The 55,124-nt window shown below is 72.1% G+C and carries 49 protein-coding genes (1 of these 49 running past the window's edge); 20 read left to right on the forward strand and 29 right to left on the reverse strand.

The genetic code is table 11. The annotated features are described in order from the left end of the window. Positions 1-359: 359 nt before the first annotated feature. Positions 360-1,349 carry a LysR family transcriptional regulator gene (locus PSEJ31_RS0103290; protein ID WP_019399922.1) on the reverse strand — a complete coding sequence of 330 codons (990 nt, stop codon included), beginning with the start codon at positions 1,347-1,349 and terminating at the stop codon, positions 360-362. Between the two features lie 129 nt (positions 1,350-1,478). Between PSEJ31_RS0103290 and PSEJ31_RS0103295 the strand changes: the two genes are divergently transcribed. Continuing rightward, positions 1,479-2,066 (forward strand): FMN-dependent NADH-azoreductase, encoded by a 588-nt coding sequence (locus PSEJ31_RS0103295; protein ID WP_028914644.1) that lies wholly within the window; start codon positions 1,479-1,481, stop codon positions 2,064-2,066. Positions 2,067-2,105: 39 nt separating this feature from the next. Here the strand turns inward: PSEJ31_RS0103295 and serS are convergent, their stop codons facing one another. Then, positions 2,106-3,383, reverse strand: a complete 1,278-nt coding sequence (gene serS / locus PSEJ31_RS0103300) for a serine--tRNA ligase (protein WP_028914645.1) — start codon at positions 3,381-3,383, stop codon at positions 2,106-2,108. A 116-nt stretch (positions 3,384-3,499) separates the two neighbouring features. On the opposite strand from serS, the gene PSEJ31_RS0103305 reads away from it, so the two are divergent. Next, positions 3,500-4,138, forward strand: a complete 639-nt coding sequence (locus PSEJ31_RS0103305) for an energy transducer TonB (protein ID WP_019399919.1) — start codon at positions 3,500-3,502, stop codon at positions 4,136-4,138. A gap of 117 nt (positions 4,139-4,255) precedes the next feature. Continuing rightward, the gene (locus tag PSEJ31_RS16290) at positions 4,256-4,744 is read left to right on the forward strand and encodes an energy transducer TonB (RefSeq protein ID WP_051403633.1); all 489 of its coding nucleotides are present in this window, start codon (positions 4,256-4,258) and stop codon (positions 4,742-4,744) included. A gap of 12 nt (positions 4,745-4,756) precedes the next feature. Here the strand turns inward: PSEJ31_RS16290 and aroA are convergent, their stop codons facing one another. The 3 genes from aroA to serC all read right to left on the reverse strand — a co-directional run bounded on the left by aroA (position 4,757) and on the right by serC (position 8,463). Further along, positions 4,757-6,070 carry a 3-phosphoshikimate 1-carboxyvinyltransferase gene (gene aroA, locus PSEJ31_RS0103315; RefSeq protein ID WP_028914646.1) on the reverse strand — a complete coding sequence of 438 codons (1,314 nt, stop codon included), beginning with the start codon at positions 6,068-6,070 and terminating at the stop codon, positions 4,757-4,759. A gap of 72 nt (positions 6,071-6,142) precedes the next feature. Next, positions 6,143-7,324: a prephenate dehydratase gene (gene pheA / locus PSEJ31_RS0103320; RefSeq protein ID WP_019399917.1), complete on the reverse strand. Its 1,182-nt coding sequence runs from the start codon at positions 7,322-7,324 to the stop codon at positions 6,143-6,145. 53 nt (positions 7,325-7,377) lie between these two features. Further along, the gene (serC, locus tag PSEJ31_RS0103325) at positions 7,378-8,463 is read right to left on the reverse strand and encodes a phosphoserine transaminase (protein ID WP_028914647.1); all 1,086 of its coding nucleotides are present in this window, start codon (positions 8,461-8,463) and stop codon (positions 7,378-7,380) included. Positions 8,464-8,602: 139 nt separating this feature from the next. Here serC and msrP point away from each other — a divergent pair, with 139 nt between their 5' ends. Then, positions 8,603-9,571, forward strand: coding sequence for a protein-methionine-sulfoxide reductase catalytic subunit MsrP (gene msrP / locus PSEJ31_RS0103330; RefSeq protein WP_028914648.1), 969 nt, complete (start codon positions 8,603-8,605; stop codon positions 9,569-9,571). A gap of 50 nt (positions 9,572-9,621) precedes the next feature. Then, on the forward strand, positions 9,622-10,230 hold the full coding sequence (msrQ, locus tag PSEJ31_RS0103335; protein WP_026010789.1) for a protein-methionine-sulfoxide reductase heme-binding subunit MsrQ: 609 nt from the start codon (positions 9,622-9,624) through the stop codon (positions 10,228-10,230). On the opposite strand, the gene PSEJ31_RS0103340 is transcribed toward msrQ, so the two are convergent. Beyond that, positions 10,199-10,990 carry an FHA domain-containing protein gene (locus tag PSEJ31_RS0103340; protein WP_028914649.1) on the reverse strand — a complete coding sequence of 264 codons (792 nt, stop codon included), beginning with the start codon at positions 10,988-10,990 and terminating at the stop codon, positions 10,199-10,201. The genes msrQ and PSEJ31_RS0103340 overlap by 32 nt on opposite strands. Positions 10,991-11,076: 86 nt before the next feature. On the opposite strand from PSEJ31_RS0103340, the gene PSEJ31_RS0103345 reads away from it, so the two are divergent. The 3 genes from PSEJ31_RS0103345 (at position 11,077) to PSEJ31_RS0103355 (ending at position 13,147) form a co-directional block, all read left to right on the forward strand. Next, positions 11,077-11,352: a polyhydroxyalkanoic acid system family protein gene (locus tag PSEJ31_RS0103345; protein WP_019399912.1), complete on the forward strand. Its 276-nt coding sequence runs from the start codon at positions 11,077-11,079 to the stop codon at positions 11,350-11,352. Between the two features lie 68 nt (positions 11,353-11,420). After that, on the forward strand, positions 11,421-11,948 hold the full coding sequence (locus tag PSEJ31_RS0103350) for a phasin family protein (RefSeq protein WP_019399911.1): 528 nt from the start codon (positions 11,421-11,423) through the stop codon (positions 11,946-11,948). Positions 11,949-12,154: 206 nt separating this feature from the next. Continuing rightward, positions 12,155-13,147, forward strand: coding sequence for a restriction endonuclease (locus PSEJ31_RS0103355; RefSeq protein WP_019399910.1), 993 nt, complete (start codon positions 12,155-12,157; stop codon positions 13,145-13,147). Positions 13,148-13,231: 84 nt separating this feature from the next. Here the strand turns inward: PSEJ31_RS0103355 and gyrA are convergent, their stop codons facing one another. From gyrA to ligA, 5 genes are all read right to left on the reverse strand, one after another. Next, a complete protein-coding gene (gene gyrA, locus PSEJ31_RS0103360; RefSeq protein WP_028914650.1) occupies positions 13,232-15,829 on the reverse strand; it encodes a DNA gyrase subunit A in 2,598 nt (865 codons plus the stop codon). A gap of 438 nt (positions 15,830-16,267) precedes the next feature. Next, entirely contained in the window at positions 16,268-17,326 is a 1,059-nt protein-coding gene (mtnA, locus tag PSEJ31_RS0103365; protein WP_019399908.1) for an S-methyl-5-thioribose-1-phosphate isomerase, read from the reverse strand. Between the two features lie 25 nt (positions 17,327-17,351). Next, positions 17,352-18,050, reverse strand: coding sequence for a DUF3011 domain-containing protein (locus tag PSEJ31_RS0103370; RefSeq protein WP_186828177.1), 699 nt, complete (start codon positions 18,048-18,050; stop codon positions 17,352-17,354). Positions 18,051-18,132: 82 nt separating this feature from the next. Further along, entirely contained in the window at positions 18,133-19,110 is a 978-nt protein-coding gene (epmA, locus tag PSEJ31_RS0103375) for an EF-P lysine aminoacylase EpmA (protein ID WP_028914651.1), read from the reverse strand. Further along, the gene (gene ligA / locus PSEJ31_RS0103380; protein ID WP_028914652.1) at positions 19,107-21,578 is read right to left on the reverse strand and encodes an NAD-dependent DNA ligase LigA; all 2,472 of its coding nucleotides are present in this window, start codon (positions 21,576-21,578) and stop codon (positions 19,107-19,109) included. Before ligA ends, epmA begins: the two co-directional genes overlap by 4 nt. A 120-nt stretch (positions 21,579-21,698) precedes the next feature. On the opposite strand from ligA, the gene PSEJ31_RS0103385 reads away from it, so the two are divergent. After that, positions 21,699-22,820: a pyridoxal phosphate-dependent aminotransferase gene (locus tag PSEJ31_RS0103385; RefSeq protein ID WP_028914653.1), complete on the forward strand. Its 1,122-nt coding sequence runs from the start codon at positions 21,699-21,701 to the stop codon at positions 22,818-22,820. 314 nt (positions 22,821-23,134) lie between these two features. Here PSEJ31_RS0103385 and zipA read toward each other — a convergent pair whose 3' ends face one another. Both zipA and smc read right to left on the reverse strand, forming a co-directional pair. Next, positions 23,135-23,869: a cell division protein ZipA gene (gene zipA, locus PSEJ31_RS0103390; RefSeq protein ID WP_019397101.1), complete on the reverse strand. Its 735-nt coding sequence runs from the start codon at positions 23,867-23,869 to the stop codon at positions 23,135-23,137. An 83-nt stretch (positions 23,870-23,952) separates the two neighbouring features. Then, the gene (gene smc / locus PSEJ31_RS0103395; protein ID WP_028914654.1) at positions 23,953-27,456 is read right to left on the reverse strand and encodes a chromosome segregation protein SMC; all 3,504 of its coding nucleotides are present in this window, start codon (positions 27,454-27,456) and stop codon (positions 23,953-23,955) included. Positions 27,457-27,702: 246 nt separating this feature from the next. Between smc and ubiM the strand changes: the two genes are divergently transcribed. After that, positions 27,703-28,932 carry a 5-demethoxyubiquinol-8 5-hydroxylase UbiM gene (ubiM, locus tag PSEJ31_RS0103400; protein WP_028914655.1) on the forward strand — a complete coding sequence of 410 codons (1,230 nt, stop codon included), beginning with the start codon at positions 27,703-27,705 and terminating at the stop codon, positions 28,930-28,932. Positions 28,933-28,935: 3 nt separating this feature from the next. On the opposite strand, the gene PSEJ31_RS0103405 is transcribed toward ubiM, so the two are convergent. The 7 genes from PSEJ31_RS0103405 to PSEJ31_RS0103435 all read right to left on the reverse strand — a co-directional run bounded on the left by PSEJ31_RS0103405 (position 28,936) and on the right by PSEJ31_RS0103435 (position 37,227). Beyond that, positions 28,936-29,496, reverse strand: coding sequence for an NADPH-dependent FMN reductase (locus PSEJ31_RS0103405; protein ID WP_019397098.1), 561 nt, complete (start codon positions 29,494-29,496; stop codon positions 28,936-28,938). A gap of 102 nt (positions 29,497-29,598) precedes the next feature. Further along, positions 29,599-31,530, reverse strand: a complete 1,932-nt coding sequence (asnB, locus tag PSEJ31_RS0103410; RefSeq protein ID WP_028914656.1) for an asparagine synthase (glutamine-hydrolyzing) — start codon at positions 31,528-31,530, stop codon at positions 29,599-29,601. Between the two features lies 1 nt (position 31,531). Continuing rightward, positions 31,532-33,796 (reverse strand): thiamine pyrophosphate-dependent enzyme, encoded by a 2,265-nt coding sequence (locus PSEJ31_RS0103415; RefSeq protein WP_028914657.1) that lies wholly within the window; start codon positions 33,794-33,796, stop codon positions 31,532-31,534. Positions 33,797-33,974: 178 nt separating this feature from the next. Beyond that, positions 33,975-34,523 carry a GNAT family N-acetyltransferase gene (locus tag PSEJ31_RS0103420; protein ID WP_026010185.1) on the reverse strand — a complete coding sequence of 183 codons (549 nt, stop codon included), beginning with the start codon at positions 34,521-34,523 and terminating at the stop codon, positions 33,975-33,977. Between the two features lie 50 nt (positions 34,524-34,573). Continuing rightward, positions 34,574-35,122: a GNAT family N-acetyltransferase gene (locus PSEJ31_RS0103425; RefSeq protein WP_019397094.1), complete on the reverse strand. Its 549-nt coding sequence runs from the start codon at positions 35,120-35,122 to the stop codon at positions 34,574-34,576. Positions 35,123-35,127: 5 nt separating this feature from the next. Beyond that, positions 35,128-36,291: an acyl-CoA dehydrogenase family protein gene (locus PSEJ31_RS0103430; protein ID WP_019397093.1), complete on the reverse strand. Its 1,164-nt coding sequence runs from the start codon at positions 36,289-36,291 to the stop codon at positions 35,128-35,130. Between the two features lie 129 nt (positions 36,292-36,420). Next, the gene (locus PSEJ31_RS0103435; RefSeq protein ID WP_028914658.1) at positions 36,421-37,227 is read right to left on the reverse strand and encodes a glycine zipper 2TM domain-containing protein; all 807 of its coding nucleotides are present in this window, start codon (positions 37,225-37,227) and stop codon (positions 36,421-36,423) included. A gap of 154 nt (positions 37,228-37,381) precedes the next feature. On the opposite strand from PSEJ31_RS0103435, the gene PSEJ31_RS0103440 reads away from it, so the two are divergent. Together PSEJ31_RS0103440 and PSEJ31_RS0103445 are read left to right on the forward strand one after the other, a co-directional pair. Then, on the forward strand, positions 37,382-37,609 hold the full coding sequence (locus PSEJ31_RS0103440) for a DUF6116 family protein (RefSeq protein ID WP_019397091.1): 228 nt from the start codon (positions 37,382-37,384) through the stop codon (positions 37,607-37,609). After that, positions 37,609-38,403 (forward strand): TatD family hydrolase, encoded by a 795-nt coding sequence (locus PSEJ31_RS0103445; protein ID WP_028914659.1) that lies wholly within the window; start codon positions 37,609-37,611, stop codon positions 38,401-38,403. Before PSEJ31_RS0103440 ends, PSEJ31_RS0103445 begins: the two co-directional genes overlap by 1 nt. On the opposite strand, the gene PSEJ31_RS0103450 is transcribed toward PSEJ31_RS0103445, so the two are convergent. Further along, the gene (locus PSEJ31_RS0103450) at positions 38,400-39,236 is read right to left on the reverse strand and encodes a tRNA threonylcarbamoyladenosine dehydratase (RefSeq protein WP_028914660.1); all 837 of its coding nucleotides are present in this window, start codon (positions 39,234-39,236) and stop codon (positions 38,400-38,402) included. The two genes, PSEJ31_RS0103445 and PSEJ31_RS0103450, sit on opposite strands and share 4 nt — an antisense overlap. 80 nt (positions 39,237-39,316) lie before the next feature. Here PSEJ31_RS0103450 and PSEJ31_RS0103455 point away from each other — a divergent pair, with 80 nt between their 5' ends. Together PSEJ31_RS0103455 and PSEJ31_RS0103460 are read left to right on the forward strand one after the other, a co-directional pair. Further along, a complete protein-coding gene (locus PSEJ31_RS0103455; protein ID WP_028914661.1) occupies positions 39,317-39,748 on the forward strand; it encodes a cytochrome c in 432 nt (143 codons plus the stop codon). Between the two features lie 137 nt (positions 39,749-39,885). Next, positions 39,886-40,362 carry a glycine zipper 2TM domain-containing protein gene (locus PSEJ31_RS0103460; RefSeq protein ID WP_028914662.1) on the forward strand — a complete coding sequence of 159 codons (477 nt, stop codon included), beginning with the start codon at positions 39,886-39,888 and terminating at the stop codon, positions 40,360-40,362. A 72-nt stretch (positions 40,363-40,434) separates the two neighbouring features. Here PSEJ31_RS0103460 and PSEJ31_RS0103465 read toward each other — a convergent pair whose 3' ends face one another. Beyond that, positions 40,435-40,644 carry a cold-shock protein gene (locus tag PSEJ31_RS0103465; RefSeq protein WP_019397805.1) on the reverse strand — a complete coding sequence of 70 codons (210 nt, stop codon included), beginning with the start codon at positions 40,642-40,644 and terminating at the stop codon, positions 40,435-40,437. A gap of 226 nt (positions 40,645-40,870) precedes the next feature. On the opposite strand from PSEJ31_RS0103465, the gene PSEJ31_RS0103470 reads away from it, so the two are divergent. The 3 genes from PSEJ31_RS0103470 to arsC are packed head-to-tail and all read left to right on the forward strand — an operon-like array spanning position 40,871 to position 42,855. Then, a complete protein-coding gene (locus PSEJ31_RS0103470) occupies positions 40,871-41,356 on the forward strand; it encodes a DUF456 family protein (protein ID WP_028914663.1) in 486 nt (161 codons plus the stop codon). A gap of 36 nt (positions 41,357-41,392) precedes the next feature. Further along, on the forward strand, positions 41,393-42,511 hold the full coding sequence (locus tag PSEJ31_RS0103475) for a phospholipase A (RefSeq protein ID WP_051403634.1): 1,119 nt from the start codon (positions 41,393-41,395) through the stop codon (positions 42,509-42,511). Further along, a complete protein-coding gene (arsC, locus tag PSEJ31_RS0103480; RefSeq protein ID WP_019397808.1) occupies positions 42,511-42,855 on the forward strand; it encodes an arsenate reductase (glutaredoxin) in 345 nt (114 codons plus the stop codon). The genes PSEJ31_RS0103475 and arsC overlap by 1 nt, the downstream gene beginning before the upstream one ends. Positions 42,856-42,863: 8 nt before the next feature. Here the strand turns inward: arsC and PSEJ31_RS0103485 are convergent, their stop codons facing one another. Together PSEJ31_RS0103485 and PSEJ31_RS0103490 are read right to left on the reverse strand one after the other, a co-directional pair. Beyond that, the gene (locus PSEJ31_RS0103485; RefSeq protein WP_028914665.1) at positions 42,864-43,502 is read right to left on the reverse strand and encodes a glutathione S-transferase family protein; all 639 of its coding nucleotides are present in this window, start codon (positions 43,500-43,502) and stop codon (positions 42,864-42,866) included. Between the two features lie 107 nt (positions 43,503-43,609). Then, positions 43,610-45,124, reverse strand: coding sequence for a fumarate hydratase (locus PSEJ31_RS0103490; RefSeq protein ID WP_051403635.1), 1,515 nt, complete (start codon positions 45,122-45,124; stop codon positions 43,610-43,612). Positions 45,125-45,265: 141 nt separating this feature from the next. Between PSEJ31_RS0103490 and PSEJ31_RS0103495 the strand changes: the two genes are divergently transcribed. Continuing rightward, positions 45,266-46,189, forward strand: coding sequence for an RNA polymerase sigma-70 factor (locus PSEJ31_RS0103495; RefSeq protein WP_028914667.1), 924 nt, complete (start codon positions 45,266-45,268; stop codon positions 46,187-46,189). Between the two features lie 34 nt (positions 46,190-46,223). After that, positions 46,224-46,664, forward strand: coding sequence for a carboxymuconolactone decarboxylase family protein (locus tag PSEJ31_RS0103500; protein WP_028914668.1), 441 nt, complete (start codon positions 46,224-46,226; stop codon positions 46,662-46,664). Positions 46,665-46,671: 7 nt separating this feature from the next. Here PSEJ31_RS0103500 and PSEJ31_RS0103505 read toward each other — a convergent pair whose 3' ends face one another. Next, on the reverse strand, positions 46,672-47,562 hold the full coding sequence (locus PSEJ31_RS0103505; protein WP_028914669.1) for a LytTR family DNA-binding domain-containing protein: 891 nt from the start codon (positions 47,560-47,562) through the stop codon (positions 46,672-46,674). A 154-nt stretch (positions 47,563-47,716) separates the two neighbouring features. Here PSEJ31_RS0103505 and PSEJ31_RS0103510 point away from each other — a divergent pair, with 154 nt between their 5' ends. Continuing rightward, on the forward strand, positions 47,717-48,991 hold the full coding sequence (locus PSEJ31_RS0103510; RefSeq protein WP_028914670.1) for an acyltransferase family protein: 1,275 nt from the start codon (positions 47,717-47,719) through the stop codon (positions 48,989-48,991). On the opposite strand, the gene recJ is transcribed toward PSEJ31_RS0103510, so the two are convergent. The 4 genes in view from recJ to carB are tightly spaced (at most 19 nt apart) and all read right to left on the reverse strand, a layout consistent with a single transcriptional unit that may run on beyond the window. Beyond that, positions 48,937-50,664, reverse strand: coding sequence for a single-stranded-DNA-specific exonuclease RecJ (gene recJ, locus PSEJ31_RS0103515; RefSeq protein ID WP_028914671.1), 1,728 nt, complete (start codon positions 50,662-50,664; stop codon positions 48,937-48,939). The two genes, PSEJ31_RS0103510 and recJ, sit on opposite strands and share 55 nt — an antisense overlap. Positions 50,665-50,683: 19 nt before the next feature. Further along, positions 50,684-51,637, reverse strand: coding sequence for a phosphoglycerate mutase (locus tag PSEJ31_RS0103520; protein ID WP_028914672.1), 954 nt, complete (start codon positions 51,635-51,637; stop codon positions 50,684-50,686). A 10-nt stretch (positions 51,638-51,647) separates the two neighbouring features. Next, the gene (gene greA / locus PSEJ31_RS0103525) at positions 51,648-52,124 is read right to left on the reverse strand and encodes a transcription elongation factor GreA (protein ID WP_026010350.1); all 477 of its coding nucleotides are present in this window, start codon (positions 52,122-52,124) and stop codon (positions 51,648-51,650) included. Continuing rightward, positions 52,121-55,124: the 3' portion of a carbamoyl-phosphate synthase large subunit gene (gene carB / locus PSEJ31_RS0103530; protein ID WP_028914673.1), read on the reverse strand. The gene runs 239 nt beyond the window's last position; the window shows 3,004 of its 3,243 coding nt (coding positions 240-3,243); the start codon falls outside the window, past its right edge; it ends in the stop codon at positions 52,121-52,123. Before carB ends, greA begins: the two co-directional genes overlap by 4 nt.

Genomic DNA, 55,124 nt, shown 5'->3' on the forward strand with positions numbered 1-55,124 from the left:
TCGATGCGCCCTCCGGCCTTCGGCCTGCGGGTCAAGACCGGTGCCTTGAACCGCTCGGCCATCTCTCCGTTTTACGTTGCATCGCGCCGCTTTCGCGGCGCCGCCGTGCGGACCAGGACCACGCACCGCAGTGCCCGGTCCGCGCGCAAGCCAATGCACTGGCGCTGCTACGGACATGGCCGGGCGCGACATGCGTGCCGCCTCGCCCCACCGCACCCCACCGACGTCCATGCCGGGTCCGGCGGCAGCCATGCTGCCGCCGAAGCGCCAGGCAAGGTTGCACACCGTGCAGCGCGGACGGCAATGCGGCGGCAGGCCGCTGGCCGGCCGCCGATTGTCGCATGCCGGCGGGCGCCGAATCAGCCGGCCAGGGCGATTTCGCTGCCGGCCGCGGCCACCGCGCCGCCATCCTTGCGCCCGCAGTTGCCGCAGTCCAGGCGCGAGGCCTCGATCTGCTTCGGCAGGTGCTCGGCCAGGAAGTCGATGAACACCCGCACCGCCGGCAGCAGGCCGCGGCGCGAGGCGAACACCGCGTGGCAGATGCCCTGCGGCAGCGACCACTCGGGCAGCACCACCTCCAGCTCGCCGTTGCGCACGGCCTCGGCGCACACGGTCTCCGGCAGCATGGTGATGCCGAAACCGTCCTTGACCATCGCCAGCAGCAGCGGGAAGTCGAACCCGGCCACCCGCGGCTGCAGGTCGTCCACGCGGCGCACCTCGCCGTTGGGACCGTGCAGTTCCCAGCGCTGGTGCGCTTCATCCTCGTGCATGCTCAGGGTCAGGTGCGAAGCCAGCTCGGACGGATCCTTGGGCCGACCGGCCCGGTCCAGGTACTTGGGGCTGGCCACCATCAGTTCCTGGATCTGGCCGAAGCTGCGCATCACCAGGCTGCCGTCGTCGTCCAGCCGGGTGCGCACGCGCAGGGCCACGTCGAAGCCTTCGTTGATCAGGTCGACGCGGCGGTTGTTGACGTGCAGTTGCAGGCGCACCTTCGGGTACTGCTGCAGGAACTTCGGCAGCAGCTTCGGCAGCTGCTGCTGGGCGATAGCCACCGGCACGCTCACCCGTACCAGCCCGCGCGGCTCGGCGCTCAGGCGGTCCACCACCTCGCGCGCGGCCTGGGCCTCGGCAAGCATGGTCTGGGCGTGGCGGTACACGCTCATGCCCACGTCAGTGACCGCGAAGCGGCGGGTGGAACGTTGCAACAGGCGCACGCCGAGGTCGGTTTCCAGCTGGCTGATACGGCGACTCAGGCGCGACTTGGGAATTCCAAGGGCCCGCTCCGCCGCGGCAAAGCCGCCGTGCTCGACGACCATGGCGAAATAGTAGAGGTCGTTCAGGTCCTGCATGGCGCTGTCTCCACAGGCGCAACAGACGGTGTTATCTAACCACCTTTATCCCATCGTTGCAACGATGGACCCTGTGCCCTGCCGGCGGCCCTACCGCCCTTACCACCCTAGAGCAGCGAGAGCACAGCCATGAAACTACTGCATATCGATTCCAGCGCCCTGGGCGCCAATTCCGTGAGCCGCGGACTGAGCGCCGCCATTGTCGCCGAGTGGAAGGCGCACCATCCCGGCCTGCAGGTCGAGTACCGCGACCTGGACGCCGAGCCCCTGCCCCACCTGACCGGCGCCGCGCTGGCCAAGAGCGATCCGGCGCAGGCGGCCGAGGCCGAGCGCGTGCTGGAGCAGTTCCTGTCGGCGGACGTCGTGGTGATCGGCGTGCCGATGTACAACCTGTCGATTCCCTCGACCCTGAAGGCCTGGATCGACCGCATCGTGGTCGCCGGGCGCACCTTCCGCTACACCGCCGAGGGCCCGCAGGGCCTGGCTGGCGGGCGCAAGGTGATCATCGCCAGCGCCCGCGGCGGCCTGCACGCCGGTGCGCCGACCGACTTCCAGGAGCCGTACCTGCGCCAGCTGTTCGCCTTCATCGGCATCCACGATGTGGAACTGGTCCGCGCCGAAGGCGTGGCGATCTCGCCCGAACACCGCGAGCAGGCCCTGGCCGGGGCCCGGGCGCGGATCGACGAACTGGTGCAGCCGCTGGCCAAGGCGGCCTGAGGCAGGAGGGCGGCCGGCGCTGCCGGCCGCCGGGAGGGATCAGGCGATGCGGGCCGCGCCGCCCATGTACGGCCGCAGCACCTCGGGCACGTCGATCGAGCCGTCGGCGTTCTGGTAGTTCTCCATCACCGCGATGAGTGCGCGGCCCACGGCCACGCCCGAGCCATTGAGCGTGTGCACCAGTTCCGGCTTGCCGGTGGCCGGGTTGCGCCAGCGCGCCTGCATGCGGCGCGCCTGGAAGTCGCCGCAGTTGGAGCAGGAGGAGATCTCGCGGTAGGTCTGCTGCGAGGGCAGCCAGACCTCCAGGTCGTAGGTCTTGCGCGCGGAGAAGCCCATGTCACCGGTGCACAGCAGCACGCGGCGGTACGGCAGGCCCAGCTTCTCCAGCACGGTCTCGGCGCAGCGGGTCATGCGCTCGTGCTCGGCGTCGCTGTCCTCCGGGCGGGTGATCGAGACCAGCTCCACCTTCTCGAACTGGTGCTGGCGGATCATGCCGCGCACGTCGCGGCCGCCGCTGCCGGCCTCGGAACGGAAGCACATCGAGTGCGCGGTCATGCGCAGCGGCAGCTGCTCCGGCGCCAGGATCTCGCCGCGGGCGATGTTGGTCAGCGGCACCTCGGAGGTCGGGATCAGGTAGCGCCGGTTCTCGCCCAGCTGGGTGGAGAACAGGTCCTCCTCGAACTTGGGCAGCTGGCCGGTGCCGTACAGCGCGTCGCCGTTGACGACCACCGGCACGTTGGTTTCCTCGTAGCCGTGCTCGCCGGTGTGCAGGTCCAGCATGAACTGGGCCAGGGCGCGGTGCAGGCGCGCCAGCTGGCCGCGCAGCACGGTGAAGCGCGCGCCGCTCAGCTTGGCCGCGGTCTCCGCGTCCAGCCAGCCGTTGCGCGCGCCCAGGTCGACATGGTCCTTGGGCTCGAAGTCGAAGCTGCGCGGCGTGCCCCAGCGGTGCTGCTCGGCGTTGGCCGACTCGTCCGGACCCACCGGCACGTCCTCGGCCGGCAGGTTGGGGATGCCCTGGGTAAGCGCTTCGAGCTTGCCACGGATCTCCTCCAGGCGCGCCTCGGAAGCCTTCAGCTCGTCGCCGAAGCCGGCGACCTCGGCCAGCAGCGCGGACACGTCCTCGCCCCTGGCCTTGGCCTGGCCGATCGCCTTGGAGCGGGTGTTGCGCAGGTTCTGCAGCTCCTGGGTGCGCACCTGGATGGCCTTGCGCTCGGCCTCCAGCGATTCCAGCGCCTGGGTGTCGAGGGCGTAGCCGCGCGTGGCGAGGCGCTCGGCGATGGCGGCGGTCTGGGAACGGAGCAGCGAGGGGTCGAGCATTGCAGGGACCGGGAGGACGCGGAAGAGACGTGCATTATCCCCCAACCGGCGCCCCCCGCGCCCGCGGGCCCGGCCGGGCTGTGCCAGAATCGGCCGCTCCGCCCCCGACACGCCGCATGAGCCGAACCGAAGAACACCCCGCGGACCTCCTGCGCCGCCTGGCCCGCAGCCGCTGGGCCGTGGTCGCCGGTGCCTTCGTGCTGGGCTGGGTGCTGTTCCTGCTGGTGGTGACCCGGCAGTCCGGCGAGCCCGCCCCGGGCGAGGCCGCCCCGGCAGCGGCGCTGGCCGCGCTGCCCAGCGAGCCGCTGCCCGCGCCCATGCCGGCTGGAACCAGCGCGCCGCTGCCGCGCACCGCCGACGGCGAGGAACCGCGCCTGGTGGAGGAAGCGCCCGCGCCGGAGCCGGTGCAGCCGGAGCCGGAAACCGTCGAGCCCGCGCCGGTGGAACCGGCGCCGGTCGCGCCGGTGGCGTCCAGCATCGCCCAGGCACCCGAACTGCTGCCGGGCCAGCCCGCGCCACGCTATCCCGCTTCCGCCCTGCGCCGCGGCGAGAGTGGCACCGTGGTGCTGCGGGTCCAGGTGGATGCCGAAGGCCGCGCCGGCGACGTGGAGATCGTCGAGCGCAGCGGTTCGCGCGAGCTGGACCGCGCCGCGGCCGAGGCGGCACTGCGCTGGCGCTTCCAGCCCGCACGCGACGGCGAAGGCCGGCCGCTCCCGGGCGAAGCCATCGTGCCGGTGGAGTTCCAGACCGAGTGAAGCGGCGCTCACGGCGCTGAACCGTGGCGCGCCGTTGGCACGGGCTTCATCGCCCGATCATCCGGCCGACACACCGGCGTGGCCAGACTCCCCGTGCACCTGCAACGAGGAATCGCCATGGCCACCTACTTCGACACCGGCCGCGCCGGGCTCCGGGCCGCGCTGTCCAGGCACGCCCTGGCGCTGCGCGCGGCGATGCTGGGCCTGGCATTGCTCGCCGCGGCCCTGGCGTGGCTGGCCCTGCGCGAGGCAAACCCGGTGGCTGCCGGCGACCAGCCGCAGTATTACGACGGCCTGCCCGCCAGCCCTTCCACAGCGCTGGAAACGGACCGCCCGCCACGCCCGCTGGCCGGCAACCCGGTGCCCAGCTATCCGCGCAGCGCGCTGCGCAACGGCAGCGAGGGCGACGTGGTCGTTGCGATCATCGTCGGCAGCGACGGGCGTCCGGTGGACGTGCAGGTGGTCGCGCGCGGTGGCAGCGAGGACCCGGCATTCGACCGCGCCGCCATGGCGGCGGCGCGGCAGTGGCGCTTCGAGCCGGCCATGCGCGACGGCCAGGCCGTGCCTTCCACCGTGCACCTGCCGGTCGAGTTCCGCCGCGAGTGAGGGCGCGCGTCCTCAGCCGGCCGCCAGGCCGAAACCACAGCCACGCGCCAGCAGGTCGAACCCCGGGAACGACGTCGCCACGGTGGCGGTGTCGTTGATCCGTACCTGCGCATCCGAGCGCTGCCCGGCGACGGCGAAGGACATGGCGATGCGGTGGTCGTGCTGGCTCTCGATCGTGCCGCCGTGCAGCTGCCCGGGATGGATGGTGGCGCCGTCCGGGGTCTCGTCGACCTGCAGGCCCAGCGTGCGCAGGCCGCTGGCCATCGCCGCCAGGCGGTCGGATTCCTTCACCCGCAGCTCGGCCGCGCCGCGGACCACGGTCGGGCCTTCGGCGCAGGCCGCGGCCACGAACAGCGCCGGGAATTCGTCGATCATGTCCGGCACCAGTGCCTCCGGCACCTCGATGCCGCGCAGCGGCGCATGCCGCACCACCAGGTCGGCCACCGGCTCGCCGCCATGGGTGGAGGGATTCTCCTCGGTGATGTCCGCGCCCATCAGGCGCAGCGCATGCAGCAGTCCGGTGCGGCGCGGATTGAGGCCGACCTGGCGCAGGCGCAGTTCCGAGCCGGGCACGATGCTGGCCGCGACCAGGAAGAACGCGGCAGAGGAGAAGTCCGCCGGCACCGCGATGTCGGTGGCGCGCAGGCGCTGGCCGCCGCGCAGGCGGGCGTAGCCCGGCGAGAACTCGATGTCCACGCCGAACGCGGCCAGCATGCGCTCGGTGTAGTCGCGGGTCGGGTGCGGCTCGGCCACCGAGGTCCCGCCCTCGGCGTACAGCCCGGCCAGCAGCAGCGCCGACTTCACCTGGGCGCTGGCCACCGGCAGCGTGTAGTCGATGCCACGCAGCTTCTGCCCGCCGTGGATGCGCAGCGGCGGGGTACCGTCGGCCCCGGTGTCGATCCGGGCGCCCATCTGTGCCAGCGGCACCGTGACCCGGCGCATGGGCCGCTTCGACAGCGAGGCGTCGCCGACCAGCACGCTGTCGAACGCCTGCCCGGCCAGCAGCCCGGCCAGCAGGCGCATGCCGGTGCCGGCGTTGCCGCAGTCCAGCGGGCCGTCGGCGGGCCTGAGCCCGTCCACGCCCACGCCGTGGACGATGCGCCGCGACGCCGTCGGCGTCTCGATGCGCACGCCCAGCCGCTCGAAGATCGCCGCGGTGGCACGGGTGTCCTCGCCTTCGAGGAAGCCATCGATGGTGGAAACGCCATCGGCCAGCGCGGCGAACATCACCGCACGGTGCGAAACGGACTTGTCGCCGGGGATCTCCAGCGTCCCGCGCAGCGGCTGCCCCGCGCTTGCGATCCAGTGTTGCGAAGACTGCGACATCAGCTCTCCATCGTCTGCACGCCCGGCGCCTTCCAGCGCCGCGAACGAATCACCAATCACCAATCACCGCCCTCAAGGCACCGCCACCGGATACGACCCCAGCACCTTCACCTTGGCCACGTGCTTCTCCAGCTCGGCCAGCGCCTTCTTCATCGCCTCGTCCTCGACGTGGCCGGCCAGGTCGATGAAGAACGCGTACTCCCACTTGGCCTGGTGCGAGGGCCGCGACTCGATCCGGTTCATGCTGATGCCGTGGCGCGCGAACGGGCTGAGCACGTCGAACAGCGCGCCGGGCTTGTCGTGGATGAACACCAGGATCGAGGTGCGGTCGTGGCCGGACGGCGGGAACAGGCGCCGGCCGATCACCAGGAAGCGCGTGGTGTTGTCGCGGTCGTCCTGGATCGGCTGCATGATGACCTTCTTCAGGCCGTAGACGTGCGCCGCACTCTCGCCGGCGATGGCGGCCGCGTCGTCGGCGCCGCGCGCGCGGCGCGCGCCCTCGGCGTTGCTGGACACCGGCACCTTCTCCACCTTCGGCAGGTTGGCGCGCAGCCAGCCGGCGGTCTGGGCGAAGGCCTGCGGATGGGCGTAGATGCGCTCGATGTCCTCGATCCGGCCGGTGCGCGAGAGCAGGTACTGGTGCACCTTCAGCTCCACCTCGCCGCAGATCTTCAGTGGCGAGGTCAGGAACATGTCGAGGGTGACCTGGATCGTGCCCTGGCCGGAGTTCTCCACCGGCACCACGCCGAAGTCGGCGTTGCCGGCGTCGACCTCCTGGAACACCTCCTCGATGCTCGCCAGCGGCAGGCCGTGCGCCGAGCGGCCGAAGTGCTTGAGCACGGCCTGCTGGCTGAAGGTTCCTTCCGGCCCCAGGTAGCCGATCTTCAGCGGCTCCTGCTGCGCCAGGCAGGCGGACATGATCTCGCGGAACACGTGCACCAGGACCTCGTCCGGCAGCGGCCCCTGGTTGCGGTCCACCACCATGCGCAGCACCTGGGCCTCGCGCTCGGGGCGGTAGTAGTCCACCGCCGCGGCGAGCTTGCCCTTGGCCTTGCCGACCTGCAGGGCGAAGCGCGCGCGCTGCGCGATCAGCTCCTGGATCTGCCGGTCGATGCTGTCGATCTGCGCGCGCACGTCCTCCAGCACCGGCGGCGCGGTCTTCGCCGCCGCGCGGCGCGCCGGGGTCTTGCGGGTCGCGGCCTTGCGGGCGGCGGGCACGGCCTTGCTTGCGCTGGTTTTCTTGCTCGATGCCATCGAAGGGTTCCGTCGTCACTGGCGGCGGCCGCGGCCGCCGCGCAACCGGTGGGTCAGCCGTGGCGGCGCTGGAAGTCGGCCATGAAGTCGACCAGGGCCTGCACCCCTTCCAGCGGCATGGCGTTGTACAGCGAGGCGCGCAGGCCGCCGACGGCCTTGTGGCCCTTCAGCGCCAGCAGGCCGGCCTCGCGCGATTCGGCCACGAAGCGCGCGGTCAGCGCCTCGTCGGGCAGGAAGAACGGGATGTTCATGCGCGAGCGCACCGCCGGCGCGACTTCGTTGCGGTAGAAGCCGCCGGAGGCGTCGATCGCCTGGTACACCAGCGCGGCCTTGGCCGCGTTGCGCCGCGCGAACTCCTCCACGCCGCCCTGTTCCAGCATCCAGCGCACGGTCAGGCCCAGCAGGTACCAGTTCCAGGTCGGCGGCGTGTTGAGCATCGAATCGCGCGCCGCGTGCGAGGCGTAGGTGAAGATGTCCGCGCGCGGCTGGCCGGCGCGCTCCAGCAGTTCGCGGCGCACGATCACCACCGAGATGCCGACCGGGCCCAGGTTCTTCTGCGCGCCGGCGTAGATCAGGCCGTACTTCGATACGTCGATCGGCTCGGAGGCGATCGAGGAACTGAAGTCGGCGAACAGCGGCGCCCCGCCCACGTCCGGCGCCCCGCGGTACTCCACGCCGTGGATGGTCTCGTTGGCGGTGATGTGCACGTAGGCCGCGCCGGGGCTCAGCGCCCACTGCGCGCGCGGCGGGATGTCGCGGAAGCCGCCGGCCTCGCCGTCGGCGACCACGTGCACGTCCACGTACGGCCGCGCCTGCTTGATCGCGGTCTTGCTCCAGTGGCCGGTGACCACGTAGTCGGCGCGCTGGCCCGGGGCGGCGAAGTTCAGCGCCAGCAGCGCCTGCTGGGTGGTGGCGCCACCCTGCATGAACAGCACGGCGTAGTCGTCCGGGATCGACATCAGGGCGCGTAGGTCGGCCTCGGCCTGCGCGGCCACGGCCATGAACTCGGCGCCACGGTGGCTCAGCTCGACGATCGACGCGCCCACCCCGTTCCAGTCCAGCATTTCCGCCTGCGCCTGGCGCAGGACCGCTTCCGGCAACGTCGCAGGGCCGGCACTGAAGTTGTACGCGCGCGTCATGAAGCACCCATAACGAAAGGGCTCGTAGTATGCCGCAGCGCACCAGTTGCGGGCGCAACCAAGACCGGCCCCGCGCCGCCGCGGGGAACCGCGCCGGCATGGACGCTGTCCCACTTCCGTCCGACCTCCGGAACCTGCCATGCGCCCGCCTTCCCTGCCCCGGATCCCCGCCAGCGAAATCACCGACGAGGCGGTCTACCGCGACCGCCGCCGACTGCTGGGCATGCTTGCCGCCAGCCCGGTGCTGGGCCTGGCCGGCTGCGCCGAAGCCGAGCCGCCGCCCCCGCCGCGCGCCCGGACCAGCACCGCCCAGGCGCGCGCCGGTTTCAGCACCGACGAGGAGCCGACCCGCTACGAGGACGCCACCACCTACAACAACTTCTACGAGTTCGGCACCAACAAGGACGATCCCTCGCGCGCGCCCCGCACCCTGCGCACCTCGCCCTGGTCGGTGTTGGTCGACGGCGAGTGCGCCAGGCCCGGCACCATCGGCCTGGAGGACCTGCTGCGCGGGATCGCGGTGGAGGAACGCATCTACCGCCTGCGCTGCGTGGAAGGCTGGTCGATGGTGATCCCGTGGAACGGCGTGCCGCTGGCGGACGTGCTGCGCCGCTTCGAGCCGACCTCGAAGGCCAAGTACGTGGCCTTCACCACCCTGGCCGACCCGCGGCAGATGCCCGGGATCCGCTACCGCTCGATCGACTGGCCGTACCGCGAGGGCCTGCGCATCGACGAGGCCATGCACCCGCTGGCCCTGCTGGCCACCGGCCTGTACGGCAAGCCGCTGCCGCAGCAGAACGGCGCGCCGCTGCGCCTGGTGGTGCCGTGGAAGTACGGCTTCAAGTCGATCAAGTCGATCGTGGCCATCCGCTTCACCGAGCGCATGCCGAAGACCGCCTGGAACGAACTGCAGCCGTCCGAGTACGGCTTCTTCGCCAACGTCAATCCGGCGGTGGACCATCCGCGCTGGAGCCAGAAGACCGAGCGCCGCATCGCCGGGACCAAGAGCAGGCTGTTCGCCGCCCGCATCCCGACGCAGCCGTTCAACGGCTACGCCGAACAGGTCGCCGCGCTGTACGCCGGCATGGACCTGCGCAAGTGGTACTGAGCGGCGCGCCTGCCGCTCCCGCCCGGCCGCGCCGGAGCAGCGGAGCGGGCCTGGTCGCGGCCAAGGCCGCGGCGCATGCGCTGGCCCTGGCGCCGGCCGCGTGGCTGGGCTGGCAAATGGCGCAGGTCTGGCGCACCGGTGGCGACATGCTGGGGGCAGACCCGGTGGCCGAGATCGAGCACCGCACCGGCCTGTGGGCGCTGCGCCTGCTGCTGCTGGCCCTGGCCATCACCCCGTTGCGCCGGCTCAGCGGCCAGCCGGTGCTGCTGCAGTTCCGGCGCATGCTGGGGCTTTACGCGTTCTTCTACGCCTGCCTGCACCTGTGCGCGTACCTGGTGCTGGACCTGGGCGGCTACTGGACGCAACTGTTCGGGGAAATCGCCAAGCGCCCGTACATCACCGTGGGCTTCCTCGCCTGGCTGCTGCTGGTGCCGCTGGCGGTCACCTCCACCCGCGGCTGGATGCGCCGCCTGGGCCGGCGCTGGGGCCAGCTGCACCGCGCCGTCTACGCCATCGGCGTGCTGGCGGTGCTGCACTTCTGGTGGCTGGTGAAGTCCGACATCCGCGAGCCGGCGCTGTACGCCGGCATCCTCGCACTGCTGCTCGGCTGGCGCCTGGTGCTGCGGCTCAGGGCGAACCGAACCACAGCAGCGCACTGAGCGCTCCGGCCAGCAGGATCGCCGCCAGCAGCAGCCAGGGCACGCGCACGCCGCTGCGCGGCGGCGCTGCCGGCGCCGCCGCCGGCTCGGCCGTGTCGCCCGCGCCGCGGGGGGCCAGGTCGGGCAGCGCCGGGGCTTCGACCACGAAACGGTGCTGGCCCTCGAACACGACCTGGTCCCCGGCCGCCAGCACCGCGTCGCGCACCGGCATGCCGTTGACCACGCTGCCCTCGGCCGAGCCCAGGTCGCGCAGCAAGACCTGCCCACCCTGGCGCTCGAGCATGGCGTGGCGCGGCGCGAATGCCGGGTCGTCGATGCGGATGTCGGCCTCGTGCACCGAACCCACCAGGCGCGGCTGGGCCAGGGTGAAGCAGCGCCCGTGGTGGGCGCCGCCAACCCCGCGCAACACCACGCAGGCCTCGTGCGCCGCCGCGTCCGCGGGCTCCTGCGCGGCCTCCGGCGCACGCGGCCCGGCCCGTACCAGCAGTTCGACGCCGTCGGCATAGACCGCGTCGCCGGCGCGCAGCAGGGCCATGCGCCGCACCGGGCGGCCGTTGACGTGGATGCCGCGCGCGCCATTGGCCACCTGCAGCCACAGCCCGCGCCGGTCCAGGCAGAACTGCGCCAGCAGCGCGCCGGCCGCCTCGCCCAGGCCGAGGGTGCCGTTGGCCTGGCGGACCAGGCGCAACACCCCCGCGGCCAGCGGATGGTCGGGTTGCTGGCGGTTGCTGAAGTGCAGGTGCAGTGCGTGTTCTTGCATGCGTGGCAGACTATCAGCGCGCTTGCACCAGCCGCCAGTTCCGCGTGCGCACGCGCGCCCTTCCCGCAGCCAACGGAGTCCGACGCTTGTCCCGCATCGATATCGAACACGCCCATTCGCGCACGCCCGAGCAGGTCCGCCAGGCGGTGGAGGGTATCGCCGCCAGGCTGCAGGAGCGGCATGGCCTGAGCAGCCGCTGGGAAGGCGACAGCCTGGCCCTGGGCGGCCCCGGCATCGACGGGCGCATCGAGCTGCTGCCCGGCAAGGTGCGGGTGCAGGCCGAACTGGGCTTCCTGTTCTCGGCCCTGCAGGGGCTGGTGGAATCGGAGATCCGCCGGGTGCTGGCGGAAAAGCTCGGCTGAGGATCACGCCGCCTTTGCGGGCCGGCCGTGAAACTCGCGTGTGTTTCCCACGACGCGAGGACCCGGCCATGACCGTTGAAAACCGCTATCGCGAGACCCCCAGCGCCGCCGACATCCAGGCCCAGGCCGGGCGCTTCGCCCGCGAGCTGGGTGAATCGGCGCAGCAAGTGTGGCTGGCGGGCATCGGCGCGCTGGCGCGGGCCCAGGCCGAGGGCAGCCGTTTCTTCGAGCAGCTGGCCGAGGAAGGACGCGCGGTCGGCGAGGGCCAGGGCCCGGCCGGCGAGAACAGCGCCGCCGCGCGCCTGGAAGGGCTGCGCCAGGCCGTGGACGGCGCCCTGGGCCGGGCCACGGCCAAGGCCAACGAGGCCTGGGACAGCGTCGGCCGCGCCTTCGAGCACCGCGTCCAGCAGGCCCTGCGGCAGATGGACGTGCCCACCCGCGAAGACCTGGACGCGCTGGGAGCGAGGATCGACGCCCTGACCCGGGAACTGCAGCTGCGCACCACCGTGGCGCCGGAACCGTCCGTGCCGCCGACCCCGGGCCCGGCGCCGGCCGCCGGCGGCCCCGGTCCGCGCCCGGATGCCGGAATCAGCTAACGCAGCATTCCATCGGTGGTACCACTGCATTGTTGCAAAGCACAAATCGCTTCGGCAGAATCGAAACCGGCCCGCCAGTCCCCTCGCCGTTTGCTCCCCTCCCCTCTCGGCTTCTGGACTGGCGGGCCTTTTCGTGCCCGCGACCGGTGGCGTCCCGGGCCGTGTACCATCGGTCCGATGCTGTTTGGGGAGCCACGAGGAAGTTGATGTCTGCCTGGATCCTGGGGGGGAGCCTGGCCCTGCTCACGGCTGCCGTGGGCCTGCCTTATGTCTGGTTCGTACGTCGCGGCACGCACCGCGCGACCGCCGGCCTGCGCGCGATCGCGGCCCTGCGCTGGCGCGAGCTGTCGACCCTGGTCGGCCAGGCCATGCAGCAGCGCGGCCTGCGCCACGCCGGCCGCGGCCACGGCGAAGCCGCCCCTCCCGGCGACGGCAGCCGCCTGCTGATGACCGACGGCAGCCAGCGCTGGCTGCTGGCGTGCAAGCACGGCAGCGCCTACCGCCTCGGCTCCCACCACGTGACCGAGCTGGCCGCCGAGATGGAGCTGGCCGAGGCCCGCCACGGCATCCTGCTGACCGAGGGCCGGGCGCGCGCCGGCGCGCTGGCGGCGGCCGCACGCCACGACATCGAGGTGATCGACGGCCGCCGGCTGTGGACCCTGCTGCGCCCCTACGTGGGCCCGGAAACCCGCACCCAGGTGGAAGCGGCGGCCGAGGCCCGCTCGCGGACCGAGGCCTTCTGCGTGGCCGGCCTGGCACTGGCCCTGGGCGCGCTGGGGGTGGTGTCGGGGGATGCCCTCGTGGACGGCCTGGCCACGCTGCGCGCCCCGCGCGGCAACGTCGAGCCCCAGGCGCTGGCCGCCGCGGCGGCGCCGGCCGCCAGCCCCGCCGTCGCCCCGCGCGAGCCGGAACGGCTGCCGGAGGACGCGGGCATCGAGGACTTCCCCGACGAAGCCACCCTGCAGCATTACCGCAACGAGGTGGTGCGCGGGGTGTCGCTGCAGCCGGGCATCGGCCGCGTGTTCTGGCTGACCCACAACACCCTGGTGGTGGACCGCACCGGCACCATCGAGGCGATCTGGCCGCTGGTCTGCGCCGAGCTGGAGCGCTACCCGGCGCTGCGCACCGTGCGCGTGCAGCTCAATCCGCGGCCGGGCCGCGAGGAACAGGTGCGCTGGCGCCAGTGCCGCGTGCAGTAAGGCGCCACGCCGGCAGCGGATACGACGCGGGCGGCCACTGGCCGCCCTCGGCGCTTGTGCCTGGGGTGTTGCCCGCGGCCGGGCTCAGCCGGCCGGCGGGGCCTCGGCGCCGGCCGGCTCCGCCGCGGCGGGCTGCACGCCCTCCTCGGCATCGTCCAGCGAGGCGTCCACGCGCTCGACCGCCTGCAGCGACTCGCCCTCGGCCAGGCGGATCAGGGTCACGCCCTGGGTATTGCGGCCGACCTGGGAGATCTCCGCGGCGCGGGTACGCACCAGGGTGCCGGCGTCGGAGATCAGCAGCACCTCGTGCTGTTCGGACAGCTGGATCGCGCCGACCAGCCTGCCGTTGCGCTCGCTGGTCTGGATCGCGATCACGCCCTGGGTGCCGCGCCCCTTCTTCGGGTACTCCGACAACGGGGTGCGCTTGCCGTAGCCGCGCTCGGACGCGGTGAGGATGTCGCCCTCGCCGTCCGGCACCACCAGGCTGACCACGTGCTCGCCCTCGGCCAGGCGGATGCCGCGCACGCCGGTGGCGGTGCGGCCCATGGCGCGCACCTCCGACTCGTCGAAGCGCACGGCCTTGCCGTTGGAGGCGAACAGCATGACGTCGCGGCCGCCGTCGGTGAGCGCGACGCCGACCAGGGCATCGTCCTGGTCCAGGTTGATCGCGATCTTGCCGCGCGCCAGGCGGAAGGCGAACTCGGTCAGCGGGGTCTTCTTCACCGTGCCGTTGCGGGTGGCGAAGAACACGTACTGGCCTTCGGCGTACTCGCGCACCGGCAGCACCGCCTGCACGCGCTCGCCTTCCTCCAGCGGGATCCAGTTGATGATCGGGCGGCCGCGGGCGTTGGAGCCTGCCTCCGGCAGCTGGTGCACCGGCAGCCAGAACACCTTGCCGCTGCTGGTGAAGGTCAGCAGGGTGTCGTGGGTGTTGACCAGCCACAGCCGGTCGATGAAATCCTCGTCCTTGGTCGCGGCGGCGGCGCGGCCGCGGCCGCCGCGCTTCTGCGCGCGGTAGGCCGACACCGGCTGGCGCTTGGCGTAGCCGGCGTGCGACAGGGTCACCACCACGTCCTCCGGCGCGATCAGGTCGAGGATGTCCAGGTCCTCCTCGCTGGCGCGGATCTCGCTGCGGCGGTCGTCGCCGTACTCGGCCTTCAGCTCGTTGAGCTCGGTGCGGATCACCTGGCGCAGCACTTCCGGATCCTCGAGGATCTCGATCAGGCCGCGGATGGTCTCCAGCAGCTGGCGGTATTCCTCGGTCAGCTTCTCCTGCTCCAGGCCGGTCAGGCGGTGCAGGCGCATCTCCAGGATCTGCTGGGCCTGGACCTCGGTCAGGCGGTACATGCCCTCGACCAGGCCCACGCCGGCCGGCAGGTCGTCCGGGCGCGAGGCCTCGGCGCCGGCGGCGGCCAGCAGCGCGCCGACCAGGCCCGGCTCCCAGGTGCGGCCGAGCATGCGCTCCTTGGCCACCTGCGGGTTCTCCGAGGTCTTGATCAGCTCGATCATCTCGTCGATGTTGGCCAGCGCGACGGTCAGGCCTTCCAGCACGTGGGCGCGGGCGCGCGCCTTGCGCAGCTCGAAGATGGTGCGGCGGGTCACCACCTCGCGGCGGTGGCGCAGGAAGGCCTCGAGGATCTGCTTGAGGTTGACCAGCTGCGGGCGGCCGTCGACCAGCGCCACCATGTTGATGCCGAACACCGATTCCAGCTGGGTCTGCTGGTAGAGGTTGTTGAGCACCACCTCGGCGGACTCGCCGCGCTTGACCTCGATGTAGATGCGCATGCCGTCCTTGTCGGACTCGTCGCGCAGCTCCGAGATGCCCTCGATCTTCTTTTCCTTGACCAGCTCGGCGATCTTCTCGATCAGCCGCGCCTTGTTCACCTGGTACGGGATCTCGGTGACGATGATCGACTCGCGGCCGTTGTCGGCCACCTCGATCTCGGCGCGGGCGCGGATGCGCACGCGGCCGCGGCCGGTGCGGTAGGCCAGCTGGATGCCGCCGACGCCGTTGATGATGCCGGCGGTGGGGAAGTCCGGGCCGGGGATGTGCTGCATCAGCGCGCCGACGTCCAGCTCCGGGTCGTCGATCAGCGCCAGCAGGCCGTTCACCACCTCGGTGAGGTTGTGCGGCGGGATGTTGGTGGCCATGCCCACGGCGATGCCGGCCGAACCGTTGACCAGCAGGTTCGGGAACCGGGTCGGCATGACCGACGGCTCCAGCTCCTTCTCGTCGTAGTTGGGCTGGAAGTCGACGGTTTCCTTGTCGATGTCGGCCAGCAGCTCGTGGGTGATGCGGGCCATGCGCGCCTCGGTGTAGCGCATGGCCGCGGCGGAGTCGCCGTCGACCGAACCGAAGTTGCCCTGGCCGTCCACCAGCAGGTAGCGCAGCGAGAACGGCTGGGCCATGCGCACCAGGGTGTCGTACACCGACTGGTCGCCGTGCGGGTGGTACTTACCGATGACGTCGCCGACGATGCGCGCGGACTTGTAGTACGGCTTGTTGCTGTGCGCGCCCAGTTCGTTCATCGCGTACAGCACGCGGCGATGCACCGGCTTCAGGCCATCGCGCACATCCGGCAGCGCGCGGCCGACGATCACGCTCATGGCGTAATCGAGGTAGCTGCGGCGCATTTCGTCTTCTAGGTTGACCGGAATGATTTCTTTGGCGAGATCGGTCATCGGGTGCTTTGCGTCCTGTGGTGCCGGGCTTCCCCGTGGCTGCGAGCAGCGGCCCGTAAACATGGCGGCGGAGCCAGTTGGCTCCGCCGGAATCAACCTGCGGATGGTATCACGGAAAGGCCTTGCCCGGCCAGCTTATCCAACGGAAAAACAAGGACTTGCACCATGCAGGCGGCGCTTTTCCCGCGCTTCGGGCCGGTCCGGACGCAAGCGGCCGGGTGATTGGCCGGCGTTGGGTGCGGCAGGTTGCTGCAGCGTGGCCCGTAGGGACGCGGCGGATGCGGGCGCGGTCGCCGCGGCAGGCCTGGCGGCGAGGGTCGACGCAATGGCGCCCTGCCCTTCTGCATGCCCCGTGTCATTCCGCCGGCGCTGCGGCCCGCCCGCTTGCCGGGGATGGGCGCGCCTCGCCAGCGACGGGGACGCCCCACCCGCAAAAGGTCAGCCCGCGAACAGCGCGCGCATCCCCGCCTCGGCCGGGCGCTCGACCACGCCGCGCTCGGTCACGATGGCATCGATCAGTTCCGCCGGGGTCACGTCGAACACCGGGTTCCAGGCGGCGATCCCCTCGGCCACGGTGCGCACGCCGCCGACGCCGTGCAGTTCGCCCGGGTCGCGCTGCTCGATCTCGATCGCCTCGCCGCTGGCGGTGTCCAGGTCCACGGTCGAGGACGGCGCCACGACCATGAACTTCACCCCGTGGTGGCGGGCGGCGATGGCCAGCTGGTAGGTACCGATCTTGTTGGCGGTGTCGCCGTTGGCGCAGATGCGGTCGGCGCCGACGACCACCCACTGCACCGCGCCGGTCTTCATCAGGTGGGCGGCGGCCGAGTCGGCGATCAGGGTGGCGTCGATGCCGTCCTGCTGCAGTTCCCACACGGTCAGGCGCGCGCCCTGCAGCCACGGCCGGGTCTCGCCGGCGAACACCTTGGCGATGCGGCCTTCGGCCATGCCGGCGCGGATCACGCCCAGCGCGGTGCCGAACCCGGCGGTGGCCAGCGAGCCGGTGTTGCAATGGGTCAGCACGCCGCTGCCCGGCGCGATCATGGCCGCACCCAGCGCACCCATGCGGCGGTTGGCGGCCAGGTCCTCGTCGGCGATGGCCTGCGCTTCGCGCGCGGCCACCTGGCGCCAGTCCGCGCCGGCCGTGGCCAGCACGCGGCGCATGCGCGCCAGCGCCCAGGCCAGGTTGACCGCGGTCGGGCGCGCCGCGTTGAGCCGCTGCAGCGCGGGCTCGAGCTTCTGCAGCGCCTGCGCGCCGTCGCCGGCCTCGACCATGCGCGCCGCCAGCACCACGCCCCAGGCCGCGGCGATGCCGATCGCCGGCGCGCCGCGCACCGCCAGGTCGCGGATCGCCTGGGCGACCTCGTCGCTGTCGCGGCAGGTGACGTGTTCCACCGCGAACGGCAGCTTGCGCTGGTCCAGCAGCTCCAGCGCCTCGCCGGTCCACAGGATCGGGCGGATATGGTCGTAACGGTCGAAATCGAAGGCGGTATCCATCGCGCCATTCTACCGGCGCGCGCGGCTACTCCACCGCGAACTCGGCGCGGCAGCCCTCGTCCACCCAGACCCGGCCGGCGTCCCAGCCCCAGCTGACGCCCTCCACGCAGGCGGCGGAGGACAGCTGGCGCACCAGCTCGACCCCGCGCTCGACCGTGGTGCCGCAGCTGCGGCGGCGATGGTCGCGCGAGGCGCATTCCAGCAGCCGCGGCCCCGGCGGGAAGCCGGTTTCCGGGTCGCCGATCTCGAACTCGCCCTTGCAGCCGCGCGAAACCCGGATCTCGTTGCGGCCCAGCTCCCAGCTCTCGCCGTACCGGCACGGCGCCAGCGCCAGTTCGCGCAGCAGCCGCACCGGGGCGCCGCGCAGGATCACCGGGCAGCTCTCGACCCGGCCGCGGCGCGATTCGCAGCGGACCACCCGGCGGGTGGCGACATCGGCCGCCGGAGGCGCGCGGAACTCGGCGCGGCAGCCGCGCGCCACCCACACGCCGTGCGCATCCACGCCCCAGTCCGACTCGCGGATGCAGGCGTTCTGCGACAACTGGCGCACCAGCACCACGCCGCGGGAGGTGTCCATCGGGCAATGCACGCGCCGCGCGTCGTGCGACGCGCAGCGCACCTGCTCCGGCAGCGTGGACGCCGGCGCGGGCAGCGGCGCCAGCCAGGCCGCGCCCGCGAGCAGGGCGAGGATCCAGGCGGCAACGGCACGGTTCCCCTCAACCATCGTGTTCCGATTCCCGTCCAGGCATTGCCCCGGGATTGTGGCCTTGCAGGCGAAATGCGCGGTGAACGGCATGCGCGGACGTTCAGGCTCGCGCGAAGTCGAAGGCGAGCACGTCGGCGATGCGGCCGGTGCCGGCCAATGCCATCAGCAAGCGCTCGATGCCCAAGGCCACGCCCGCGCAATCGGGCATGCCCGCCTGCAGTGCAGCCAGCAGGCGCTCGTCCAGCGGCGGCTGCGTGGCGCCGCGGCCGGCGCGCACCCGGCCGTCGCGCTGGAAACGGGCGCGTTGTTCGGCCGCGTCGGTCAACTCGTGGTAGCCGTTGGCCAGCTCCAGCGGCCCCAGGTAAAGCTCGAAGCGCTCGGCCACCGGCGGGTCACCGGGGCGGATCCTCGCCAGCGCGCACTGGCTGGCCGGCCAGTCGTGGACCACGGTGATGCGGTCGGCGGCGAACGACGGCTGGATGCGGTGGGTCATCACCAGGTCCAGCCAGTCGTCGCGGCCAAGCCCATCCGGATCGATGGCGATTCCATCCAGGCAGGCGCGCAGTTCGGCCTCGCTGGCCAGGAACGGGTCCACCCCGGCCAGGTCCAGGTACAGCTGGCGGTAGGTGGTGCTGCGCACTTCGGCATCGCGCCCGGCCAGGGCCAGGGCCGCGCGCACCAGCTCCACGGTCTCCTCGGCCAGGCGCAGGTGGTCCCAGCCCACCCGGTACCACTCCAGCATCGAGAACTCGGGATTGTGGCGGCCACCGGCCTCGCCGTTGCGGAATACCCGGCCCAGCTCGTAGCAGTCGCCGATCCCGGCCGCGAGCAGGCGCTTGAGCGGGTACTCGGGCGAGGTACGCAGCCAGCGCAGGTCGGCACCGGCCGAACGGTGGCCGCTGAAGCGGGTGGTGAAGCTCTCGATGTTCGGTTCGGTGTTGCCGGCCTCGGACAGGATCGGGGTCTCCACCTCGAGCACGCCGCGCTCGGCGAAGAACGCGCGCACCAGCGCGTACAGCCGCGCGCGCAGGCGCAGCGCCTCGATCTGCGCGCTGGGGCGCCAGTCGTCCGCGCTCATGCGTGCTCCGCCAGGAAGGCCTGCAGGCGCGCCTCGTCCCAGACCTCGATGCCCAGTTCCCCGGCCTTGGCCAGCTTGGAGCCGGCGGCCTCGCCGGCGACCACGAAGCTGGTCTTCTTCGACACGCTGCCGGCGACCTTGGCGCCCAGCGCCTCCAGCTTCTCCTTGGCCTCGTCGCGGCTCATCGCCGCCAGGGTCCCGGTCAGCACCACGGTCTTGCCCTCCAGCGGGCCCGCGCCCTGCCCGGCCTGGTGCGGCACCAGGGCCAGCAGTTCGGCCTGGGCCTGCGCGCTGCGCAGCAACAGTGCGGCATTGGCCTCCTGCTCCAGCCATGCCACCAGGGCGTTGGCGCTCTCCGCCGGCAGGCCGGCAGTGACCAGGGCGTGCACCGGGGCATCCAGCAGCGCCTGGGCGTCGGCGAAGGCGGCCGCCAGCTGCGCGGCACGCACCGCGGTGACCTTCGGGATCTCCAGGTCCACCAGCAGCGTGGCCAGGTCCAGGCCCTCGCGCAGCTTCGGCGAGGGCGGGTGCGCGTCGCCGATGCGCACGCCGCGTTCCAGCAGGCGGTCGATCACCTCCTGGTTGGCCGGCTGGTCGAGGAAGTGGCCGATCGCGCGCGCCACCTCGCCGCCGATGTCCGGCACCCGCTTGAACAGGGGCCACGGCAGGCGGCGCACCAGTTGCAGGTCGCCGAACCACTGCGCCAGCGCCTTGGCCGTGCTCTCGCCCACGTGCTGGATGCCCAGCGCGTAGAGGAACCTCGCCAAAGTGGTGTCGCGGCTGTGTTCGATGGCCGCGACCAGGTTCTCGGCCCAGCGGGTGGCGATCTTCTTCGGGTTCCAGGCAAAGGCAATCGGCAGGCCCAGGGCGCGCGTGCGCCAGCCCTCGTCGCCGCCGTCCAGGGCCAGCAGCGCCGCCAGCGCGGCGCCGCTGCCCTCGCCCGGCTGCAGGTGCGGCTGCACCGCGCCGGCCAGGGCCTCGGGCGACTCTGCGTCCAGCACCAGCTTCAGGTACAGCAGCTGGTCGCGGCCCAGGCCGTAGAGGTCGGCGATGCCGCGGATGATGCCGGCATCGACCAGGGTCTCGACGTACTTGTCGCCCAGGCCGTCGATGTCCATCGCCCGGCGCGAGGCGAAGTGGTTGATGGTTTCCTTCAGCTGCGCCGGGCAGGCGGCTTCGCCGCTGCAGCGCCATACGGCCGCGCCTTCCTCGCGCACCAGTTCCGAACCGCATACCGGGCAGTGGCTTGGCATGGTCCAGGGCTGCGTGCCGTCCGGGCGGTGCTCGGGCACCACCTGCACCACCTCGGGGATCACGTCGCCGGCGCGGCGCACGATCACGGTGTCGCCCACGCGCACGTCCAGCCGCGCCACGTGGTCGGCGTTGTGCAGGGTGGCATTGGTCACCACCACGCCGGCCACGTGCACCGGCTTCAGCCGCGCCACCGGGGTGGCGGCGCCGGTGCGGCCAATCTGGATCTCGATCGCCTCGACCGTGGTGGACTGTTCCTGCGCCGGGAACTTGTGGGCGATGGCCCAGCGCGGCGCGCGCGCGACGAAGCCCATCTCGCGCTGGCCGGCGTAGTCGTCCAGCTTGTAGACCACCCCGTCGATGTCGAACGGCAGGCCGTCGCGGGCCTCGCCAATCCCGCGGTAGTAGCCCAGCAGGCCGTCGGTGCCGCGCACCACCTGCACCAGGTCGCTGACCGGGAAGCCCCACTCGCGCAGCTTCGCCAGGGTGCCCGAATGCGTGTCCGGCAGGCTGCCACCCTCGACCTGGCCCACGCCATAGGCGTAGAAGCTCAGCGGGCGGCTGGCGGTGACCTGGGGATCGAGCTGGCGCAGCGAGCCGGCGGCGCCGTTGCGCGGGTTGGCCAGCACCTTGCCGCCGTGCAGGCGCGCCTGCTCGTTCCAGCGCTCGAACGCGGCGCGGGCCATGTACACCTCGCCGCGCACCTCCAGCACCGGCGGCCAGCCGCGGCCGGCCAGGCGCTGCGGGATGTCGGCGATGGTGCGCAGGTTGGCGGTCACGTCCTCGCCGGTGGCGCCGTCGCCGCGGGTGGCGCCGCGCACGAACGCGCCATCCTCGTAGCGCAGGCTGATCGCCAGGCCGTCCAGCTTGGGCTCGGCCGAGAACACCAGCTCGGGGCGGTCCAGCTGCTCGGCGATGCGGCGCACGAAATCCGCCACCTCCTCGTCGCTGAAGGCATTGCCCAGCGACAGCATCGGCACCGCGTGCACCACCGGGGCAAAGCGCGCCGAGGGCGCGGCACCGACCCGGCGGGTCGGCGAATCGGGCGCGGCCAGTTCCGGATGCGCGGCCTCCAGCGCTTCCAGCTCGCGCACCAGGGCGTCGTATTCGGCGTCGGTGATGCTGGGCGCATCCAGCTCGTGGTAGCGGCGGTTGGCGTCTTCGATCCTGCGCCGCAGGTCGGCGGCACGTTCGGCGGGGGCCGGACTGGAAGTCATCTGCACGCGACGTGGTTCGGGGGCACGATCTTACCCGCCGCGCGGTGAGCGCCGACAGACGCTTGCCGCCGCGCCGGCGGCGGCGCTAGCGTGCGGGGACCGCCACTGCATCTTCCGTCGATGAGCCCACTGTCCCGTCGATCCTTCCTCCGCGGCAGCAGCCTGGCCGCCGCGGGCCTGGCCGCCGGGGCGCTCCCGGCCGCGCTGCAGGCGGCCGCGCCGGCGGCGGCCACCGCCGGTGCCGGGCCGGTGCTGCTCAACTTCAACGAATGCCCGTTGGGTCCCTCGCCCGCCGCGCAGGAGGCGGTGCGCGCGATCCTGCCCGCCAGCGGCCGCTACCTGTTCGGCCTGCGCGGGGAGCTGGCCGCCGAGTTCGCGCACCAGCACGGGTTGCCGGTCGACCACGTGGCCGTCTACGCCGGCTCCAGCGACCCGCTGGACCGCGCCGCGCTGGCCTTCACCGGCCCGCAGCGGCCGCTGGTGCTGGCCGACCCGACCTTCGAGGCAGTGGCCGACACCGCCGCCGCGCAGGGCGCGGCCGTGCACCGGGTGCGGCTGCGCGCCGACGGCAGCCACGACGTGCGCGCCATGGCCGCGGCCGCGCCGCAGGCGGGCCTGGTCTACGTGTGCAACCCGAACAACCCGACCGGCTCGGTGACCGCGCGTGCCGAGCTGGACTGGCTGCTGGCGAACAAGCCCGCCGGCAGCGTGCTGCTGGTGGACGAGGCCTACATCGAGTACAGCCAGGAGCGCTCGATGCTGGACCACGTGCGCGCCGGCGCCGACGTGGTCGTGCTGCGTACCTTCTCCAAGATCTACGGCATGGCTGGCCTGCGCCTGGGCCTGGCCCTGGGCCGCCCCGACCTGCTGGCGAAGCTGGCGGCGTTCGGCAGCAATCCGCTGCCGGCCACCGCCCTGGCCGCCGGCCTGGCCAGCCTGCGCGATCCGGGCCTGGTGCCGGAACGGCGCCGGGCCAATGCACTGGTGCGCGACCAGACCATCGCCTGGCTGCAGGCGCGCGGCTATCCCTGCCTGCCCTCGCAGGCCAACTGCTTCATGGTCGATGTCGGCACCGACGGCAGGGAGTTCGCCGCGGCGATGGCCGGACACGGGGTGCTGATCGGCCGCAGCTGGCCGGTGTGGCCCAGCCGGGTCCGGGTCACGGTGGGTACCGGGGAGGAGATGGCGCGCTTCCGCGAGGTGTTCGCCCTGCTCGCGCCGGCGCGGGCGGCGGCGGCGTAGGCGCCGGGCAGGCTGCAGGCTGCCGGGGCGCGAGGCCCGTCGTTCCGGCAGGCGTCGGAATCCATGCGCATGCACGGCTGCGGACGCGGTGCGGGCATGCGCGGGTCCGCTTCACCAGTCACGGCCACGCGACGGCCAGCGTTCCGGGGCAAAAGCATCGGGTGCGCGGGCTCCGGACGGGGCCCAGGCGCAACGACCCGGTCCACAAACCGCCCACGCCCTCGCGGGACAGGCGCCAGGTGTGCTCCAGGCAGGGGACGACGAAGGGTGGCGTGGCCCGGGCCGGGATGGCCATGGCGGCACGCCGGCGCCGCCTACCAGCGCGGCGCCTTGGTCAGCGGCGGCGCTTCGTGCTGGCGGTCGTAGGCGCGCAGCTCGTCGCGGATATGGGCGATGCGCTGGCGGCCCAGGGCGTTGCGGTTCTCGTCCAGGACCACGCCGTCCAGCAGTTCGGCCATGCGCTGCACGGTCGGCAGCATCTTCTCCCAGGCGTCCAGCGCCGGGACCGGCGCGGGCAGGGTCAGGAAGAACGCGATCGCCGGGGTCTCCAGCTCGCGGATGTTGGCCATGTCGAAGCTGCCGGGCTTGATGATGCTGGCCATGCTGAACACCGGACCGCGGTCCGGATGGCCCTCCAGCAGGCGGTGGAACACGTTCATGTGGCCGAAGACCATGCCGGTCTTCTCCGCGGCCACCACGATGTCCTCGCCACGCAGCACGCTGCCGGCACGGGCGGCCACGTACAGCGACACGATCTTGTCGAAGTCCTGGATCTCGCGCTTGCCCAGGGTGCTGGTCGACGCCGCCGCCGCCGGCTCCTCCAGGCCCAGCTCGGGCTGGCTGACCTCGCCACCCGCGGCTTCGGCGCCCTCGCCTTCCCCATCGTCGTCCAGCTGCGGCTCGCGGCGCGCGGCGGCGGCCGGCGCGGGCGATTCGCGGCGCCGGCCCTGCTGCTCCTTGCGCGGGCGGGAGCCGAAGTACCAGATCGCCAGCATCAGCAACGCGCCGGCAACGAGGATGCCGATGCGCAGCAGGTCTCTGTCGTCCATGGATTCAGTTCTCCGCCGTATGCCAGTCAGGGGGCAAGCATGTCATGCCGCCAGCGCCGGAAAAACCCCGGCGCCAGGCCTGCTCAGGCGGCGCCGGCCAGGCGCGCGGCCTCCTCCAGGTCCACGCTCACCAGGCGCGACACGCCCGGCTCGCGCATGGTCACGCCGGACAGCTGGTGCGCGGCCTCCATCGTCGCCTTGTTGTGGGTGACGAACAGGAACTGCACCTTCTCGCTCATTTCCTTGACCATCGCCGCCAGGCGGCCGACGTTGGCCTCGTCCAGCGGCGCGTCCACCTCGTCCAGCAGGCAGAACGGCGCCGGATTGAGCTGGAAGATGGCGAACACCAGGGCCACCGCGGTCATCGCCTTCTCGCCGCCGGACAGCAGCGAGATGTTGGACACGCGCTTGCCCGGCGGGCGCGCCATGATCGCCACGCCGGTATCCAGCAGGTCGTCGCCGGTCAGCTCCAGGTAGGCGTGGCCGCCGCCGAACAGGCGCGGGTACAGCGCCTGCACGCCGGCGTTGACCCGGTCGAAGGTGTCCTTGAAGCGGCCGCGGGTCTCGCGGTCGATCTTGCGGATCGCCTCTTCCAGGGTTTCCAGCGCCGCGGTGAGGTCGGCGTTCTGCGAATCCAGGTACTGCTTGCGCTGCTCGGCCTCGCCGCATTCCTGGATCGCGGCGAGGTTGACCGGCTCCAGGCGGCGCATGCGCGCGTCGATCTGCACCACCGCCTGCTCCCACTCGCGCGGGTCGGCGACCTCGGGCAGGGTGTTGAGCACGTCATCGACGGCCTGGCCGTCCTCGCCGATCGCCTGCACCAGCTGCTCGGCCTTCAGCTGCAGCGCCTGCTGCTCCAGGCGCAGCTGGGAAATGCGCTCGCGCTGGGCCAGCGACTGCTGGTCGCGCTCCTGGCGCGACTGCTCGTGGCTGCGCAGCTCGTGGTCGATCGCCTCCAGCACGGCGCGGGCCTCGCCCAGCGCGCGCTCGACCCGCACGCGTTCAGCCAGCGCCGCCTGGTGCTCGGCCTCCAGCGCCTGCACCGGCGAATCGCCGGTCTCCAGCTGGGAGCTGATCTCGCCCAGGCGCGACTCCAGCTGCGCGCGCTGCGCCGACATGCGCTGCAGCGACTGGGTCAGCGAGGCGATCTGGGTGCGCTGCGACTCCAGGCCCAGGGCCAGGGCGTGGGTGGCGTCGCGGCTGGCGCGCGCGGCCTCGCGCGCCAGGTCGCGGGCCTCGGTGCGCTGGCGGCGCTCGGCTTCCAGGGCCTGGCGCTCGGCTTCGAGGTCGCCCATGGCCACCACCGCTTCCTCCAGCCGCGCGCGCGCCTCGCGCGCCTGCTCGCGGCTGGCCTCCAGGGTCTGGGCCAGCTGCGCCAGCTCGGCCTCGATGCGTTCGATGCGCTGGCGCGCGCTGTCCATCCGGCCCTGCTGGCTCTGCAGCTGGCCGGCCAGCTCGGACACGGCGCGGTGCGCCAGGTACAGCTGGCGCTGGGCGTCCTCGCGCGCCTGCTCGGCGGCCAGCAGGCGCCCGCGCAGGTCGGCCAGGTGGGCCTCCAGGTCGGCCTCGCGCGCCTGCAGTTCCTCGATGGTGGCGCGCAGGGCCTGGATCTCGCGCTCGCGCAGCAGCGCACCCTGCCGGGCGGCGCCCTGGCGCGAGACCCGCACCCAGCCCTCGCCCAGGCGCTCGCCGGCGCGGGTGATGACCGAGTCGCCTTCCGCCAGCTGCGGCAGCAGGGCGCGCGCGGCGGCCAGGTCCTCGGCTGCGTGCAGGCGCGCCAGCAGGCGCCGGATCGCCAGCGGGCCGCGTACCTTCGCCGCCAGCGAGGTCGGCGCGAAGCCGGCCTCGCCCTCGCCGTCGGCGACCAGGGCGATGCGGCCCTCGCCGAGATCGGCCAGGGCCTCGACCAGCTGCTCCGGGGCGTCGACCAGCACGCCTTCGATCAGCTGGCCCAGGGCGCTCTCGACCGCGTTCTCCCAGCCGTCCTCCACCACCAGGCGCTCGCCGACGCGGGCCGCCGAATCCAGGCCGCGGGCCTTGAGCCAGGCCACCGCGGCGCCCTGCTCCTGGCCCAGCGCGGCCTGCTGCAGGGTCTCCAGCGAGGACAGGCGGCCGCGCGCGGCCTGGGCCTGCTTGCGCACCTCGGCCAGCTCGGCCTGGGCGGCGCGCTGCTGGTCCTGCACCGTCGCCACGTCCTGCTTGCGCGCCTCCAGCAGCTCGTTGAGCCCGTCCAGCTCGGTCTTGCGGGTCTCGTGCTCGATCTGCGCCTGCTCGAAGGCTTCGGCCAGCGATTCGACGTCCAGCCCGGCGCGTTCGGCCTGCAGGGCCTCGCGGCGGCGCTCGGCTTCCAGTGCCTGGCGGTCCAGGTAGTCGACGCGGGTGCGCTCGACCTCGCCTGCGCGCGACGCCTCGGCGGCCTGGCGGCCATGCACTTCCCAGCGCTGCTGCCAGTCGGCCAGCGCCGCCTCGGCCTCGCGCAGGGCCTCCTGGCGGAACACGTCGTCCTCGCGCAGCTGCTCCAGGCGCGGCTCGGCCTCCTCGACCGAGGCCTGCAGCGCCTCCAGCTTCTCGCGGTCGCCGCCGATGTGGCGGTCCAGCTCCTCCAGCGCGGTGGCGGTCTCGTCGCGGGCCTGGTTCAGGCGGTTGGCCAGCTCGCGCTGGTGCTGGATCTGCTGCTCGATCCGGGCCAGCACGCCGCCGACCTTGTAGACCTCGGCCTGAGCGGCGTTGAGCGCCTCGGCAGCCTCCTCGCGACGCACGCGGCCGGTCTCGATCTCGCGCTCGGCCTCGCGCTGGCCGGCGATGATCCGCTCCAGCCTGGTCTCTTCCTGCGCCAGCTTCTCGCGCAGGGCCTGCAGCTGCTGGTCCAGCAGCCGGTACTGCAGCGCCTTCCACTGCGCGTCCTTGACCTTCCGCTCCGCGGCCAGGGCCTGGTACTGCTCGGCCTGGCGCGCCTGGCGGCGCAGGTGTTCGAGCTGCTTGTCGACCTCCTCGCGCAGGTCGTTGAGGCGGTCCAGGTTCTCGCGGGTGTGGCGGATGCGGGTCTCGGTCTCCTTGCGCCGTTCCTTGTACTTGGAGATGCCGGCGGCCTCCTCCAGGTAGACGCGCAGGTCCTCGGGCCGGGCCTCGATGATCTGGCTGATCATGCCCTGCTCGATGATCGAATAGCTGCGCGGGCCCAGGCCGGTGCCGAGGAACAGGTCGGTGATGTCGCGGCGGCGGCACTTGGTGCCGTTGAGGTAGTAGCTGCTCTGGCCGTCGCGGCTGACCGTGCGCTTGACCGAGATCTCGTTGTAGGCGGCGTACTCGCCGGAGATGGTGTGGTCGGAGTTGTCGAAGATCAGCTCGACCGTGGCCTGCGACACCGGCTTGCGCGCGGCCGAGCCGGAGAAGATCACGTCGGTCAGCGAGTCGCCGCGCAGGCGGCTGGCCGAGCTCTCGCCCATCACCCAGCGCACCGCGTCGATGATGTTGGACTTGCCGCACCCGTTGGGACCGACGATGCCGGTCATGTTGGTGGGCAGGTGCAGCGTGGTCGGATCGACGAACGACTTGAATCCGGACAGCTTGATGGTGGACAGGCGCATGCGGCAGTCGCTTCCCGTGGTGGAACCGGGCGCCGCCCTGGCCCCACCGATTGATGTGGTTTATCCGGAACTTCCCCCAAATGGCTGATCCACAATGGCGGAAACGCCGGGAAACCGGCGCCGGACGGGGCAGTATAGCCGCCGCGGCCGGGATCCCTGCAGGCCCTGCGCCCGGTTTGACCAGGATCAGGGCCGGGGCCGCCGGGCCCACCTAGACTCGCGCACGGTCCCTGGCAGGAGAAGCGCATGCAGTACGACGTGGTGATCGTGGGTGCCGGCCCGGTCGGGCTGAGCCTGGCGCGGGCGTTGGCACCGCTGGGCCTGGGCGTGGCCCTGGTCGAGCGCCAGCCGCGGGCGGCGCTGGCCGAGCCGGCCTTCGACGGCCGCGAGATCGCCCTGACCCACGCCTCCATGCGCCTGCTGGGCGAGCTCGGCATCTGGGAGCGGATCCCGGCCGGGCACGTCCACCCGCTGCGCCAGGCCCGGATCATGGACCGCGACCTGGCCGAAGCCATGGTGGTCGACCCCGATCCCGGCCACGACCGCCTCGGCAACCTGGTGGCCAACCACCTGATCCGGCGCGCGGCCTGGGACGCGGTCCAGGCCACGCCGGGCATCGAGCTGCACGACCAGGCCCGGATCGCCGCCCTGCACGCCGGCCCCGACGCGGCCTGGGTGCAGCTGCAGGACGGCCCGCGCCTGCATGCACGCCTGCTGGTGGCGGCCGACAGCCGCTTCTCCGAGACCCGTCGCGCGCTGGGCATCGACGCCGACCTGCACGACTTCGGCAAGAGCATGCTGGTGTGCCGGATGCGGCACGAGCACCCGCACCACCACGCTGCCTGGGAATGGTTCGGCACCGGCGCCACCCGCGCCCTGCTGCCGCTGGACGAGCACCTGGCCTCTGCCGTGCTGACTCTGCCCGGCGAGCAGGCCCGGGCCCTGGCGGCGATGGACGAGGCCGGCTTCAACGCTGCGGTGGAGCGGCTTTACGACGGCCGCCTGGGCAGGATGGAACTGGCCGGCAGCCGCCACGTCTATCCTCTGGTGGCGACCTGGGCACGGCGCTTCGTGGGCCCGCGCCTGGCCCTGGCCGGCGACGCCGCTGTGGGCATGCACCCGGTCACCGCGCACGGCTTCAACCTTGGCCTGGCCGGCGTTGAGCGCCTGGCCGCCGTGCTGCGCATCGCCGTACGGCAGGGCCGCGACCCGGGCGACCCGGCGCTGCTGGCCATGTACCAGCGCCGCCACCGCCAGGGCTGCTGGCCGCTGTTCCAGGCCACGCGTGCGGTAGTCGGGCTGTACACCAACGACCGCCCGGCCGCGCGCGTGCTGCGTGCCGCGACCCTGCGCGTAGGTGCGGCACTGGCACCCTTCCGGCGGCTGGTCGCGGCCTCGCTCACCGATGCCGGGCCGGTGGACGCCAGCCCGCTGCAGCGCCTGCGCGCGGGCCTGAGCCAGTTGCGGCCGTCGTGAGGCTCAGGCCTCGCCGCGCTGGCGGTCGATCCAGGCCACGAAGCGGTCGACGAAATCCTCGAGGAACTCGCGCGTATCCGGGCTGGTGATCCGGCCATCGTCCGCGACCAGGCCTTCCTTGAACTGGATGAAGGCCTCCGGCTGCGGCAGCACCGCCATGTCCAGGTAGGACAACACGTTGCGCAGGTGCTGCTGGGCCAGGGCGGTGCCGATCGCGCCTGGCGAGGCCCCGGTCACCGCCGCCGGCAGGCCGGCGAAGGCACTGTCGCCGTAGGGGCGCGAGCCGATGTCGATCGCGTTCTTGAGCACGCCCGGGACCGAGCGGTTGTATTCCGGGGTCACGAACAGCACCGCGTCGGCGCCACGGACCTGCTGCTTGAACGCCGTGCACTCGGGCGGGTAGTCGCCGTCGAAGTCCTGGTTGTAGAGCGGCAGGTTGCCGATCTGGAGATAGTCGAACTCCAGCCGGTCCTCGCCCAGCCGCTCCAGCGCGCGCGCCAGCTGGCGGTTGATCGAGTCCTTGCGAAGGCTGCCGACGATGACCGCCACCTTGCGCCTGTTCATGGGTCCTGCTCCTGCATGGGGTGGCCCGATGCTAGGAGCCGGCGCGCGTGGTCTGGGTGAAGGCGGCGTGGCGGCGTATCGGTACGGCGCCGCGGCCGGGACTCAGAGGCCGCGGCAGTCCCGCCAGTGGCGGTGCCAGGCCTGGAACATCAGCACGTTCCACAGGTGGGTATGCCACTTGCGCTGGCCGCCACGGAAATCCCGCCAGATCGCGCTCATCCGGTCGGCATCGAACAGGCCCTCGCGGCGCATGTCCGCCGGATGCAGCAGGTCCCCGGCCCACTGCTCCAGGTCGCCGCGCAGCCACTGTCCGACCGGGGCGCCGAAACCGCGCTTGGGGCGGTCGACCATGGCATCCGGCAGGTAGCCGCGCAGCACCCGCTTGAGCAGGTACTTGCTGGTGTCCCCGCGCAGCTTCATGTGCTGCGGCAGCGACCAGGCCAGCTCCACCACCCGCCAGTCCAGCAGCGGCGCGCGCGCCTCCAGGCCCACCGCCATGCTCGTGCGGTCGACCTTGCACAGCAGGTCGTCAGGCAGGTAGGCCATGAAGTCGGCCAGCATCATCGCCTCGGCCTCGCGCCCGGGCAGGCCCAGCGGATCGGCCTCGTGGTAGATGGTCTGCGGCTCGCGCGCGCCGGTCACCACCGCGGCCGGGTTGCGCCAGCGCGAGACGCGGTTGCGGTAGACGTCGCCGATGCCCTGCACGCCGGACTCGGCCAGCAGGGTCGCCACGCCGCCGGTGCGCGCCGATTCGCCGCGCGCCCCGGGGAGGCGGGCCAGGCCGTGGCGCAGCAGGCGTGGCAGGGTCCGCGCCATGCGCCAGTTGCGCAGCGCGCGCTGGTAGCGGCCATAGCCGAAGAACAGCTCGTCGCCGCCGTCGCCGGAAAGCACCACCGTCACCTCCTGGCGCGCCAGGCGGCTGACCATCGCGGTGGGGATCTGCGAGGCATCGGCGAACGGCTCGTCGAACATCGCCGGCAGCTGCGGCACCACCGCCAGCGCGTCGGCGCCGTCGACCTCGAACTCGGTGTGCGCCGTGCCCAGGTAGTCGGCCACCTCGCGCGCCAGCGGCGCCTCGTCGTGGTCCGAGCCGCGGAAGCCGATGGTGAAGCTGCGCACCGGCTCCGCGCTCTGCGCCTGCATCAGCGCGGCCACGGTGGACGAATCGGTGCCGCCGGACAGGAACACGCCCACCGGCACGTCGGCGACCATGCGCAGGCCCACCGCGTCGCGCAGCACCGCATCCAGCGCCGCGGCGGCTTCGCCGTCGCCGCCGACGAACGGGGTGGCGATGGCCTTGCGCATGCGTTCGCGCGGGTCCCACCAGCGCTGCTGCGCGCGCTGCGGGTCGTGCGCGGCGGCGCCGGCGGCCGCCGCCGCCGCGTCCAGCCGCAGCAGGCTGCCGGGCATCAGCTTGAACGCGCGCTCGTGGATGCAGTACGGCGCCGGGATGTAGTTGAAGCGCAGCAGCAGGGCCAGCGCGTCGCGGTCCACGCCGTTGTCGAAATCCGGGTGCCGCCACAACGCCTTCAGCTCGGAGCCGAACACCAGGGCGTCGCCGGCCCAGCCGTAGTACAGCGGCTTCTTGCCGACCCGGTCGCGGGCCAGCCACAGGCAGCGTTCGCGGCGGTCCCACAGGGCGATGGCGAACATGCCGTTGCAGCGCTGCAGGGCGTCCTCGATGCCCCACTCGGCCACCGCCGCCAGCAGCACCTCGGTGTCCGAGTGACCGCGGAAGCGGTGCCCCACCGCCGCCAGCGCGGCGCGCAGCGGGGCGAAGTTGTAGACCTCGCCGTTGTAGGCCAGCACGTAGCGGCCGTCGGCCGATTCCATCGGCTGGTGGCCCAGCGGCGACAGGTCGAGGATGCTCAGGCGCTGGTGCGCCAGGGCGATGCCGGCCTGGGCATCGACCCAGGTACCGGCGTCGTCCGGTCCGCGGTGCACCAGCGCGCCGCCCATCTCCCGGGCGCGCGCGGCCAGCACGTCGCCGTGCAGCCGCGGCTGCGCCATCAGGAATCCTGCAAGTCCACACATCTCAGCTGTCCAGCTCCGCGGCCGCGGCGACGATGTCGTCCTCGCCCGGGATGACCAGGAACGCGGCGCCTGCCAGCGGAGTGTACGTGTCCGCGCCCACCACGCGGCGGAACGGGCGCGCGCCGAAGCCGCCCTCGATGATCGCGGTGACCACGCCTTCGCCCACGCCGGCGCTGCGCCGGCCCTCGTCCACGACCAGCAGGCGCCTGGCGCTGGCCGCCTGCTCGCGGATGAACTCCTCGTTCAGCGGCACCAGCCAGCGCAGGTCGACCACCCGCACCTTCCAGCCCTGGCGTTCCTCGATCCGGCGCGCGGCGCGCAGGCTCATGGGCACGCCGTTGCCGTAGGTGATGATCACCAGGTCGTCGTTGCCCTCGCCGTAGACCCTGCCCTCGCCCAGCGGCATGGCCCGGCCCTGCTCCGGGTACGGGAACAGCCACTGGCCGTCGCCGGCCTCGTGCAGGTCCTTGGCCATGTACAGCGCGATCGGCTCCAGGAACACGGCCACGCGGCCGTCGACCTTCGCCAGCGCGGCCAGGGTGCGCAGCATCTCCACCGCGTCGTCGCCGCGGCTGGGGCAGCCGACCACCAGGCCGGGGATGTCGCGCAGGGCGGTGATCGAGTTGTCGTTGTGGAAGTGGCCGCCGAAGCCGCGCTGGTAGCCTAGGCCGGCGATGCGCACCAGCATCGGGTTGGCGTACTGGCCGTTGCTGAAGAACTGCAGCGAGCAGGCCTCGCCGCGGACCTGGTCGCAGGCGTTGTGGAAATACGCCAGGTACTGGATCTCCGGGATCGGCAGCATGCCCATGTTGGCGTAGCCCTGGGCCAGGCCGAGGATCATGGTCTCGTCCAGCAGGGTGTTGAACACGCGGTTGCCGCGGAAGGCCTTGTACAGGCCCTTGGTCACCGTGTACACGCCGCCCTTCTGCGCCACGTCCTCGCCGAACAGCAGGCTTTCCGGGTACTTGGCCAGCAGCTCGTGCAGGGCCTGGTTGATCTGGACCGCCAGGTGGCGCGGCGCCTGCTTCTCCGGCAGCCTGTCGGCGCCGCCGTAGGCGGCGATGCGCGCATCTTCCGGCGCCGGGCGCGTGGCCTCGGCCGCCACCGCGTCGGGCGAGTATGGCGCCAGCGGCGCCATCACCTGCTCCAGGCTGGCGAGCTTGGGCCGGCGGTCGGCTTCCTCCGCGGCGGCGAAGCAGCGGCGGCGGATGGACTCGTACAGCTCCAGCAGTTCGTCCTTCGAGTAAAGCCCCGACTCCAGGGCGATGGCCGCGCTGCGCAGCAGCGGATCGCTGGCCTCCACCGCGCAAAGCTCTTCGATGCTGCGCCACTCGATCTCGAAGTCGGTGCCGGCGTGGCCCATGATCCGGGTGGTGCGCAGGTGCAGGAAGGTCGGCCGGCGGGTGCTGCGGCAGTGCTCCACCGCCGCCTGCACCTGGGCGTAGCCTGCGGCCAGGTCGAGGCCGTCGGCGTGGAAGTAGTCCAGGCCCGGCATGTTGCGGAAGCGGTTGCCGATCCAGCCGTCAGGGGTCTTCACCGAGATGCCGATGCCGTTGTCCTCGCACACGAACAGCACCGGCGCCGGCAGCTTCTGGTAGGCGGTCCAGGCCGCGGCGTTGAATGCGGTCTGCGCGGTGGCGTGGTTGGCCGATGCGTCGCCGAAGGAACAGATGGCGATGCTGTCGGCCGGCACCGGCAGGGCGTGGCCGATGCGCCGCGCCTGCTCGATGGCGATGGCCGTGCCCAGCGCCTTGGGCAGGTGCGAGGCGATGGTCGAGGTCTGCGGCAGCACCCACAGTGGCTTGCTGCCCCAGACCTTGTGGCGGCCGCCGGAGGCCGGGTCCTCGGCGCTGGCGGCGAAGCTCAGCGCCGAATCCATCACCGGGTCCATGCCCGGCAGCTTGCGGAAGCGCTCGGCCATGAAGCCGCCGCTGCGGTAGTGCAGGAACGCCGGATCGGTATGGCGGGCCAGCCGCGCGACCATGGCGTTGCCCTCGTGGCCGCTGGAGCCGATGGTGTAGAAGACCTTGTTCTGCACCCGCAGCACGCGCGCCATCAGGTCCAGGTGGCGGCTGACCAGCTGCGACTCGAACAGTTCGCGGAAGCCGCGCGCGTCCAGCGCGCTGCCCGGCAACACCGGTTCGTCGTCGCGCGGGCGCGGCCGCGGGCTGCCCTCCCAGGCGCGCACGGCCTCGGTGAAGTTGCGGTCGCAGATCTCGGCGCGGTTGATGCCCTTCTTCCAGGCGGGAATGGCGGCTGCGTTCATGCGTCGGCGGGTCGGTGTCCTGTGCGGGGCGGCGTGCGCCCCGGTGTTGTCGGGATCCAGCGGCGGCCAGTCCGCGCCCGCGCATGCGCGCGCCGGTGCCGGATGGCCTGGGTAGTGTGGACCGCCTGGGCGCCGGGGGCGGCATCGCGGCGGCGTTCGGGCAAGGCGCGCAAGGGATTCACCCCCGCGCGGCGCGGAACGCGCGCCATTCGTCGCGGGTCTGGCCCCAGATCTCGGCGGTGGCATCCAGCGGCGGCGGCAGCTGCCCCATGCGCAGGTAGCGCGAGCCGAGCTTGGTGGCCACCACCTTCGACCTTTCGTTGGCCGGTTCGATGGTGTGGATCACCTCCTCCCAGCCCAGCACGTCGAATACCCAGTCCATGCACGCGGCCGCCGCTTCCGGCGCATAGCCACGGCCCCAGTGGCTGCGGACGATGCTCCAGCCCACCTCCGGGCCCGGCCAGCCCTCCGGCTGCCACGGGCCGACGCGGCCGATCCACTGCCCGCTGGCCTTCTCGATCACCGAGAACATGGCATGGCCCTGCAGGTGCCAGCAGCCGAGCATCGCCGCCAGCCCGCGCCAGGCCACCGGGCGCGGCTGCACGCCGCCGATATGGCGGGTGGCTTCCTCGTCGGCCACGAACGCCGCCCAGGCCTCGAAGTCTTCCCTGCGCGGCACCCGCAGCAGCAGGCGCGGGGTTTCCAGTTGCAGCCGTTCCAGGTCCATCAGCCAGGCTCCTGTGCGATCGTTCGGGTGGCGGTCCGCGGCGGCCGGGCTCAGGCGACGGCTGCGCGCCGCGCCAGCCATTGCGCGCGGGTCTGGCCCCAGATGTCGATCCGCGCTCCGGCGAAGGGCTCGGGCAACCGGCCGGGTCCCTGGTTGCGCGAACCCAGGCGCTGGGCCACCCGCTGCGAGGGGAGGTTCTCCGGGTCGATGCAATGGATGACATGGTCCCAGCCCAGTTCCGCGAACGCCCAGTCGATCGCCGCGGTGGCCGCCTCGGTGGCGTAGCCCCGGCCCCAGGCCTGGGGATGGAAGCTCCAGCCGACCTCGTTGCCCGGCCAGCCCTCCGGCCGCCACGGGCCGGACTGGCCCAGCCACAGGCCGGTGGCCCTGTCGATCACCGAGAACATGGCGAAACCCTGCACCATCCACGCGCCGGGCATCTGCAGGAACTTGCGCCAGGCCGCGGCGCGGCTGGCGCTGCCGCCGATGAAGCGGCAGGCATGTTCGTCGGCCAGCAGCTCGGCGTAGCGCTCGAAGTCGGCCGCCTGCGGCGGACGCAGGACCAGCCGCTCGGTCTCGATGACGGGGCCCTGCGGCATGCCGGTCAGAACGCGTTGATGCCGGTCAGCTCGCGCCCGATCACCAGCTGGTGCACGGTCTCGGTGCCCTCGTAGGTGATCACCGATTCCAGGTTCAGGGCGTGGCGGATCGCGGCGTGCTCGGTGGTGATGCCGGCGCCGCCCAGCAGGTCGCGGCACTCGCGGGCGATGTCGATGGCCATGCGGCAGTTGTTCCACTTGGCCAGCGAGACCTGCTGCGGCTGCATCCGGCCGGCGTCCTTCAGCCGCCCCAGCTGCAGCACCAGCAGCTGCGCCAGGGTGATGCGGCGGGCCATGTCGGCCAGCTTGATCTGCGCGCTCTGGGTCGCCGCGACCGGGCGGCCGAACAGGATGCGTTCCTTGCTGTAGTTCAGCGCCTCGTCCAGGCAGGCGATGGCGGCGCCGATCGGACCCCAGGTGATGCCGTAGCGGGCCTGGGTCAGGCAGCCCAGCGGGCCCTTGAGGCCCTTGACGTTGGGCAGGCGGTTGGCCTCCGGCACGCGCACGTTGTCGAAGAACAGCGACGAGGTCACCGAGGCGCGCAGCGACATCTTGTGCTTGATCTCCTGGGCGGTGAAGCCGGGCATGCCCTTCTCCACGATGAAACCCTGGATGCCCTCCTCGGTCTGCGCCCAGACGATGGCGATGTCGGCCAGGTTGCCGTTGGTGATCCACATCTTCGAGCCGTTGAGCACCCAGTCGCCGCCATCCTTGCGGGCGTGGGTCTTCATGTTGGCCGGGTCGGAGCCGCCGTGCGGCTCGGTCAGGCCGAAGCAGCCGATCACCTCGCCGGCGGCCATGCGCGGCAGCCACTGCCGCCGCTGCTCCTCCGAGCCGTAGGCGTAGATCGGGTACATGCACAGCGAGGACTGCACGCTGACGAAGCTGCGCAGGCCGCTGTCGCCGCGCTCCAGCTCCTGGCAGATCAGGCCGTAGCTGACCGCGTTGAGGCCGGCGCAGCCGTATTCCTCCGGCAGCGAGGAACCGAGCAGGCCCAGCGACGCGATCTCCGGGACCAGCTCCTTCGGGAAGCGGCCCTGGTCGAAGCACTCGCCGATGATCGGCAGCACCCGCTCGTCGGTGAACCGGGCTACCGCCTCCTGCACGGCACGCTCCTCTTCGCTGAGCATGGAACGCACGTCGTACAGGTCGTAGGCGGAAAGGGCCATGGCGGATACCGGTTGGGGAAATGGTTGCGATTGTATCCACCGCCCCCGGTGCGCGGGCAATGCGCAGCGCGGCAAAAAAGAAGGCCGCCCCCGGGGGAGCGGCCTTCGGTGCTGGCAACGGGCCCGCGCTTACTGGCGGTTGGCGCCCTGCGCGCCGACGTCCACGCCGGCGGTGACGATCTTGCCGTCGACCACCGGCAGGCGGTCGGACTGCGGCTCCTGGTCCAGGCGCAGGGTGCCTTCCTGGCCCTGGTAGCGGTAGGTCACGTCGTAGCCGACCACCTTGTCCTCGGTGCCCAGGGCGATGCGCTCGCCGGGCTTCTTGTCCATGCGCTTGGTGCCGGTGGTGCCGTCCGGGTTGCGGAAGGTCACGGTGTAGCCGATCACCCGGCTGGACTCGGAGGTGGCGTACTCGGTGCGGCACTGGCGCTCGGTGCGGCTGACGACCTTGCCGCCGACGTGGCGCTTGTCGACCTGGTTGCCGATCACGCCGCCGGCCACGGCGCCGGCCGCGGTGGCGACCTTCTTGCCCTTGCCGCCGCCGACCTGGTTGCCGATCAGGCCACCGATGACCGCGCCGGCCACGGTGCCGCCGACGTTGCCGTCGCGCTCGGGCAGGCGCTCCTGCACCACCACGTCCTCGCACACTTCATGCGGGACCGACTGGGTGGTGGACTCGCGCACCGGCTCGGTGCCGATCACGGTGGCGTAGCGCTGTTCCTTCTCGGTCACCGGGGTGACGGAAAGGATCTCGGCAAACCCCAGCGCCGGGGTCTCCGGCAGCGCATCGCTGGCGGCGACATCGCCGTCCTGGGCCGGAGCGGTGATGGCAGCGACGTCGGAGCCGCCGTCACGGTTGTTCATGTAGGCGGCAGTGGCGATGCCGCCGACCAGCAGGGCACCTGCTGCGATGAGAACGGTGGTGGCTTGTTTCATGGCCGTTGGCTCCTGCGGGACCCATCCCGCTGTTTGACGGGCGCATTCCATCACGGCGAAGCTGAACAGGACCCCGAACAATTTTCCAACATCGCCACGAGCCGGCGCGGACGCGGCATGCTGGTATCCGGATCTTCCCCACGGAGCCGCCGCCATGGCCAACCCCCTGTTGCTGCCCCTGCTGGAATGGGCGCGCCGGTTGCGCTTCCCGACCCTGTTCAAGCTGACCGCCGCGGTGTTCGTGCTCAGCGTGCTGCTGCCCGATCCGGTGCCGTTCATCGACGAGGTCGCGCTGGGCCTGGGCACCCTGCTGCTGGCCAACTGGAAGCGCCGCAAGGATCCGCTGCCGGCGCGATCGCAGGTGCTGCCACCCGGACGCTGATGGACCTGGTCGACAGCCACTGCCACCTGGACGTACCCGAGTTCGCCCCCGACCGCGCGCAGGTGGTCGCGCGCGCGCGCGATGCCGGCGTGCGCCGCCAGGTGGTGCCTGCGATCCATGCCGCCGGCTGGCCCGGCCTGCGCGACACCTGCCGCGCCGCGCCGGGACTGTTCCCGGCCTACGGCCTGCATCCGCTGTTCCTGGCCGAACACCAGCCCGCGCACCTGGAACGCCTGCGCGAATGGGTCGAGCGCGAGCAGCCGGTGGCGGTCGGCGAATGCGGGCTGGATTTCTTCGTCGAGGACCTGGACCGCCAGGCCCAGGCCGGCTACTTCGAGGCGCAGCTGCGCCTGGCGCGCGATGCCGGCCTGCCGGTGATCGTGCACGCGCGGCGCGCGGTGGACGCGGTGATCGCCGCGATCCGCCGCATCGGCGGCGCCAAGTCGGGCCAGCCTTCGCGCCTGCGCGGCGTGGTGCACAGCTTCGCCGGCAGCCCCGAGCAGGCGCGCCAGCTGTGGGACCTGGGCTTCCTGGTCGGCCTCGGCGGCCCGGTCACCTACGAGCGCGCGCAGCGCCTGCGCCGGCTGGTGGCGGAGATGCCGCTGGAATTCCTGCTGCTGGAAACCGATGCGCCGGACCAGCCCGATGCCGCGCACCGCGGCCAGCGCAACGAACCGGCGCGGCTGCGCACGGTGCTGGACACCATCGCCATGCTGCGCGACGAGGACCCGGCCGCGATCGCCGCGGCCACCACCGCCAACGCCGAACGCCTGTTCGGCCTGCCGCCGGCCTAGCCGGCCACGGCGCAGGCGAAGCCGGCCGCATCCGCCGACGGCGCCGGCCGTCCCTTGAGCAGCATCTCCAGCGCCTTGCCGGCGGCGGCGAAGGCGAACGCGCCGGTGACATGGGTGGCCGCGCCCAGGCCGGTGCCGCAGTCCAGCTTCAGCGCTGCGTCGGCGCCCAGCTTCGGGCGTACGCCGCTGACGCTGCCGTCGAACTGCGGGTACTTCACGTTCTCCAGCGAGTACACCGCCGGCACGCCGAAGAAGCGCTGCGGATTGCGCGGGAAACCGAACTCGGCGCGCAGCTTCTTGCGCACCAGGGCAAGCATGGCGTCGTGCTCGGTGCGCGACAGGTCGCGCACCCGCACCAGGGTCGGGTCGGTTCGGCCGCCGGCCGAACCGACCGTCAGCACCGGCTGCTTGCGCCGCCGGCACCAGGCGATCGCCTCGACCTTGGTGCGGAAGCTGTCACAGGCGTCGACCACCAGGTCGAAGCCCTCGCCCAACAGGCTTTCCAGGTTGCCTGCGGTGAGGAACTGCGCCACCGGGCGCGCCTCCACCCGCGGATTGATCGCGCGGCAGCGCTCGGCCAGGACCTGGGCCTTGCCGCGGCCGTACTGGCCCTCCAGCGCCGGCAGCTGGCGGTTGGTGTTGGACACGCACAGGTCGTCGGCGTCGACCAGCACCAGGGTGCCCACCGCCGAGCGCGCCAGCGCTTCGACCAGCCACGAGCCCACCCCGCCGAGCCCGACCACCGCCACCCGGCGCCCGGCCAGCCATTGCGCCGCGCCCACGCCGTACAGCCGGTCGATGCCGGCAAACCGTTCCTGCAGGAATGCGTCCATGGGCGCGCATTCTACCGGTGCGGCTGCAAGCGTCGCCGCCGGCGCCTTATGATGTGCGCCCTTCCAACGGAGCCCGCCGCATGGCCAGCCAGCCGAACCGCCCCTCGCCCGCCGCCCGCTACCTCGTCGTGTTTGCCATCGGCCTGCTGGTGGGCGTGGTCGCCGCGGTGATGGCGCTGCGCGCGCTGAAGGAGCGGCAGGATCCGTTCCCGGACGCGCTGATGAACGTGATGGCGCGCCAGACCCAGGAACTGAAGGCCACCGCCGCGGCCAACCGCTGCGCCGTGCACGATGCATTGCCGCGCCTGCAGTCGCTGCGGGCGATGGCCAACGACCTGGAAACCGCCTTCCCGGGGCTGCGCGACGACCAGCGCTTCGCCGGTGCGGCCTCCAGCCTGCGCGCCAACCTCGACCAGGCGCTGGCCGCGCCGCCGTCGGACTGCGCGCAGATCACCGCCACGCTGGAGAAGATCGGCGGCGATTGCCGCGCCTGCCACCAGGATTTCCGCTGAACCGCGGCTGATGCCAGCCGCCGGCGTCATGCGCGGGCGGGCGCCGGGTTGCCGCGCCGTTCACGAGCATGGCGCAAGGATGCAGCCACGGAAGCGGCCCGGCCGCATCCGCCGGACCACACTTCAGGAGATGCACGATGAAGTCCCGCCTGCTCTGCGCCGCCGTCCTCTGCTCCCTGGCCCTGGCCGCCTGCAGCACCACCTCGCCCAACTACGGCTATGGTTCGTCCTATCCGTCCGGCGGCAGCTATCCGGCCCCGCAATCGTGCCTGGACTGCGGCATCGTCACCCGTATCGACGTGATCGGCTCCAACCGCACCGCGCCCGCCGCGACCGGCGCGATCCTGGGCGGCATCGTCGGCGCGGTCGCCGGCCATGAGATCTCCGACAAGACCGGTGGCAGCAAGGGCAACCAGAACGTCTCCGCCGTGGCGGGCGCGGCCGCCGGCGCGATGGCCGGCAACGCCATCCAGGGCCGCGTCACCGGCGATACCTACAACATCCACGTGCGCATGGACGACGGCCGCACCGTGGTGATCAACCAGCGCGACCTCGGCGGCATCCGCGAGAACACCTACGTGCGCGTGGTCAACGGCAAGGTCGTGATCCGCTGATCGCCGCCACGACCGACAAAAAGAAACGGCCCGCATCGCGGGCCGTTTCCGTTTGTAGCCGATGGCTCTGGATCAGGCGGTCTGCACCGCGTCGGCCTGCAGGCCCTTCTGGCCCTGGACGACGGTGAAGGTGACCTTCTGGCCTTCCTTCAGGCTCTTGAAGCCCTGCATCTGGATGGCGCGGAAGTGGACGAACACGTCCTCGCCATTCTCACGGCTGATGAAGCCAAAGCCCTTGGCATCGTTGAACCATTTGACGGTCCCGGTCTCGCGCTCTGCCATTACTGCTTACTCCTGGAACTTTGCTGGGTGGTGGTTACGCCGTGGCCAACGGCGGCTGGTTGCAAGGAGTACGCGAGGTGTAACGATGTAGCAGACCATCACCAAGGACCTACCGCATCAGGTCACGGTTCACGGTGACCTTGCCAAGCGCAGCGGCCCAAACTTACCGCCGGCCCATGGCGAATGCAATCATGCCCGGGCCGCCCCCAGGAGCCCCCCGCCCCCGATGGATACGACCACCCTGTGGTACCTGCTCGCCGGCCTGCTGATGCTGGTCGGCCTGGCCGGCGTGGTGCTCCCGGCCCTGCCTGGCCTGCCCCTGGTGTTCGCCGGCATGGCGCTGGCCGCCTGGGCGGATGGTTTCATCCGGATCAGTGGCTGGACCCTGGCCGCCCTCGGCCTGCTCACGCTGCTTTCCATCGCGATCGACATCATGGCCGGCGCCTTCGGTGCGCGCCGCTTCGGCGCCGGGCGGATGGCCGTGGCCGGTGCCACCCTGGGCACCATCGTCGGCCTGTTCTTCGGCCTGCCCGGACTGTTGCTGGGCCCGTTCATCGGCGCGGTGCTGGGCGAGCTGTGGCATACCCGGCACCTGCCACAAGCCGCGCGGGTCGGCGCGGCCACCTGGGTAGGCCTGCTGCTGGGCGCCGCCTTGAAGCTGGCCCTGGCCTTCGCCATGCTCGGCCTGTTCGTGCTGGCGTGGTTTTTCTGAATACGCACCGCCTCCCTGGAGCTCGACTTGAACCGGATGCCCCCCCTGCCCCTGGCGCTGTGCGCCGCGCTCGCCGCCACCGCCCCAGCGCTGGCGGCGCAGGAAATCACCGCGCGCCCGGCCAGCGCCGACGCCTGCCTGGCCATCGCCTCCAACGCCCAGCGCCTGGCCTGCTACGACGCAGCCCTGGGCTATGTCGCGCCCTCGCCGCAGGAAGCGGACCTGGCCGCCGACGTCGCCGAGCGCGCCGCGGAGGAGGCCGCGGGCGAACAGCCCGCCACCGAGCTGTTCCAGCGCGACCTGCACCCGGCCGCGCGCGCGGCGATCGCCAACGCCGGCCGCGGCTCGCTGCTGGACAACCGCTGGGAACTGGCCAAGGACTCCAAGCTGGGCATCTTCCAGCTGCGCGCCTACAAGCCGGTGTACGTGCTGCCTGGCTTCTGGACCAGCCGGACCAACACCACCCCCAGCTCGCCCAACCCCAACAACACCGTCACCACGCCCGAGCAGCTGGACAGCATCGAGGCCAAGTTCCAGCTGAGCTTCAAGACCAAGGTCGCCGAGGACCTGTTCGGCGACAACGGCGACGTCTGGGTCGGCTACACCCAGAGCTCGCGCTGGCAGGCCTACGCCTCGGAGACCTCACGCCCGTTCCGCGAGACCAACTACGAGCCGGAGGTGATGCTGGTGTTCCGCAACAACTACAGCCTGTTCGGCTGGAAGGGGCGGATGACCGGGATCAGCCTCAACCACCAGTCCAACGGCCGCAGCGATCCGTTCTCGCGCAGCTGGAACCGGGTGATCCTCAACCTCGGCCTGGACCGCGACAACTGGGCCTTCGTGCTGCGCCCCTGGTACCGGGTCGGCGAAAGCGCGCGCGACGACAACAACCCGGACATCGAGGACTACATCGGCCGCGGCGACGCCCTGCTGGTATACAACCGCAACGGCCACGAGCTGAGCCTGACCGCGCGCCACTCGCTGCGCGGCGGCGACCGCGCGCACGGCTCGCTGCAGCTGGACTGGGGCTTCCCGATCAACAACCTGCTGCGCGGCCACGTCCAGGTGTTCGACGGCTACGGCGAGAGCATGATCGACTACAACCACAAGGCCACCTACATCGGCGTCGGCTTTGCCCTGCTGGAGTGGTTCTGATGCAGCGCGCGACGGTCTGGCACAACCCGCGCTGCTCGAAGTCCCGCGCGGTGCTGGAGATCCTGCGCGAGCGCGGGATCGAGCCGGTGATGTTCAACTACCTGGCCCATCCACCCGATCGCCAGAGCCTGCGCCGCGTCGCCGAGTCCTGCGGCGGCGTGCGCGTCCTGGTCCGCAGCAGCGAACCGCTCTACGCCGAACTGGGCCTGGATTCGGCCGACGACGAGGCCCTGCTGGACGCGATGATCGCCAACCCGCAGCTGATCAACCGCCCGGTGGTGATCACCCGCCGCGGCGCGCGCCTGTGCCGGCCGCCGGAGGAAGTGGTCGCCCTGCTCGACTGAGCGGCGCCTCAGGTCCAGTCGGTGATGCCCTCGCGGCGGTAGACCTCGGCGAAGCTGGGCAGCGACTTCATCCGCCTGGCGTAGTCCTGCAGCACCGGCCAGCTGTCGGTGGGCCTGGGCATGTTGCGCGACCAGCGCATCAGCATGGTCAGGACGAAATCCACCGCCGTGCGCTGCCCGCCGAGCATGTACGGGCCGCCGTTGCGCTGCAGGTGGTCGGCCACCTGCTGCCACGCCGCCTCCAGCGCGGCGCGGGCGCGTTCCTTCACCGCCTCCACGTGCTCCGGCCCGGCCGGTTCGTCCGGGTAGAACCAGGCGCGGTACTGCGGCATCAGCGTGTACACGCAGAAGCACATCCAGCGGTAGTAGTCGCCGCGCGCCGGGGTGCCCGGCGCCGGCGCCAGCCCGGCCTGCGGGTACAGGTCGGCCAGGTGCATGGCGATGGCGGCCGACTCGGTCAGCACCTGCCCGTCGATCACCAGGGTGGGCACGCGGCCGGCGGGATTGAGCGCCAGGTACTCCGGCGACTTCTGCTCGCGCCGGTCGAAGTCCAGCTGACGCAGCTCGTGCCCGATGCCCAGCTCGATCAGCAGCCAGTGCACCACCAGCGACGCGGTGCTTTGCGAACCATAGAGGACGACGGACATCGCGCGGCTCCCTGGAATGGACGTGGCGATTATCGCCCTGGCGCGGGGGCAAAAAGAACGGGGCGGCATCGCTGCCGGCCCGCCCGTGTGCCGCGATGGCGCCTGGCTCAGGCCACCACCACCGGGATCTTGCCGATCCGGGCCTGCCACTGCTTCGGGCCGGTCCTGTGCACCGACTCGCCGGTGGAGTCCACGGCGACGGTCACCGGCATGTCCTTGACTTCGAACTCGTAGATCGCCTCCATGCCCAGGTCCTCGAACGCGACCACGCGCGAGGCCTTGATCGCCTTGGACACCAGGTAGGCCGAACCGCCGACCGCCATCAGGTACACGGCCTTGTTGTCGCGGATGGCCTCGATCGCCGCGTCGCCGCGCTCGGCCTTGCCGACCATGCCCAGCAGGCCGGTCTGCTCCAGCATCTGCCGGGTGAACTTGTCCATGCGGGTGGCGGTGGTCGGGCCGGCCGGGCCGACCACCTCGTCGCGCACCGGATCGACCGGACCGACGTAGTAGATGAAGCGGTTGGTGAAGTCCACCGGCAGCTTCTCGCCGCGGCCCAGCATGTCGACCATGCGCTTGTGCGCGGCGTCGCGGCCGGTCAGCAGCTTGCCGTTGAGCAGCAGCACCTCGCCCGGCTTCCAGCTGGCCACTTCCTCGCGGGTGACCGTGTCCAGGTCCACGCGGCGGGCGTTGTGCGGGCTGTAGGTCAGCTTCGGCCAGTCCTCCAGCGAGGGCGGGTCGAGGGCGACCGGGCCGCTGCCGTCCAGGGTGAAGTGCGCGTGGCGGGTGGCGGCGCAGTTGGGGATCATCGCCACCGGCAGGTTGGCGGCGTGGGTCGGATAGTCCTTGATCTTGATGTCCAGCACCGTGGTCAGGCCGCCCAGGCCCTGGGCGCCGATGCCCAGCGCGTTGACCTTCTCGTACAGCTCCAGGCGCAGTTCCTCGATGCGGTTGGACGGGCCGCGGGCGACCAGGTCCTGGATGTCGATCGGCTCCATCAGCGCTTCCTTGGCCAGCAGCATCGCCTTCTCGGCGGTGCCGCCGATGCCGATGCCGAGCATGCCCGGCGGGCACCAGCCGGCGCCCATGGTCGGCACGGTCTTGAGCACCCAGTCGACGATGGAGTCGGAGGGATTGAGCATCACGAACTTGCTCTTGGCCTCCGAGCCGCCGCCCTTGGCCGCGACGATCACGTCCACCTTGTTGCCCGGCACGACCTTGACGTTGACCACGGCCGGGGTGTTGTCGCGGGTGTTCAGGCGCTTGCCGGCCGGGTCGGCCAGGACCGAGGCGCGCAGCTTGTTGTCCGGGTGGTTGTAGGCGCGGCGCACGCCCTCGTTGACCATGTCCTCCACGCCCATGGTCGCGTCGTCCCAGCGCACGTTCATGCCGATCTGCAGGAACACGGTGACGATGCCGGTGTCCTGGCAGATCGGGCGGTGGCCTTCGGCGCACATGCGCGAGTTGATCAGGATCTGCGCCATCGCGTCCTTGGCCGCGGGCGATTCCTCCCGCTCCCAGGCGGCGGCGAGGTTGCGGATGTAGTCGACCGGGTGGTAGTAGCTGATGTACTGCAGCGCGTCGGCGACGGACTGGATCAGGTCCTCCTGGCGGATGGACACCGGGATGTTCGACGGGCTGGACGAAGCGGAAGCGGTCACGGCTGGCTCATGGCAGGCGGAAAACCCGCCCATTTTAGGCCAAAGTGGCGGCGCGGCCGGGGCCCCTGTCACACCGGCAAGCGCTGTTCCGTCCTGGAATCCATGGAACCTGTTGATCATTTCCATCGACACCAGCCGCGCCTGCTGGCCCTGGCCTACCGGCTGCTGGGCAGCCGCGCCGACGCCGAGGACGTGGTCCAGGACACCTGGCTGCGCTGGCACCGGGCGGACCGGGCCGCCATCGCCGACCCGGAGGCCTGGCTGGTGACCACCGCCACCCGGCTGGGCATCGACCGCCTGCGCGCCGCCCGGCGCCGGCGCGAAACCTATCCGGGGCCCTGGCTGCCGGAACCGGCCCGGGTCGATCCCGACGCCCCCACCGCGGCCGCGTCCGAGCCGGCCGACGAGGCGCCCGGACCGGCGCGGGCGCTGGAACGGGCCGAGGAAGTCTCGCTCGCGTTCCTGGCGGTGCTGGAACGGCTCGGGCCCGAGGAGCGCGCGGCGTTCCTGCTGCGGGAAGTGTTCGACCACGACTACGCCGCGATCGCCCGGCTGCTGGAACGCAGCGAGGCGGCCTGCCGGCAGATGGTGCACCGCGCCCGCACGCGCATCGCCGGGGCACGGCCGCGCTTCTGGGTCGATCCGCGCCACCACCGGATCCTGCTGGAGAAGTTCATGCACGCCGCGCGCGAGGGCGACCGCGAGGCGGTGCAAGCCCTGCTGCACGCCGATGCACAGCTGGTTTCCGACGGCGGTGGCAAGGCACTGGCGGCGATCCGCCCGTTGCACGGGGCCGAGCGCATCGCCCGCCTGTTCTGGGCGGTGGCGCGGCGGCGCGATCCGGCGGTGCGCTGGCAGCTTGGCCTGGCCAACGGCGAGCCGGCGATCCTGCGCTACCGCGACGGGCGGCTGGTGGGGGTCACTGTCGCCGCCAGCGCGGACGGCCGCATCACCGCGCTGTACACCGTCGCCAATCCGGACAAGCTGGCTGTCACGGATGCGTCGCCCGGGACGTCCTGGTGGTGAAGGCGGCCATGGTGGCCCGCCGGAGCAGACCCGCATGGACTACCGTCGCGTCGAATATCCCAGGCACGTCCCGGATGCCTTCAAGGCGCTCTACACCGCCAGCAACGCCGTGCACGACGGCGTGCTGGAGCCCACCCTGGTCGAGCTGGTGTTCCTGCGGGTGTCGCAGATCAACGGTTGCGCGTTTTGCATGGACATGCACGCCACCGCCCTGCGCCGGGCCGGGGTCGACCCGCGCAAGCTCGACACCCTGCCCGGCTGGCGCGACAGCCGCTTCTTCGATGCCCGCGAGCGCGCCGCCCTGGACTGGGCCGAGGCCCTGGCCAGGCTGCCCTCCGGCGCCCCGGCCGACGCCACCTACGAGGCGCTGAAGGCGCACTTCGACGATGCCGGCATCGCCACCCTGACCATGGCCGTGGCCCTGATCAGCGCCTGGAACCGGCTGGGCGTGGGCCTGCAGCCGGAACTGCCCTGAGCGCCGCTCAGGCCCCGGCGTCGAAGCGCTCGCGCAGGGCCTGGCGGTAGCGCCGGCTGCACGGCAGCACGCTGCCGTCCTTCAGGTGCACGCGGGCATCGCCGCTGTCCAGCGGCTCGATCGAGGCGACCTGGGCCAGGGCGACCATGTAGCTGCGGTGGATCCGCGCGAAGGCGCGCGGGTCCAGCTGCTCCTCCACCCGCGCCAGGGTGCTGCGTAGCGGATAGTCGCGGCCGCCCACGCGCAGGTTCACGTAGTTGCCGGAGGCCTGCAGCCACTCGATCTCGCCGGTCGGGACCAGGAACTCGCGCCCCAGTTTGCGCACCAGGAAGCGCTCCGGGCGCGCGGGCTCGGCGTCCGCCGGCCCGGCGTCCGGCGCCGGCGGCGCCGCTTCCGGCAGGCTGGCCTCGCCCTGCCAGCGGCGCAGCAGGGCGCGGTAGCCCTCCATCACCACCACGATCAGGAAGAAGGCACGGACGTCCTTCAGGTACTCGTACACCAGCCCGCGCAGCCAAGGGCCGAACTGGTAGTCGCTGCCCAGGGCGCGGTAGACCAGTTCGCGCAGGGCCACCATGGCCAGCACGTGGACCACGCACAGCACCACGCTGGCGGCCGCGTACAGGGCCAGGCGCCGGCGCCACAGGTGCCAGTACAGCGGGAAGCGGCCCGTGAACCAGGCCAGCACCGGCACCAGCAGCAGCAGGACCAGCGCGCTGCTGCCTTCCCACACCAGCGGTTCCCAGGTCGGGATCCCGGCCCCCCGCCGCCACAGCTCCATCAGCTCGGTCAGGCTGTTGCCTGCGAAGTTGCCCAGGATCAGGAGGGTCCACAGGCCAGCCTCGACCCAGGTCTTCCAGGGGGCGTAGCGCTGGTAGGGAAACGGTTCCGGCGGAGTCATCGACGCATTCTAGCCAACGCCACCGTCGCACCGCCCCATCCGTCCCCGCGTGCCCGCGGTTCGTCCCCGCCGGCGTGCCGGTCGTCATCCGGAGCCCCACCGGCGCGGCGTGCCGTGCCAGTTTCCCGGGCCACCGACACGTCCGGAATACGCCATGCCGCGCGACGCCAGCGTACCGCCCGCCTCCACCGCCACCCGCCGCCACGACCTGGACTGGGTCCGGGTCTGCGCCTTCGGCCTGCTGGTCCTGTACCACGTGGGCATGTATTACGTGAGCTGGGACTGGCACGTGAAAAGCCCGCACGCCGGCCCCCTGCTGGAGCCGGCGATGCTGCTCACCGGTCCCTGGCGGCTGTCGCTGCTGTTCCTGGTATCCGGTGTGGCCACCGCGTTCCTGCTGGCGCAGGCCCAGCGCCAGGCCGCGGCCGGGGACGGCCGGGTACGCTTCCTCGGCAACCGCTCCTGGCGGCTGCTGCTGCCGCTGCTGTTCGGCATGGCGGTGGTGGTGCCGCCGCAGTCCTACTATGAGGTGGTCGAGCAGCTGCCCGGCGGCTACCACGACGGCTTCCTGGCTTTCTGGGCGCGCTACCTGCGCGCGGACGGTTCGTTCTGCGATGCCGGTGGCTGCCTGATCCTGCCGACCTGGAACCACCTGTGGTTCGTGGCCTACCTGTGGGTCTACACGGTGGCGCTGTGGCTGCTGTGGCGGCTGGCGCGGCCGCTCCTGGACCGCGCCGGCGGCGCGCTGGAACGCGCCCTGTGCGGCTGGGGGCTGCTGCTGTGGCCGGCGCTGGCCCTGGCCCTGGCGCGGCTGCTGCTGATCGGCCGCTACGGTTCGACCCACGCCCTGGTCGGCGACTGGTACAACCACGTCCAGTACTTCGGGGTGTTCCTGCTCGGCTTCCTGGCCGCGCGCCGCGACGGGTTCTGGGACGCGGCCGTGCGCCTGCGCTGGCCGGCCCTGCTGCTGTGGCTGGGCAGCTGGGCCGTGCTGGCCGGCTATACCGTTTCCTACGCCGGCAGCGAGCCGCCCCAGGCCCTGCGCCTGGCCATGCGCGCGGTGTGGGGCGTGGACCAGTGGTGCGCGATCGTCGCCGTGCTCGGCTTTGCCCGGCGGCTGTCGCCGGGCGACGGCCCGCTGCTGCGCTACCTGGTGCCGGCGGTTTTCCCGGTCTACATCCTGCACCAGACCGTCACCGTGGTCGCCGCGCACAACCTGCAACCGCTGGACCTGCATCCGGCGCTGGAGGGGCCGCTGCTGGTGCTGCTGACCTTCGCCACCTGCTTCGCCGCCTATGAGGTGGTCCGGCGGGTGCCACTGCTGCGGCCGCTGTTCGGACTGCAGTACCGCGAGCGGTCCGCGCCAGCCGCCGCTCAGGCCGGGACGGCGTGCTCGACCACCAGCTGCACCGCCGAGCCGCCACGGTAATCGTCCGGCTGCAGGCGGTAGGCCAGGTGCAGGTGCGGGGCCGGCGCACTGCCCTGCCAGCCGCCGAAGTGGATTGCCGCCAGCGGCTCACGCCGGTCCGGGTGGCGCAGCCGCAGGCGCAGGTGGCGCTCGCCGACCGGGCGGTAGTCCAGGACCTCGAAGCAACCGTCGAACAGCGGCTCCGGGAAGCCCTGCCCCCACGGCCCGCCGTCGCGCAGCGCCTCGGCGTGGAAGCGGTCGAACTCCTGCGGCAGCAGCTCGCCGTCGCTGAGCAGTTCGGCCTGCAGCAGTGCATCGTCCAGGGTGGCGCGGGCGTGTTCCTGCCAGGCCTGCTCGAACGCCGGCAGCTTGGCCAGTTCCAGGGTCAGGCCGGCGGCCATGGCATGGCCGCCGAAGCGCTGCACCAGTCCCGGATGGCGCGCGTCCACCGCGGCCAGGGCGTCGCGGATGTGGAAGCCGGCGATCGAGCGCGCCGAGCCGCGCAACACCTGCGCGCCGGGCTCGGCCGGAGCGAAGGCCAGCACCGGCCGGTACAGGCGCTCCTTCATCTTCGAGGCCACCAGCCCGACCACGCCCGGATGCCACTCCGGGTCGAACAGGCACGGCGCCAGCGGCGGCGCGCCGTGGTCGACCTGCGCGCGCGCCAGGGCCGCCTCGGCGTCGTCGGTCATCGCCTGCTGCACGGCGCGGCGCTCGGCGTTGATCTCGTTGAGGATGCCGGCCAGTTCGCGCGCGCGCTGCGGGTCGTCGGTGAGCAGGCATTCGATGCCCAGGGCCATGTCCTCCAGGCGCCCGGCGGCGTTGAGCCGCGGGCCCACGGCAAAGCCGATGTCGGCCGCGGTCAGGCAGGCCAGGTCGCGGCCGCAGACCTCGACCAGGGCGCGCAGCCCGGCGCAGGCCTGGCCGGCGCGCAGGCGGCGCAGGCCGGCCGCGGCCAGGGCGCGGTTGTTGGCGTCCAGCGGCACCAGGTCGGCGATGGTGCCGACCGCGACCAGGTCCAGCAGGCTGGACAGGTCCGGTTCGCCGGCCGGGAACGCGCCGGACTGGCGCAGGTGCCGGCGCAGCGCGAGCAGGACGTAGAAGATCACGCCCACGCCGGCCAGGCACTTGCTCGGGAAGGCGTCGCCGGCGCAGTTCGGGTTGACGATGGCGTCGGCCGGCGGCAGCTGCTGGCCCGGCAGGTGGTGGTCGGTGACCAGTACCTGCCAGCCGCGCGCGCGCGCGGCGGCGACGCCGGCATGGCAGGCGATGCCGTGGTCCACGGTGACCAGCAGTTCCGGCTGCAGCGCCGCCAGTTCCTCCACCAGCGCAGGCGACAGGCCGTAGCCGTGGACCATGCGGTTGGGCACCGCGTGCGAGACCCTGCGCGCGCCGAGCATGCGCAGGCCGCGCACGCCCACCGCGCAGGCGGTCGCGCCGTCGCAGTCGAAGTCGCCGACCACCACGATGTGGCGGTCGTCGCGGATGGCCGAGGCCAGCAGTGCGACCGCCGCCGGCAGGCCGCCCAGCGCGTCCGGCGGCAGCAGGTCGGACAGGCGCGGCCGCGCCAGTTCGAAGCGGTCGGCGCCGCGCGCGGCGTACACCCGGCGCAGCAGCGGCGGCACGTGGCCGGGCCAGGCGCCGCCCACTACCACGGGCTCGCGGCGGCGGATCCGGGGAGCGGCGGGACTCATGCGCGCGGCGCGGGAGAGTTCATGCGTCCAGCGAACGCAGCGGGCTGCGCCAGAAGCGCCAGCGCTGGCCGCGGCGCAGGTGCAGGCGGGTGCCGTCCTCGAAGTCCAGCAGCAAGGTGTCGAACTCGTCGCGTGCCATCGAAGCCAGCAGCGGCGGCAGCACCTGGTTGCCCAGCACCTCCAGCGAACGCAGGTGGCGCAGGTCGACCAGGCTGTCGCCCACCGCGCCCGGCGGCGTGTCGGCGGCGGTGGCCGGGGTCGCGGTGGCGGCGCCGGCCTCGCCGGCCAGGGCCTGCACCAGCGGATCGGGGCTGCGCACGTTCATGTAGCTCGACTGCACGCTGTCCGGGGCCACGCCGGCGCCCCAGAACCACAGCGAGTTGACCGCGGGCCGGCCATGGTCGGTGCGCGCGCGGTTCCAGGGGTGGTGGTGCAGCGCGACCTGGACCTCGGTGATCAGCGCGCGCCAGCGCCGCGACACCGGGTCCTCGCCCAGCGGCAGCGCGTTGAACAGGTCGTCGCCGAGCGCGTCCTCGGGCGCGGTGAACTCCGGCAGCGGGGTACCGGCAGGCAGGCGCAGGTACCAGCGTGCCGGATGCGGCGCATCCAGCTGGTAGCCGGCGTCGCCGAACAGCGGCTTGAGCACCGGCAGCAGCGCCTGCGCGTCCAGGGTGTCCAGGCCCAGGCCTTCGCCCCAGCCGAGCAGGCGCGCGCCGTTGAGGTCCGGCGCCACGTGCGCCGGATCGGCGCGCAGCCACAGTGCGTCGCCGGCATCGCTGCCGGCATCGGCGCGGCGGGTGAGCGCGGCCACCGGCCAGTGGTCCGGGGTCAGGCGGAAGTGGCGGCGCAGCTGGGCGCGGCCGCCGGGCTCGAGCTGCTCGCGGTCGGCGCGCCCGAAGGCGCGCGCGGCCGCCTGCGGCAGGGGCCCGGGCAACCTGTCCCGGGCCGGCAGCAGCAGCGCGATGGCGGTCATCGCCGGCCTCTCAGCCCACGTACTCGACGCTGACGATCTCGTATTCGCGCTTGCCGGCGGGGGCCTCGATCACGATGGTGTCGCCCTCCTCCTTGCCGATCAGCGCGCGGGCCACGGGCGAGGAGATCGCGATCAGGCCCTGCTTGATGTCCGCCTCCAGGTCGCCAACGATCTGGTAGCGGACCTCCTCGTCGGTCTCCACGTCGGCCAGGGTCACGGTGGCGCCGAACACCACCTTGCTGCCGGCATTGAGCTTGGTCACGTCGATCAGGTCGGCGTGCGACAGCTCGCTCTCCAGCTGCTTGATCCGGCCTTCGATGAAGCCCTGCTGCTCGCGCGCGGCGTGGTACTCGGCGTTCTCCTTCAGGTCGCCGTGGCCGCGCGCTTCGGCGATGGCGGCGATCACTTCCGGACGCTTCACCGTCTTGAGGTGCTCCAGCTCCTCGCGCAGGCGCTGGGCGCCTTTAAGGGTCAGGGGGGCTCTCACGATTGCAGCTCCTTGTGCAGCTCCTGCAGGGACCAGACCGGGCCGGTCCCGCGGTATTCAAGCGAATGCACCAGCGCCTTGGCGCCGGCGACGGTGGTCGAGTAGGTCACGCGCTGCTGCAGCGCCTCGCGCCGGATGGAGAACGAGTCGGCGATGGCGGCGCGGCCCTCGGTGGTGTTGACGATGTAGGCGATCTCGCCGTTCTTGATCGCGTCGACGATGTGCGGGCGGCCCTCGGCGACCTTGTTGACCACGGTGCACTCCACGCCGTGGTCCTGCAACCACTGCGCGGTGCCGCGGGTGGCGACGATGCTGAAGCCGCGCTCGACCAGGGCCTTGGCCACCGGCACCACGCGCTTCTTGTCCGGGTCGCGCACCGACACGAACGCCTTGCCCGGCTGCGGCGCGCGGATGCCGCCGGCCTCCTGGGCGCGCGCCATGGCCGCGCCGAAGCTGCGGCCCACGCCCATCACCTCGCCGGTGGAGCGCATCTCCGGGCCGAGGATCGGGTCCACGCCCTGGAACTTGGCGAACGGGAAGATCGCTTCCTTGACCGAGTAGTAGCTGGGCACGACCTCGCGGGTCGCGCCCTGCTCGGCCAGGGTGCGGCCGGTCATGCAGCGGGCGGCGATCTTGGCCAGCTGCACGCCGGTGGCCTTGGACACGAACGGCACCGTGCGCGAGGCGCGCGGGTTCACCTCCAGCAGGTAGACGGTGTCGGTGCCGTCCTCGTTGGACTGGATGGCGAACTGGGTGTTCATCAGGCCGACCACCTTCAGCGCCTTCGCCAGCTCGCGCACCTGCCGGCGCAGCTCGTCCTGGGTGGCCTGCGACAGCGAGTACGGCGGCAGCGAGCAGGACGAGTCGCCGGAATGCACGCCGGCCTCCTCGATGTGCTCCATCACGCCGCCGATCAGGGTGGCGCCGGTGGCGTCGGCGATCAGGTCGACGTCGACCTCGACCGCGTTGTCCAGGAAGCGGTCCAGCAGCACCGGCGAGTCGTTGGACACCTTCACCGCGTCGCGCACGTAGCGGGCCAGGTCGGCCTCGCCGTACACGATCTCCATGGCGCGGCCGCCCAGCACGTAGCTGGGACGCACGACCAGCGGGTAGCCGATCTCGCGGGCCAGGGCCAGCGCCTCGTCGGCGGTGCGCGCGGTGCGGTTCGGCGGCTGCTTCAGGCCCAGCTTCTCGACCAGCTGCTGGAAGCGCTCGCGGTCCTCGGCCAGGTCGATGGAGTCGGGGCTGGTGCCGACCACCGGCACGCCGTTGGCCTCCAGCGCGCGCGCCAGCTTCAGCGGGGTCTGGCCACCGTACTGCACGATCACGCCCTTGGGCTGCTCCAGCTCGACGATCTCCAGCACGTCCTCGAGGGTGAGCGGCTCGAAGTACAGGCGGTCGGAGGTGTCGTAGTCGGTGGAGACCGTCTCCGGGTTGCAGTTGACCATGATGGTCTCGTAGCCATCCTCGCGCAGGGCAAGGGCGGCGTGGACGCAGCAGTAGTCGAACTCGATGCCCTGGCCGATGCGGTTGGGGCCGCCGCCCAGGATCATGATCTTGTCGCGGTTGCTCGGATTGGCCTCGCACTCGTCCTCGTAGGTCGAGTACAGGTAGGCGGTGCTGGTGGCGAACTCGGCGGCGCAGGAGTCCACGCGCTTGTAAACCGGGCGCACCTTGTGCGCGCGGCGCAGGGCGCGGACCGCGGCCTCGTTGGTGCCGGCCAGCTGCGCCAGGCGCGCGTCGGAGAAGCCGTCGCGCTTGAGCTTGCGCAGGCGCTTGCCGTCCAGCGAATCCAGCCCCTCGGCGGCCACCCGCTTCTCCTCGGCGATGATCTCCTCGATCTGGTCCAGGAACCACGGGTCGATGAACGACAGGGCGTGGATCTCCTCCACGCTCATGCCGGCGCGGAAGGCGTCGGCCACGTAGAACAGGCGCTCCGGGCCGGGAGCCTTGAGCTCGCGGCGCAGGGTCGCCAGGTCCTCCTCGTCCGCCAGGTCCAGGCCGGTCGGGTCGAAGCCCACCTTGCCGGTCTCCAGGCCGCGCAGGGCCTTCTGCACCGACTCGCGGAAGGTGCGGCCCATGGCCATCACCTCGCCCACCGACTTCATCTGGGTGGTCAGGCGCGAATCGGCCTGCGGGAACTTCTCGAAGGCGAAGCGCGGGATCTTGGTGACCACGTAGTCGATCGCCGGCTCGAACGAGGCCGGGGTCTTGCCGCCGGTGATCTCGTTCTTCAGCTCGTCCAGGGTGTAGCCCACCGCCAGCTTGGCCGCGACCTTGGCGATCGGGAAGCCGGTGGCCTTGGAGGCCAGCGCCGAGGAACGCGACACGCGCGGATTCATCTCGATCACCACGACGCGGCCGGTCTGGGCGTTGACGCCGAACTGCACGTTGGAGCCGCCGGTGTCCACGCCGATCTTGCGCAGCACCGCGATGGAGGCGTCGCGCAGGCGCTGGTATTCCTTGTCGGTCAGGGTCTGCGCCGGGGCCACGGTGATCGAGTCGCCGGTGTGCACGCCCATCGGGTCGAGGTTCTCGATCGAGCAGACGATGATGCAGTTGTCCGCCTTGTCGCGGACCACCTCCATCTCGAACTCCTTCCAGCCCAGCACCGACTCCTCGATCAGGACCTCGTGCACCGGCGACAGCTCCAGGCCGCGCTTGACGATCTCCTCGAACTCCTCGCGGTTGTAGGCGATGCCGCCGCCGCTGCCGCCCAGGGTGAAGGACGGGCGGATGATGGTCGGGTAGCCCACCTTGGCCTGGATCTCCACCGCCTGCTCGAAGCTCTTCGCCACCTCGGCCTTCGGGCACTCCAGGCCGATCTCCTGCATGGCCACGCGGAACAGCTCGCGGTCCTCGGCCATGCGGATGGCCTCGCGCGAGGCGCCGATCAGCTCGACGCCGTACTTCTCCAGCACGCCGTGGTCGGCCAGGTCCAGGGCGCAGTTGAGCGCGGTCTGGCCGCCCATGGTCGGCAGCAGCGCGTCCGGGCGCTCC

It is taken from the genome of Pseudoxanthomonas sp. J31 (assembly GCF_000510725.1).
GTDB lineage: Bacteria > Pseudomonadota > Gammaproteobacteria > Xanthomonadales > Xanthomonadaceae > Pseudoxanthomonas.

Excerpts from the sequence above, each read along its gene's own strand:
- PSEJ31_RS0103355 (WP_019399910.1), top strand. The coding sequence starts at position 12,155 with ATGTCTGCCTGGATCCTGGGGGGGAGCCTGGCCCTGCTCACGGCTGCC.
- PSEJ31_RS0103440 (WP_019397091.1), top strand. The coding sequence starts at position 37,382 with ATGGCCAACCCCCTGTTGCTGCCCCTGCTGGAATGGGCGCGCCGGTTG.
- PSEJ31_RS0103495 (WP_028914667.1), top strand. The coding sequence starts at position 45,266 with ATGGAACCTGTTGATCATTTCCATCGACACCAGCCGCGCCTGCTGGCC.
- PSEJ31_RS0103385 (WP_028914653.1), top strand. The coding sequence starts at position 21,699 with ATGAGCCCACTGTCCCGTCGATCCTTCCTCCGCGGCAGCAGCCTGGCC.
- PSEJ31_RS0103510 (WP_028914670.1), top strand. The coding sequence starts at position 47,717 with ATGCCGCGCGACGCCAGCGTACCGCCCGCCTCCACCGCCACCCGCCGC.
- zipA (WP_019397101.1), bottom strand. The coding sequence starts at position 23,869 with ATGGACGACAGAGACCTGCTGCGCATCGGCATCCTCGTTGCCGGCGCG.
- PSEJ31_RS0103420 (WP_026010185.1), bottom strand. The coding sequence starts at position 34,523 with ATGGACCTGGAACGGCTGCAACTGGAAACCCCGCGCCTGCTGCTGCGG.
- PSEJ31_RS0103450 (WP_028914660.1), bottom strand. The coding sequence starts at position 39,236 with ATGGACGCATTCCTGCAGGAACGGTTTGCCGGCATCGACCGGCTGTAC.
- PSEJ31_RS0103520 (WP_028914672.1), bottom strand. The coding sequence starts at position 51,637 with ATGACCGCCATCGCGCTGCTGCTGCCGGCCCGGGACAGGTTGCCCGGG.
- PSEJ31_RS0103340 (WP_028914649.1), bottom strand. The coding sequence starts at position 10,990 with ATGCAAGAACACGCACTGCACCTGCACTTCAGCAACCGCCAGCAACCC.
- PSEJ31_RS0103350 (WP_019399911.1), top strand. The coding sequence starts at position 11,421 with ATGACCGTTGAAAACCGCTATCGCGAGACCCCCAGCGCCGCCGACATC.
- PSEJ31_RS0103370 (WP_186828177.1), bottom strand. The coding sequence starts at position 18,050 with ATGGTTGAGGGGAACCGTGCCGTTGCCGCCTGGATCCTCGCCCTGCTC.
- gyrA (WP_028914650.1), bottom strand. The coding sequence starts at position 15,829 with ATGACCGATCTCGCCAAAGAAATCATTCCGGTCAACCTAGAAGACGAA.
- aroA (WP_028914646.1), bottom strand. The coding sequence starts at position 6,070 with ATGTCGCAGTCTTCGCAACACTGGATCGCAAGCGCGGGGCAGCCGCTG.
- PSEJ31_RS0103405 (WP_019397098.1), bottom strand. The coding sequence starts at position 29,496 with ATGAACAGGCGCAAGGTGGCGGTCATCGTCGGCAGCCTTCGCAAGGAC.
- msrP (WP_028914648.1), top strand. The coding sequence starts at position 8,603 with ATGCGCCCGCCTTCCCTGCCCCGGATCCCCGCCAGCGAAATCACCGAC.
- PSEJ31_RS0103425 (WP_019397094.1), bottom strand. The coding sequence starts at position 35,122 with ATGCCGCAGGGCCCCGTCATCGAGACCGAGCGGCTGGTCCTGCGTCCG.
- PSEJ31_RS0103415 (WP_028914657.1), bottom strand. The coding sequence starts at position 33,796 with ATGAACGCAGCCGCCATTCCCGCCTGGAAGAAGGGCATCAACCGCGCC.
- PSEJ31_RS0103505 (WP_028914669.1), bottom strand. The coding sequence starts at position 47,562 with ATGACTCCGCCGGAACCGTTTCCCTACCAGCGCTACGCCCCCTGGAAG.
- PSEJ31_RS16290 (WP_051403633.1), top strand. The coding sequence starts at position 4,256 with ATGGCCACCTACTTCGACACCGGCCGCGCCGGGCTCCGGGCCGCGCTG.
- serC (WP_028914647.1), bottom strand. The coding sequence starts at position 8,463 with ATGACGCGCGCGTACAACTTCAGTGCCGGCCCTGCGACGTTGCCGGAA.
- PSEJ31_RS0103500 (WP_028914668.1), top strand. The coding sequence starts at position 46,224 with ATGGACTACCGTCGCGTCGAATATCCCAGGCACGTCCCGGATGCCTTC.
- PSEJ31_RS0103295 (WP_028914644.1), top strand. The coding sequence starts at position 1,479 with ATGAAACTACTGCATATCGATTCCAGCGCCCTGGGCGCCAATTCCGTG.
- PSEJ31_RS0103305 (WP_019399919.1), top strand. The coding sequence starts at position 3,500 with ATGAGCCGAACCGAAGAACACCCCGCGGACCTCCTGCGCCGCCTGGCC.
- ubiM (WP_028914655.1), top strand. The coding sequence starts at position 27,703 with ATGCAGTACGACGTGGTGATCGTGGGTGCCGGCCCGGTCGGGCTGAGC.
- PSEJ31_RS0103455 (WP_028914661.1), top strand. The coding sequence starts at position 39,317 with ATGGCCAGCCAGCCGAACCGCCCCTCGCCCGCCGCCCGCTACCTCGTC.
- asnB (WP_028914656.1), bottom strand. The coding sequence starts at position 31,530 with ATGTGTGGACTTGCAGGATTCCTGATGGCGCAGCCGCGGCTGCACGGC.
- PSEJ31_RS0103485 (WP_028914665.1), bottom strand. The coding sequence starts at position 43,502 with ATGTCCGTCGTCCTCTATGGTTCGCAAAGCACCGCGTCGCTGGTGGTG.
- PSEJ31_RS0103460 (WP_028914662.1), top strand. The coding sequence starts at position 39,886 with ATGAAGTCCCGCCTGCTCTGCGCCGCCGTCCTCTGCTCCCTGGCCCTG.
- PSEJ31_RS0103435 (WP_028914658.1), bottom strand. The coding sequence starts at position 37,227 with ATGAAACAAGCCACCACCGTTCTCATCGCAGCAGGTGCCCTGCTGGTC.
- pheA (WP_019399917.1), bottom strand. The coding sequence starts at position 7,324 with ATGGCATCGAGCAAGAAAACCAGCGCAAGCAAGGCCGTGCCCGCCGCC.
- PSEJ31_RS0103430 (WP_019397093.1), bottom strand. The coding sequence starts at position 36,291 with ATGGCCCTTTCCGCCTACGACCTGTACGACGTGCGTTCCATGCTCAGC.
- epmA (WP_028914651.1), bottom strand. The coding sequence starts at position 19,110 with ATGAGCGCGGACGACTGGCGCCCCAGCGCGCAGATCGAGGCGCTGCGC.
- ligA (WP_028914652.1), bottom strand. The coding sequence starts at position 21,578 with ATGACTTCCAGTCCGGCCCCCGCCGAACGTGCCGCCGACCTGCGGCGC.
- recJ (WP_028914671.1), bottom strand. The coding sequence starts at position 50,664 with ATGAGTCCCGCCGCTCCCCGGATCCGCCGCCGCGAGCCCGTGGTAGTG.
- PSEJ31_RS0103475 (WP_051403634.1), top strand. The coding sequence starts at position 41,393 with ATGCCCCCCCTGCCCCTGGCGCTGTGCGCCGCGCTCGCCGCCACCGCC.
- mtnA (WP_019399908.1), bottom strand. The coding sequence starts at position 17,326 with ATGGATACCGCCTTCGATTTCGACCGTTACGACCATATCCGCCCGATC.
- PSEJ31_RS0103290 (WP_019399922.1), bottom strand. The coding sequence starts at position 1,349 with ATGCAGGACCTGAACGACCTCTACTATTTCGCCATGGTCGTCGAGCAC.
- smc (WP_028914654.1), bottom strand. The coding sequence starts at position 27,456 with ATGCGCCTGTCCACCATCAAGCTGTCCGGATTCAAGTCGTTCGTCGAT.
- PSEJ31_RS0103445 (WP_028914659.1), top strand. The coding sequence starts at position 37,609 with ATGGACCTGGTCGACAGCCACTGCCACCTGGACGTACCCGAGTTCGCC.
- PSEJ31_RS0103470 (WP_028914663.1), top strand. The coding sequence starts at position 40,871 with ATGGATACGACCACCCTGTGGTACCTGCTCGCCGGCCTGCTGATGCTG.
- PSEJ31_RS0103465 (WP_019397805.1), bottom strand. The coding sequence starts at position 40,644 with ATGGCAGAGCGCGAGACCGGGACCGTCAAATGGTTCAACGATGCCAAG.
- arsC (WP_019397808.1), top strand. The coding sequence starts at position 42,511 with ATGCAGCGCGCGACGGTCTGGCACAACCCGCGCTGCTCGAAGTCCCGC.
- serS (WP_028914645.1), bottom strand. The coding sequence starts at position 3,383 with ATGCTCGACCCCTCGCTGCTCCGTTCCCAGACCGCCGCCATCGCCGAG.